General features: G+C 37.7%; 69 protein-coding genes and 2 tRNA genes (2 of these 71 running past the window's edge). 29 read left to right on the forward strand and 42 right to left on the reverse strand.

Annotated elements, in window-relative coordinates; all coding sequences use genetic code 11:
• The 5 genes from PERMA_RS01535 to PERMA_RS01555 all read left to right on the forward strand — a co-directional run.
• Positions 1-1024, forward strand: the 3' portion of a protein-coding gene (locus PERMA_RS01535) for a cytochrome D1 domain-containing protein (RefSeq protein ID WP_012675245.1). 35 nt of this gene lie to the left of the window's left edge; the window shows 1024 of its 1059 coding nt (coding positions 36-1059); its start codon lies off the left edge, out of view; its stop codon occupies positions 1022-1024.
• 13 nt (positions 1025-1037) lie between these two features.
• Positions 1038-1793 (forward strand): uroporphyrinogen-III C-methyltransferase, encoded by a 756-nt coding sequence (gene cobA, locus PERMA_RS01540; RefSeq protein ID WP_012676540.1) that lies wholly within the window; start codon positions 1038-1040, stop codon positions 1791-1793.
• Positions 1790-2824 carry a siroheme decarboxylase subunit alpha gene (gene ahbA, locus PERMA_RS01545; protein ID WP_012676522.1) on the forward strand — a complete coding sequence of 345 codons (1035 nt, stop codon included), beginning with the start codon at positions 1790-1792 and terminating at the stop codon, positions 2822-2824. Before cobA ends, ahbA begins: the two co-directional genes overlap by 4 nt.
• Entirely contained in the window at positions 2790-3272 is a 483-nt protein-coding gene (locus PERMA_RS01550) for a V4R domain-containing protein (RefSeq protein ID WP_012676909.1), read from the forward strand. Before ahbA ends, PERMA_RS01550 begins: the two co-directional genes overlap by 35 nt.
• Before the next feature lie 100 nt (positions 3273-3372).
• Complete coding sequence (locus PERMA_RS01555) at positions 3373-3666, forward strand: hypothetical protein (RefSeq protein ID WP_012675726.1); 294 nt, start codon at positions 3373-3375, stop codon at positions 3664-3666.
• Between the two features lie 30 nt (positions 3667-3696).
• Here the strand turns inward: PERMA_RS01555 and PERMA_RS01560 are convergent, their stop codons facing one another.
• From PERMA_RS01560 to PERMA_RS01590, 7 genes are all read right to left on the reverse strand, one after another.
• Complete coding sequence (locus PERMA_RS01560) at positions 3697-5919, reverse strand: nitric-oxide reductase large subunit (RefSeq protein ID WP_015898961.1); 2223 nt, start codon at positions 5917-5919, stop codon at positions 3697-3699.
• A 13-nt stretch (positions 5920-5932) separates the two neighbouring features.
• Positions 5933-6340 carry a hypothetical protein gene (locus tag PERMA_RS01565; RefSeq protein WP_012675854.1) on the reverse strand — a complete coding sequence of 136 codons (408 nt, stop codon included), beginning with the start codon at positions 6338-6340 and terminating at the stop codon, positions 5933-5935.
• A gap of 241 nt (positions 6341-6581) precedes the next feature.
• Entirely contained in the window at positions 6582-6911 is a 330-nt protein-coding gene (locus PERMA_RS01570; RefSeq protein ID WP_015898849.1) for a cupin domain-containing protein, read from the reverse strand.
• A 38-nt stretch (positions 6912-6949) separates the two neighbouring features.
• Complete coding sequence (locus PERMA_RS01575) at positions 6950-7378, reverse strand: CopD family copper resistance protein (protein WP_012675562.1); 429 nt, start codon at positions 7376-7378, stop codon at positions 6950-6952.
• A 2-nt stretch (positions 7379-7380) separates the two neighbouring features.
• Positions 7381-7809: an RrF2 family transcriptional regulator gene (locus PERMA_RS01580; protein ID WP_012676710.1), complete on the reverse strand. Its 429-nt coding sequence runs from the start codon at positions 7807-7809 to the stop codon at positions 7381-7383.
• Positions 7809-8237 carry a hemerythrin domain-containing protein gene (locus PERMA_RS01585; protein ID WP_012675605.1) on the reverse strand — a complete coding sequence of 143 codons (429 nt, stop codon included), beginning with the start codon at positions 8235-8237 and terminating at the stop codon, positions 7809-7811. Before PERMA_RS01585 ends, PERMA_RS01580 begins: the two co-directional genes overlap by 1 nt.
• A gap of 74 nt (positions 8238-8311) precedes the next feature.
• Positions 8312-8770: a CopD family protein gene (locus PERMA_RS01590; protein WP_012676216.1), complete on the reverse strand. Its 459-nt coding sequence runs from the start codon at positions 8768-8770 to the stop codon at positions 8312-8314.
• Positions 8771-8890: 120 nt separating this feature from the next.
• On the opposite strand from PERMA_RS01590, the gene aroD reads away from it, so the two are divergent.
• From aroD to PERMA_RS01615, 5 genes are read left to right on the forward strand one after another with little or no spacing between them, the layout of a single operon-like run.
• Entirely contained in the window at positions 8891-9589 is a 699-nt protein-coding gene (aroD, locus tag PERMA_RS01595; RefSeq protein ID WP_425480258.1) for a type I 3-dehydroquinate dehydratase, read from the forward strand.
• A gap of 3 nt (positions 9590-9592) precedes the next feature.
• Positions 9593-9943 carry a TraR/DksA family transcriptional regulator gene (locus PERMA_RS01600; RefSeq protein WP_012676506.1) on the forward strand — a complete coding sequence of 117 codons (351 nt, stop codon included), beginning with the start codon at positions 9593-9595 and terminating at the stop codon, positions 9941-9943.
• Between the two features lie 14 nt (positions 9944-9957).
• On the forward strand, positions 9958-10542 hold the full coding sequence (gene pncA, locus PERMA_RS01605; protein ID WP_015899029.1) for a bifunctional nicotinamidase/pyrazinamidase: 585 nt from the start codon (positions 9958-9960) through the stop codon (positions 10540-10542).
• The gene (locus tag PERMA_RS01610) at positions 10539-10850 is read left to right on the forward strand and encodes a YbjQ family protein (protein WP_012675709.1); all 312 of its coding nucleotides are present in this window, start codon (positions 10539-10541) and stop codon (positions 10848-10850) included. Before pncA ends, PERMA_RS01610 begins: the two co-directional genes overlap by 4 nt.
• A 1-nt stretch (position 10851) precedes the next feature.
• The gene (locus PERMA_RS01615; protein ID WP_012675283.1) at positions 10852-12606 is read left to right on the forward strand and encodes a bifunctional 3'-5' exonuclease/DNA polymerase; all 1755 of its coding nucleotides are present in this window, start codon (positions 10852-10854) and stop codon (positions 12604-12606) included.
• Between the two features lie 2 nt (positions 12607-12608).
• On the opposite strand, the gene PERMA_RS01620 is transcribed toward PERMA_RS01615, so the two are convergent.
• Positions 12609-12959, reverse strand: a complete 351-nt coding sequence (locus PERMA_RS01620; RefSeq protein ID WP_187146668.1) for an ankyrin repeat domain-containing protein — start codon at positions 12957-12959, stop codon at positions 12609-12611.
• A 93-nt stretch (positions 12960-13052) separates the two neighbouring features.
• Here PERMA_RS01620 and recO point away from each other — a divergent pair, with 93 nt between their 5' ends.
• Complete coding sequence (gene recO / locus PERMA_RS10430) at positions 13053-13748, forward strand: DNA repair protein RecO (protein ID WP_012675609.1); 696 nt, start codon at positions 13053-13055, stop codon at positions 13746-13748.
• A gap of 18 nt (positions 13749-13766) precedes the next feature.
• On the opposite strand, the gene PERMA_RS01630 is transcribed toward recO, so the two are convergent.
• The 5 genes from PERMA_RS01630 to PERMA_RS10730 form a co-directional block, all read right to left on the reverse strand.
• Entirely contained in the window at positions 13767-14420 is a 654-nt protein-coding gene (locus PERMA_RS01630; protein ID WP_012675722.1) for a hypothetical protein, read from the reverse strand.
• A gap of 17 nt (positions 14421-14437) precedes the next feature.
• On the reverse strand, positions 14438-15337 hold the full coding sequence (locus tag PERMA_RS01635) for a KaiC domain-containing protein (RefSeq protein WP_015898917.1): 900 nt from the start codon (positions 15335-15337) through the stop codon (positions 14438-14440).
• A gap of 67 nt (positions 15338-15404) precedes the next feature.
• Entirely contained in the window at positions 15405-15749 is a 345-nt protein-coding gene (locus tag PERMA_RS01640) for a 6-pyruvoyl trahydropterin synthase family protein (protein ID WP_012675984.1), read from the reverse strand.
• 7 nt (positions 15750-15756) lie between these two features.
• Complete coding sequence (locus tag PERMA_RS01645; protein WP_015898911.1) at positions 15757-16248, reverse strand: hypothetical protein; 492 nt, start codon at positions 16246-16248, stop codon at positions 15757-15759.
• Positions 16248-16385 (reverse strand): hypothetical protein, encoded by a 138-nt coding sequence (locus PERMA_RS10730; RefSeq protein ID WP_012675219.1) that lies wholly within the window; start codon positions 16383-16385, stop codon positions 16248-16250. Before PERMA_RS10730 ends, PERMA_RS01645 begins: the two co-directional genes overlap by 1 nt.
• Positions 16386-16696: 311 nt before the next feature.
• On the opposite strand from PERMA_RS10730, the gene serA reads away from it, so the two are divergent.
• Genes serA through PERMA_RS01660 form a run of 3 tightly spaced genes read left to right on the forward strand, consistent with a single transcriptional unit; the run spans position 16697 to position 20201 of the window.
• Positions 16697-18286 (forward strand): phosphoglycerate dehydrogenase, encoded by a 1590-nt coding sequence (serA, locus tag PERMA_RS01650; protein WP_012676553.1) that lies wholly within the window; start codon positions 16697-16699, stop codon positions 18284-18286.
• A gap of 14 nt (positions 18287-18300) precedes the next feature.
• Positions 18301-19410: an inositol-3-phosphate synthase gene (locus tag PERMA_RS01655; RefSeq protein WP_012675690.1), complete on the forward strand. Its 1110-nt coding sequence runs from the start codon at positions 18301-18303 to the stop codon at positions 19408-19410.
• A gap of 20 nt (positions 19411-19430) precedes the next feature.
• Entirely contained in the window at positions 19431-20201 is a 771-nt protein-coding gene (locus PERMA_RS01660) for a TIGR04219 family outer membrane beta-barrel protein (RefSeq protein WP_012676547.1), read from the forward strand.
• A gap of 22 nt (positions 20202-20223) precedes the next feature.
• Here PERMA_RS01660 and PERMA_RS01665 read toward each other — a convergent pair whose 3' ends face one another.
• The 3 genes from PERMA_RS01665 to alr are packed head-to-tail and all read right to left on the reverse strand — an operon-like array spanning position 20224 to position 22871.
• A complete protein-coding gene (locus PERMA_RS01665) occupies positions 20224-20409 on the reverse strand; it encodes a tautomerase family protein (RefSeq protein ID WP_012676134.1) in 186 nt (61 codons plus the stop codon).
• Between the two features lies 1 nt (position 20410).
• Positions 20411-21766, reverse strand: coding sequence for a sigma-54-dependent transcriptional regulator (locus PERMA_RS01670; protein ID WP_012676739.1), 1356 nt, complete (start codon positions 21764-21766; stop codon positions 20411-20413).
• Between the two features lie 25 nt (positions 21767-21791).
• Entirely contained in the window at positions 21792-22871 is a 1080-nt protein-coding gene (gene alr / locus PERMA_RS01675; RefSeq protein WP_012675238.1) for an alanine racemase, read from the reverse strand.
• A gap of 130 nt (positions 22872-23001) precedes the next feature.
• Between alr and PERMA_RS01680 the strand changes: the two genes are divergently transcribed.
• The 7 genes from PERMA_RS01680 to PERMA_RS01710 all read left to right on the forward strand — a co-directional run bounded on the left by PERMA_RS01680 (position 23002) and on the right by PERMA_RS01710 (position 29646).
• Positions 23002-23358 carry a cation transporter gene (locus PERMA_RS01680; protein ID WP_015898977.1) on the forward strand — a complete coding sequence of 119 codons (357 nt, stop codon included), beginning with the start codon at positions 23002-23004 and terminating at the stop codon, positions 23356-23358.
• 107 nt (positions 23359-23465) lie between these two features.
• Positions 23466-25289 (forward strand): copper-translocating P-type ATPase, encoded by a 1824-nt coding sequence (locus tag PERMA_RS01685; RefSeq protein ID WP_012676245.1) that lies wholly within the window; start codon positions 23466-23468, stop codon positions 25287-25289.
• Position 25290: 1 nt separating this feature from the next.
• Entirely contained in the window at positions 25291-26004 is a 714-nt protein-coding gene (locus tag PERMA_RS01690) for a glycerophosphodiester phosphodiesterase (RefSeq protein WP_012675356.1), read from the forward strand.
• Positions 26005-26046: 42 nt separating this feature from the next.
• Positions 26047-27192 (forward strand): pyridoxal-phosphate-dependent aminotransferase family protein, encoded by a 1146-nt coding sequence (locus PERMA_RS01695; protein ID WP_012676496.1) that lies wholly within the window; start codon positions 26047-26049, stop codon positions 27190-27192.
• 17 nt (positions 27193-27209) lie between these two features.
• Positions 27210-27848, forward strand: coding sequence for a phosphoserine phosphatase PspA (gene pspA, locus PERMA_RS01700; protein ID WP_012675625.1), 639 nt, complete (start codon positions 27210-27212; stop codon positions 27846-27848).
• 7 nt (positions 27849-27855) lie between these two features.
• Positions 27856-29118: an ATP phosphoribosyltransferase regulatory subunit gene (gene hisZ, locus PERMA_RS01705; RefSeq protein ID WP_425480259.1), complete on the forward strand. Its 1263-nt coding sequence runs from the start codon at positions 27856-27858 to the stop codon at positions 29116-29118.
• Positions 29119-29157: 39 nt separating this feature from the next.
• Entirely contained in the window at positions 29158-29646 is a 489-nt protein-coding gene (locus tag PERMA_RS01710) for an FKBP-type peptidyl-prolyl cis-trans isomerase (RefSeq protein WP_012675773.1), read from the forward strand.
• A gap of 15 nt (positions 29647-29661) precedes the next feature.
• On the opposite strand, the gene PERMA_RS01715 is transcribed toward PERMA_RS01710, so the two are convergent.
• Together PERMA_RS01715 and PERMA_RS01720 are read right to left on the reverse strand one after the other, a co-directional pair.
• Positions 29662-30798 carry a KamA family radical SAM protein gene (locus PERMA_RS01715; protein WP_012676893.1) on the reverse strand — a complete coding sequence of 379 codons (1137 nt, stop codon included), beginning with the start codon at positions 30796-30798 and terminating at the stop codon, positions 29662-29664.
• Positions 30799-31209 (reverse strand): DUF2231 domain-containing protein, encoded by a 411-nt coding sequence (locus tag PERMA_RS01720; protein WP_012675947.1) that lies wholly within the window; start codon positions 31207-31209, stop codon positions 30799-30801. It abuts the gene before it with no gap.
• A 77-nt stretch (positions 31210-31286) separates the two neighbouring features.
• Here PERMA_RS01720 and PERMA_RS01725 point away from each other — a divergent pair, with 77 nt between their 5' ends.
• Positions 31287-31727, forward strand: a complete 441-nt coding sequence (locus tag PERMA_RS01725; RefSeq protein ID WP_012675940.1) for a TIGR00725 family protein — start codon at positions 31287-31289, stop codon at positions 31725-31727.
• Position 31728: 1 nt separating this feature from the next.
• On the opposite strand, the gene PERMA_RS01730 is transcribed toward PERMA_RS01725, so the two are convergent.
• Together PERMA_RS01730 and PERMA_RS01735 are read right to left on the reverse strand one after the other, a co-directional pair.
• A tRNA-Glu gene (locus PERMA_RS01730) sits at positions 31729-31803 on the reverse strand.
• A 1-nt stretch (position 31804) separates the two neighbouring features.
• Positions 31805-31880, reverse strand: a tRNA-Lys gene (locus PERMA_RS01735).
• 92 nt (positions 31881-31972) lie between these two features.
• Between PERMA_RS01735 and hypA the strand changes: the two genes are divergently transcribed.
• Positions 31973-32326 carry a hydrogenase maturation nickel metallochaperone HypA gene (gene hypA, locus PERMA_RS01740; protein ID WP_238527224.1) on the forward strand — a complete coding sequence of 118 codons (354 nt, stop codon included), beginning with the start codon at positions 31973-31975 and terminating at the stop codon, positions 32324-32326.
• On the opposite strand, the gene PERMA_RS01745 is transcribed toward hypA, so the two are convergent.
• The 16 genes from PERMA_RS01745 to hisIE all read right to left on the reverse strand — a co-directional run bounded on the left by PERMA_RS01745 (position 32327) and on the right by hisIE (position 44912).
• Positions 32327-33742, reverse strand: a complete 1416-nt coding sequence (locus PERMA_RS01745) for a 4Fe-4S binding protein (protein ID WP_012675204.1) — start codon at positions 33740-33742, stop codon at positions 32327-32329.
• A 16-nt stretch (positions 33743-33758) separates the two neighbouring features.
• Positions 33759-35891 carry a TonB-dependent receptor gene (locus PERMA_RS01750; protein WP_012676268.1) on the reverse strand — a complete coding sequence of 711 codons (2133 nt, stop codon included), beginning with the start codon at positions 35889-35891 and terminating at the stop codon, positions 33759-33761.
• Between the two features lie 185 nt (positions 35892-36076).
• Complete coding sequence (locus PERMA_RS01755; RefSeq protein WP_012675416.1) at positions 36077-36628, reverse strand: ARID/BRIGHT DNA-binding domain-containing protein; 552 nt, start codon at positions 36626-36628, stop codon at positions 36077-36079.
• Between the two features lie 9 nt (positions 36629-36637).
• On the reverse strand, positions 36638-37444 hold the full coding sequence (locus PERMA_RS01760; protein WP_012676548.1) for an LpxI family protein: 807 nt from the start codon (positions 37442-37444) through the stop codon (positions 36638-36640).
• On the reverse strand, positions 37441-38238 hold the full coding sequence (gene lpxA, locus PERMA_RS01765; protein WP_012676716.1) for an acyl-ACP--UDP-N-acetylglucosamine O-acyltransferase: 798 nt from the start codon (positions 38236-38238) through the stop codon (positions 37441-37443). The genes PERMA_RS01760 and lpxA overlap by 4 nt, the downstream gene beginning before the upstream one ends.
• 9 nt (positions 38239-38247) lie before the next feature.
• Complete coding sequence (gene trxA / locus PERMA_RS01770; protein ID WP_012675724.1) at positions 38248-38565, reverse strand: thioredoxin; 318 nt, start codon at positions 38563-38565, stop codon at positions 38248-38250.
• 3 nt (positions 38566-38568) lie between these two features.
• Entirely contained in the window at positions 38569-38880 is a 312-nt protein-coding gene (locus PERMA_RS01775) for an ArsR/SmtB family transcription factor (RefSeq protein ID WP_012675464.1), read from the reverse strand.
• A 135-nt stretch (positions 38881-39015) separates the two neighbouring features.
• On the reverse strand, positions 39016-39900 hold the full coding sequence (locus PERMA_RS01780) for a CoB--CoM heterodisulfide reductase iron-sulfur subunit B family protein (RefSeq protein WP_012676592.1): 885 nt from the start codon (positions 39898-39900) through the stop codon (positions 39016-39018).
• Positions 39900-40964 carry a succinate dehydrogenase/fumarate reductase iron-sulfur subunit gene (locus tag PERMA_RS01785; protein WP_012675215.1) on the reverse strand — a complete coding sequence of 355 codons (1065 nt, stop codon included), beginning with the start codon at positions 40962-40964 and terminating at the stop codon, positions 39900-39902. The genes PERMA_RS01780 and PERMA_RS01785 overlap by 1 nt, the downstream gene beginning before the upstream one ends.
• 139 nt (positions 40965-41103) lie before the next feature.
• A complete protein-coding gene (queF, locus tag PERMA_RS01790; protein ID WP_012676591.1) occupies positions 41104-41490 on the reverse strand; it encodes a preQ(1) synthase in 387 nt (128 codons plus the stop codon).
• A gap of 1 nt (position 41491) precedes the next feature.
• Positions 41492-42364 (reverse strand): polyprenyl synthetase family protein, encoded by an 873-nt coding sequence (locus PERMA_RS01795; RefSeq protein ID WP_012676537.1) that lies wholly within the window; start codon positions 42362-42364, stop codon positions 41492-41494.
• The gene (locus PERMA_RS01800; RefSeq protein ID WP_012676892.1) at positions 42365-42715 is read right to left on the reverse strand and encodes a YraN family protein; all 351 of its coding nucleotides are present in this window, start codon (positions 42713-42715) and stop codon (positions 42365-42367) included.
• Positions 42716-42723: 8 nt separating this feature from the next.
• Positions 42724-43344, reverse strand: coding sequence for a ribonuclease HII (locus PERMA_RS01805; protein ID WP_238527241.1), 621 nt, complete (start codon positions 43342-43344; stop codon positions 42724-42726).
• Entirely contained in the window at positions 43325-43723 is a 399-nt protein-coding gene (gene rplS, locus PERMA_RS01810; protein WP_015898869.1) for a 50S ribosomal protein L19, read from the reverse strand. Before rplS ends, PERMA_RS01805 begins: the two co-directional genes overlap by 20 nt.
• A 65-nt stretch (positions 43724-43788) precedes the next feature.
• A complete protein-coding gene (locus PERMA_RS01815; RefSeq protein WP_015899033.1) occupies positions 43789-44271 on the reverse strand; it encodes a peroxiredoxin in 483 nt (160 codons plus the stop codon).
• Between the two features lie 11 nt (positions 44272-44282).
• Positions 44283-44912, reverse strand: a complete 630-nt coding sequence (hisIE, locus tag PERMA_RS01820) for a bifunctional phosphoribosyl-AMP cyclohydrolase/phosphoribosyl-ATP diphosphatase HisIE (protein ID WP_012676250.1) — start codon at positions 44910-44912, stop codon at positions 44283-44285.
• A gap of 86 nt (positions 44913-44998) precedes the next feature.
• Between hisIE and dxs the strand changes: the two genes are divergently transcribed.
• Positions 44999-46894: a 1-deoxy-D-xylulose-5-phosphate synthase gene (gene dxs / locus PERMA_RS01825; protein WP_012675826.1), complete on the forward strand. Its 1896-nt coding sequence runs from the start codon at positions 44999-45001 to the stop codon at positions 46892-46894.
• On the opposite strand, the gene PERMA_RS01830 is transcribed toward dxs, so the two are convergent.
• Positions 46891-47313, reverse strand: a complete 423-nt coding sequence (locus PERMA_RS01830; protein ID WP_012676748.1) for a DUF2203 domain-containing protein — start codon at positions 47311-47313, stop codon at positions 46891-46893. The genes dxs and PERMA_RS01830 overlap by 4 nt on opposite strands.
• A gap of 148 nt (positions 47314-47461) precedes the next feature.
• On the opposite strand from PERMA_RS01830, the gene PERMA_RS01835 reads away from it, so the two are divergent.
• The gene (locus PERMA_RS01835) at positions 47462-48049 is read left to right on the forward strand and encodes a bifunctional nuclease family protein (RefSeq protein ID WP_012676133.1); all 588 of its coding nucleotides are present in this window, start codon (positions 47462-47464) and stop codon (positions 48047-48049) included.
• Between the two features lie 11 nt (positions 48050-48060).
• Here the strand turns inward: PERMA_RS01835 and PERMA_RS10435 are convergent, their stop codons facing one another.
• From PERMA_RS10435 to PERMA_RS01855, 4 genes are all read right to left on the reverse strand, one after another.
• The gene (locus PERMA_RS10435; RefSeq protein ID WP_049756059.1) at positions 48061-49416 is read right to left on the reverse strand and encodes an ankyrin repeat domain-containing protein; all 1356 of its coding nucleotides are present in this window, start codon (positions 49414-49416) and stop codon (positions 48061-48063) included.
• A 37-nt stretch (positions 49417-49453) separates the two neighbouring features.
• The gene (locus tag PERMA_RS01845; protein WP_012675379.1) at positions 49454-50260 is read right to left on the reverse strand and encodes an ankyrin repeat domain-containing protein; all 807 of its coding nucleotides are present in this window, start codon (positions 50258-50260) and stop codon (positions 49454-49456) included.
• Between the two features lies 1 nt (position 50261).
• On the reverse strand, positions 50262-50978 hold the full coding sequence (locus PERMA_RS01850) for an ankyrin repeat domain-containing protein (protein WP_015898888.1): 717 nt from the start codon (positions 50976-50978) through the stop codon (positions 50262-50264).
• Between the two features lie 70 nt (positions 50979-51048).
• A complete protein-coding gene (locus PERMA_RS01855; protein WP_012676095.1) occupies positions 51049-52062 on the reverse strand; it encodes an aspartate-semialdehyde dehydrogenase in 1014 nt (337 codons plus the stop codon).
• A 60-nt stretch (positions 52063-52122) separates the two neighbouring features.
• Between PERMA_RS01855 and PERMA_RS01860 the strand changes: the two genes are divergently transcribed.
• Genes PERMA_RS01860 through PERMA_RS01875 form a run of 4 tightly spaced genes read left to right on the forward strand, consistent with a single transcriptional unit; the run spans position 52123 to position 54475 of the window.
• Positions 52123-52311 carry a hypothetical protein gene (locus PERMA_RS01860; protein ID WP_015899041.1) on the forward strand — a complete coding sequence of 63 codons (189 nt, stop codon included), beginning with the start codon at positions 52123-52125 and terminating at the stop codon, positions 52309-52311.
• A 9-nt stretch (positions 52312-52320) separates the two neighbouring features.
• Positions 52321-53007 (forward strand): tol-pal system protein YbgF, encoded by a 687-nt coding sequence (gene ybgF, locus PERMA_RS01865; protein WP_012675542.1) that lies wholly within the window; start codon positions 52321-52323, stop codon positions 53005-53007.
• On the forward strand, positions 53004-53705 hold the full coding sequence (gene uppS / locus PERMA_RS01870; RefSeq protein WP_012676369.1) for an undecaprenyl pyrophosphate synthase: 702 nt from the start codon (positions 53004-53006) through the stop codon (positions 53703-53705). The genes ybgF and uppS overlap by 4 nt, the downstream gene beginning before the upstream one ends.
• Entirely contained in the window at positions 53702-54475 is a 774-nt protein-coding gene (locus PERMA_RS01875; RefSeq protein WP_015898873.1) for a phosphatidate cytidylyltransferase, read from the forward strand. Before uppS ends, PERMA_RS01875 begins: the two co-directional genes overlap by 4 nt.
• Here the strand turns inward: PERMA_RS01875 and mqnC are convergent.
• Positions 54472-55248, reverse strand: partial view of a cyclic dehypoxanthinyl futalosine synthase gene (gene mqnC / locus PERMA_RS01880; RefSeq protein WP_012676431.1) — the 3' portion only. The gene runs 336 nt beyond the window's last position; 777 of the gene's 1113 nt are visible here — the last part of the coding sequence; the start codon falls outside the window, past its right edge; it ends in the stop codon at positions 54472-54474. The two genes, PERMA_RS01875 and mqnC, sit on opposite strands and share 4 nt — an antisense overlap.

Consider the following 55248-nt stretch of genomic DNA (forward strand, 5'->3'; position numbering starts at 1 on the left):
CAGCACAGTTTTTGCTGAAAAACTTTATGTTGTTGAGAGGGAAAGGGGAAGCCTGGCTGTTATACAGGATGGAAAGTTTGAAGGTGAGATAAGGGATCTTGGAAACCTTAACCATGCCATCGTAAAAACAGATGGTGATTACAGTTATGTTATAAGCAGGAACGGTTATTTCTCAAAGGTTGATAACAGATCAGACAGGGTTGTAAGGAAGATCAAACCGGGAAACAGCGGTATAGGATTCACATTTGTTGGGGATTACATAGCTATAGCCCATTACGATCCTAAAAAGGTTACTATCCTTACAAAAGATCTTGATAAATACATAGTTGTTGAGACAGGATCAAGGAATGTTGGTATAAAGGTTTACTATCCATACCTTGTTTTTTCTCTTATGGATAAGGATCAGATATGGGTATTAAATGCTGATAAAGGGTTTGAGCTTGAGACCGTTATTGATAATGTTGGGAAACTTCCCTTTGATGCCCTTATAGATGGTGACAGGTATATAGTTGGATTTTTTAAGGAAAAAGGTGTTGGGATACTTGATCTTTCAAACTTCAAATACAGAAAGGTTAAGTTCAGATCTGATAAAGATCAGGAGGTTGTTTTTAAGATCCCTCATTTTGGTATGTGGGGAATTGTGGATGAGAGAGCTATTATACCATCTGTAGGTGAGAGAAAAGCCTATGTTGTAAATATAAAAAGTATGAAGGTTGAGAAGTCTATAGATCTTATAGGTCTTCCCGTTTTTATATCAGTATCTCCTGACAGAAGATTTGCTGTTGTTAACTACAGTGGAGACAAAGAAGATTATATAACAGTTATTGATCTCAAAGATTTTAAACCTGTCAAAAATATAAAAGCCGGGAAAAGGGTAATGCATCTGAGATTTTCAAAAGATGGAAAGAGACTTTATATATCCTCATATTTTGAAAACAGGCTGAAAATATTTGATACAGATAATTTCAGAATAATAAAAGAAATAACAGTTCCTACACCTTCGGGCATCTTTATTGTCCGATAAAGGGGGTTTTATCATGAATGGAAAAGTTTATATCGTTGGGGCAGGACCTGGTGATCCTGATCTCCTTACCGTAAAGGCCTACAAGCTGATACAGAAAGCTGATGTCATCCTTTACGACAGGCTTATAAATCCTGAGATACTTCTGATGGCAAAACCTGAGTGTGAGCTTGTTTATGTTGGTAAGGAAGATGGGAAGCATATAATGGAGCAGGATAAGATAAATTTTTTACTCCAGGATTTTGTAAAGAAGTATAAGATTGTTCTCAGGTTAAAAGGGGGAGATCCATTTGTTTTTGGAAGAGGTGGTGAGGAAGCTCTATTCCTTGAAGAACAGGGAATAGAGTATGAGGTTGTACCGGGTATTACATCAGCTATAGCTGTTCCTGCTTATGCAGGTGTTCCTGTTACCCATAGAGGGATATCCTCATCATTTGCAGTTGTTACAGGACACGGACATAAAGGAAAATTTCCTGATATAAACTGGAAGTCCTTGGCAGGTATAGGAACATTAATATTCCTTATGGGCGTATCAAACAGGGAAAAGATAGCCCAGAATCTTATAGAGGCTGGAAGAAATCCGGATGAACCTGTGATATTCATAGAAAAAGGTACTACAAAAGAACAGAAATCTATTGAGTCCACACTGAAAGAGGTTGCTGAAGGAAAGGTTACCGTCTATCCACCTGCGATATTCCTCATAGGTGATGTTGTCTCTTTAAGAAAGAAAATCCACTGGTTTGAAAATCAGTTAGAGGAGATCAGATTATGACAGAGTTTGAGAAGGAGCTTCTTACAATACTTCAGGAAGGTATACCTATAGTAGAGAACCCTTTCAATGCTATAGCAAAAAAGATCGGTACTTCTGAAGATGATGTGATAGAGAGTATAAAAAAGTTAAAAAAGGAAAAGATAATAAGACAGATATCTCCTATATACGACACAAAAGCTCTGGGATACAGCAGCTCTCTTGTTGCTTTTAAGGTAAAAGATATACAGAAAGCTGTCTCTGTTATAAACTCCCATCCTGGAGTGAGTCATAACTACGAAAGAAATGATCAGTATAATATCTGGTTCACACTTGCTGTTCCACCTGACAGTAAGATAGGTCTTGATGAGACCGTTGAGATACTGGCTGATCTTTCTGGTGCTGAGGATTATGTGATATTGAGAACTGTTAAAACATACAAAATAGGTGTAAAGCTTACATTCAGCAGTCTTGATGAAAGGTCTGAAGATATGAACCAGAGTTACAATGCTGGTAATGTTAATCTCTATGAGATAGAAAAGAATATTATAAAGATCACTCAGGAGGATATCCCTTTAGAACCAAAACCTTTCCATATATTTGCTGATAAACTGGGCATACCCGTTTATACATTACTCCATAAGCTTAACCAGTTTAAAGAGAACAGAGTGATGAGAAGATTTGCTGCAATACTTTACCACAGAAAGGCAGGTTTTAAGGCAAATGGTATGACAGTCTGGAAAGTGCCAGAGGAGATCGCTGATGATGTAGGTAAATTCTTTTCAACATTTAAATCTGTATCCCACTGCTATCTTAGAACTATCAATGGACGCTGGAGTTATAACCTTTTCAGTATGATACACGGAAGAACTAAAGAGGAGATTGAAGAGTTTGTTGAAAAGTTGAGCAGAGAAACAGGGATCAGTGATTACAAAATTCTTTACTCAACAAAAGAGTTCAAAAAGAAGAGGATCAGATACTTTTCTGAAGATTTTAAACTCTGGGAGGAGGCTATTATAAATGGAGAACGTACTGGAGCAAATATCCAAGGTTAAAAGGGACAAACTTGGAACAGATATTCCTATAGTAATATTCAGAGCACTCAGACATTTTACAAGTATATATGCATCTGATCTTTTAGGAGAAAAAGGGGCAAATATACTTTTTGTTAATGCAGGTAGAACACTTGGTAAAGAACTTGGGAAGGTTCTGTACGATCAGGATATAAACAGATATCTCTCAAATGTATCAGATTTTGTTAAGAAAGAGAAGATAGGGATTATAAATGTTGCTGAGTTTTCTGATGAGAAACTTGTTATACAGCTTGATGAGTGTATAACCTGTGCAGGTATGGATAATATAGGTAAAAGGATATGTTTTTTTGAGGTTGGTCTTGTATTGGGTATAGTTGAGTACTATCTTGGTAAGAAACTCTCAGCATTTGAAAGCAGATGTAACGCCAATGGGGAAGGGGTCTGTGAAGTAACTGTTATTCTTAAGTGAGGATACATCATATTTTTAATTCTATGGACAACTCATCATTCAGTTCTTAACTTATATTCTAATAATTGGATTGTATCTGAACATAAGAGGCTTTACAGTTATGGAACTGAATGCTATAGTTCTGCTTTTAAATTTAATTATATTCTGGATATTAGGTGAGTCTGCTGAAGGTTTTTTTAAAAAAGAGATAGAAAGGTCTGTTTCATTTTTATTAACAATTCTGATAATAATCTACTCTGTTGATATGATGATGTTACTTAGCATCAACTACCTGTTCAATTGGTACAGTTCACCTGTACTACTTTTAAAAGAACAGTCAGTTTTTTATCTTATCCTATCTTCAGTGGTTCTTGTTTCATACTATCTAAAAGGAAAGATAAAAAGATTTTCATAAAAAAAAGAGCCCCATCAGGGGCCCGCTACATTACGCAGCTGCAGTGGCAGGTTTTTCTTTAGCAGATAAGTACAGTTTATAAATTATATCAACTAATATCAGTACTGCACCAGCGAGTATTAAAGAGTCTGGGATAATTCTTACCCACATCCAGAATCCAAGCCCTTCCAGTACTTCTCTTGTTCTGGCAGCCCAGTAGCCGTACTCAAATGCCCATTCCATCTGTTTTTCACCTATTACCAGTGTTGGGATAGCATAAAGGAATATACCTGCAGTCATCATCCAGAATGCAAGGTTTGAGATCTTCTCATCCCAGTGTAATCCTTTTGCAAGAGCATTTGCTCTGACTATGAAGTACAGGAATGCTATTGATATGTAACCGAATGCTCCTAATAAAGCAACGTGACCGTGAGCCATTCCGAAGTAAGTTCCGTGTTCGTAGTAGTTTATTATAGGAAGGTTGATTAACATTCCGTAAAATCCGGCACCGAGCCAGTTGAGGAATGCTGAGCCAACAAGCCAGAGGAACGACATTCTGAATGGGAATGCCTGACCGGCTTTCTTGATATGTAAATACTCTTTTGATGCTTCTACCATAAGAATTACGAGAGGTAATGGTTCTAAAGATGATAAAACACCACCAACAGCTATCCAGAATTCATTCTCACCCATCCAGAAGTAGTGGTGACCTGTTCCAAGTGTACCTGCTGCAACGATAAGGAAAGCTTCGAAGAACATCATAATAGTTGCAAATCTAACACTTACAAGGCCAAGTGAGACTGTTAGGAAAGCAAGTGTACCTGCTGCAAACAGCTCAAATGTGTTTTCAACCCAGAGGTGAACAACCCACCATCTGAAGTAATCATCTATAGTGAAGTTAGGCATGATCTTATGTAAAGGAGCCATTCCTGCCATATACAGAACAGCTATAGCGAATGCTGACCAGATTATCATCTGTAAAGGAGGTGTAAGTTTTTCAGCCTGTCTAACTGTGAAGAAAACAATCGTAAACCATAAAACAAGTCCGACAACAAGACCTATATCCCATACCCTTGCAAGCTCAATGTACTCTCTACCTTCGTTTCCAAGCCAGAACCAGAGTTCAGCAGGTAGTTTACCGAGTGCACCGAGCCAAAGGCCTATAAGACCTCCTAATCCAACAATAACAAGAGCAACCCATAATATGTCAACCGCTATTGGGAATTTGAAATCTTTACCTTTTGAAGCTAACGGTGCGATGAACAGTCCACCTGCAAGCCATCCTATAGCGATCCACAGAACTGCAAGGTTAAGGTGGAAAGATCTTGCAACGTTAAATGGAAGTAGAGATTGTGGAACTATCCAGCTGTGTGCAGGATCTGCATAAAGGTGAGCAAGATAACCACCTAAAGCAACCTGAAGAACGAAGAATACCGGTACAAGTGGAACGAACTTTAAAACTTTTTCCTGCATAGGTGTTAAAGATTTTATCTCTAAAGAAGGTGCTGGTTTTTCAGCATCAAACTTCAGGAAATAATCGTAGAATGCCCATAAAACTACAATTGTTAAAGACCAGCAAGCCATAAATGCTATAAGAGACCAGAAAAGTGAAGAGTATGGTGCATTCAGTCCTATAGCAGGTTCTGGTGGCCAGTTGTTTGTGTATGTAACATCTGTACCTGGTCTTGTTGTTACAGCAACAAGTGTAGACCAGTCAACAAATGAGACTATATAATCAGCTTCTTCAGGTTTTATAAGTCCTCCTATCCATGCATAGGAAGGATTTCCTTTAACCAGAAACTCTTTTAAGTACTCTTTAGCTTTGAGATATGCCTGTTCATGTTCAGGTGTTATAGTTGTTACATCCTCTTTTAATGTTGATATCTCTCTTACATCTTTTTTAACTAGAATATCAACAAGTCCTTTTTCCTCGTCAGTAAGATCAGCATAATTTCTTCCAAATTTTTTCTGCGCGTAAATATCCTGGAGATTTTCTATCTTTTTATGTAAGAAGAGAGATGTGTAATCAGGTCCGATGTATGCTCCATTACCTAAAAGCGTACCGTGGTTCATAAGAACATACTTCTGGAAGAAAGCCTTACCCTGAACAACATCATCATAGGTGTAAAGTGTAGATGTACCTCTTACCTCTTTTGGAATTGGAGGAACATCTTTGATCTGTTTTATTGTAAGGCCTAAGAAAATAACAGCAGCACCGACTAAGCTGAGGACAAAGACTAAAAACCATTTTTTCTGGGAATTATCTCCAGCCATCTCCTGAAACCTCCTAAGTAGTTAAATAAGTTCTTGATAAATATGCAACAAGGTAACTAATAAGCATAATTGAAAACATTTTCTTGTAGATTCTTGCTTCTCCACCTTTGTAAATAACAACAAGAGTGAAAATAAAGAGAACAAGTGTGTAACTTGCTATCATTACAAGAACGGACTGTCCTACAGGATTGTTGGTCAGATCATCCATACCGCTCATACTAAGTATGGAAAGTAATAGAATACCTGTTAATCCTGTAAATGTTACGAACACAGATGAAAGCTTGAGATAAGCTTTCAGATTTTTACCTGTGCAGATCGTATCACAGGCAATTACAGCAAGAAGTGTTGCACCAAAGAAGGCTGCGTTTGATATAACATGCAACATATAAGATATCTTCCATAGAAAACCACCTATCTCCATATACTCCCTCTCAGATTGGATATCCTAGCATCATCTTTATTATTGCAATTACACATTGTGCCAAGAGTGTTACAAATAAAAACATCAGAAACAAAGCTGTAAGGATAATGATCAACCATTGCTTCTTATTAAATCTTTTAAACATTCAATAATTCTCATAATTTTATTTTAGAATTCATACTCTTTTGTCTTAAAAGTAATCAACAACATATCCCATTTCATTGATTCATATCAATTTTAGTTATAACTGGAGTTTCTTTTCAGGGATAGGAGTGATTACCGCCTGAACTATCATATCTTCTACAGCTTCAAAACCGTGAGGTTCTTCAGGTTCGTAGAAGAAGCTCTCACCTTCAGAGAGTGTGTTGATATTTTCATAAGAACCGGCAAAAAAGTTACCTTTACCTTTTAAAACGGTTACCACAACCTCTGATGATGTGGTGTGAAGTGGAATTTTCTGACCTGCTTTAAGATGAAAGTATACCATCTTAAAGTTTTTGCCTGTTGTTGCAGGCTGGATGTGGGGCTTTTCATCATTAAAGACCCCATCTGGTTTGAGAGTTAAACCCATAGTATGACCTCCTAAAATTATTTGATTTATTCTGATCCTTATAGGACAAACATAAGCTTGGCCAGGATTATAACTGTGAAAACAGCAATAAACGCAAACTGGTGTATATAATCAAAGAGTCTGTTTTCTGACTTTCCAAGTTTAAACATTGTTATAGCTGTAATAACGCCTAATATAACAGCAAAAGCTATGGATACCTTAAGTAATAATAGCTTTCCAAATGTTGTTGAAAGATCAAGATCTTTCATATGATAATGGAACATAAACAGACCTGACAGATATAAACTGAGAACGAAAAGAGGAACTATCTTTATCCCTCTTTTTCTTATTATTGTAAACTCTACCTTTTTAAAAAACTCCTCACCAAACTCTTTTTTTAAGACAGGTAGCATAACAACCTCAACAAAAAGAACACCACCAAAAACCACAGCACTGACAAGATGTATTATCTTTGCTATCTCATACATGGCTAAATCTTGATATTACTGAATTTGTGTATATCTTCTACAGCTTCTGAAAGTGTTGTTCCAAAGAACATCTCATATATCTCATTTCTCTTTTCAGCCCATTTATGATGTATAACACATGGGTTCTCATCAGAGCATGTATCAAAACCGAGTATACATTTATTGAAAAACTCCGTTCCATCTATAGCATCAATAATATCTAAAAGCTTTATCTGATCTGGAGGTTTTGCAAGTCTGACACCGCCGTTAGGTCCTCTGTAAGACTCTAACAGACCGACCTTCACAAGTTTCTGTAGATTTTTAGATAAAAAGTAGAATGAGAGATCAAGATCTTCAGCTATCTTGTGTATTGACAGAAAGCTGTTCCTGTCGCCGTATTTTGCTATATAAATCATTGCCCTTATAGAGTCTTTACATGCTACCGACAGCATTACTCAAATCTCTCCAGATCTAATTTTAAAATATCAGGAAAGAGGAAATGTTCTTCCTCAATGAAGTGATCTTTAATTAAAGTAAAAACCCTGTCTGCATATTTTACCACATCTTTCTGTGATGACTTCCCTTTCCTGTACTCGTCAACAGCCGTTTTAAAATCATCTATAGCATCAACAAGTGTCTGGTGTCCGAAAATCAGAGCACCGCTATCAAAAGTTGCGTCTGCCTCTTCTATCGCATCAACCAGATCTTCTTCTTCCTTCCTTGCGTGTTCCTCAAGCTCCTCATCTAAGAACTTTAATATCTCATCAATAAGTTCATCTGAAAAGTCACTCTCAAGTCTTTCCTGGAAGTCTTTTATCTTTTTGAGCAGATCTGTATGCTCAACAGTTAGTTCCTTCAGTATTCTCTCAATCTTTCCCATAACATCCTCTTATTTAAGATTTCATACTATTTTATCTTAAATATAGGAAAATAATTTTCTATGATTTAGATCAACTATCCTCCAAATCTCAGCTTTGCAGCGAGAAATATTATTGATATACCAAGAACAAGATTCAGAACGCCGATTATTCTTGCTGTAATCCTGAACTTCCTGTTTATATGTGATCTTGGACCTATATAGAAATCATGGATAACCGCGAGTATTACTGTAAGGATAAATAGATGAAGTTTATGGTGTAATGTTGAGGCATAATCATTTGAGAAATTAAAAAGATCATGAAATGATACACCCATAACATGCATATTATAAAGACCTGTTAAAAAAAGGATTGGAAGACCTAAAACAGTTCCCCAGAAGCTGTATCTTTTTCCAACTTCCTGATATGATCTCACACTTAGATCCTCAGGCAGTTTCCTGACATAGGGAGATAATGCGAGAACCATAAAAAGCATACCACCTATCCAGAATGAAGCCACAAGAATATGGATCGTTAGAATGATAATATCCAGCATCTTAATACCTGAGACCTTGTTGTGTTAATTCTAATCTTAAAACTAAATTAAGTTTTAAGTCAAACTTAACTTTGCAAAGATCAATTTTTTCATATAAGCTTTTTTAAAAACAGTAAAGGGGTGGCAGAATTGGAAATCGGGAAGTATCCTCTGATAGCCCTACCTTTAGATGACAGAGATCTGGAAAGTAAGCTGTCTCAGGCAAAGAGTAAAGGGATAGATCTGATAGAGCTCAGGATAGATATGTTTTCCAGTACACAATCTGATTATGTAAAGGATATCTCAAGAAAGGTAAAAGATTCAGGTTTTGGTATTATTGGAACTGTAAGGTCTGTAGAGGAAGGAGGGTTAAAAGATTTAAAAGATTCTGAAAGGATAGAACTTTTTGAGGCTGTTTCTGATTATGCTGACATAATTGATATAGAACTGAGATCTGAAAGATTACATGAAGATCTTGTAAAACTGTGCAGGGATAAAGAAAAGTTTTTACTTGTTTCCTACCATGATTTTGAGAAAACCCCTTCAGAGGATGAGATACAGGAGATAATAGACAGATCCTCATTTGGGGATATTATAAAGTTTGCCTTTATGGTAAAGGATGTTGAAGATGTTGGAAGGATACTCAGTGTGACACATAAAAACAGGGATAAAAAGATAGTTTCTATTGGAATGGGTGATCTTGGAAAGATCACAAGAGTTGCTGGATTTTTCTTTGGTTCACTTATAACTTATACATATATAGGAGAGTCTGTCGCTCCAGGACAGATAGAGGTGAAAGAGCTGATAAAAGAGCTTAAATTCTATGGGTTAAGGAGTTAAGAGATGGAACATCTTACAAAGGATCAGATTGAAGAGCTTAAGAATATGCTCTTACAGTGGAAGGAACAGCTTTTACAGGAAAGTCATGACTCAATAGGTGAACCTCTCTCATACGAAGGGGGAGATGAGATAGACAGGGCTGATACTGAAGCTGGAAGACTTGTTATGCTGAGAAACCTTGACAGGGATAGAAAGGTACTTAAAAGAATTGAGATGACACTTCAGAAGATAGATTACGGAACTTACGGAATATGTGAGATGTGTGGTGAACCGATTCCATATCCAAGGTTAAAGGCCCGTCCGATAGCTAAACTTTGTATAAAATGTAAGGAGTTAGAGGAGGAAAACGAGTAAAAGGAGGGAAGGGCATGAGGATAAATATCACAGATTTTGATGCCCTTATTATAGTGGATATGCAGAATGATTTTATGCCCGGGGGAGCGTTACCTGTTCCTGACGGGGATAAGATCGTTGATTCTCTTAACAGGTATATAGATCTTTTTTCACAGAAAGGAAGCCCTGTTTACTTTACAAGGGACTGGCATCCAGAAGATCATATATCCTTCAAAGGGTACGGTGGAATATGGCCTCCCCACTGTGTTCAGAACACTGAAGGGGCACAGTTTCATCCAGAACTGAAGATACCATCTGATAACAAATTTATAATCTCAAAGGGAGTTTCAAGGGAGTTTGATGCTTACTCAGGTTTTCAGGGAACTGTGCTTGATGATCTTCTAAAGGAGAGGGGAATAAAGAGGATATTTGTTGGGGGTGTGGCAACAGATTACTGTGTTAAAAATACCGTTTTAGGTGGTCTGAATTTAGGTTATCAGGTCTTTGTTCTTGAAGATGGTATAAAAGGTGTTGATGTAAATGAGGGAGACAGTGAGAGGGCTGTAGAAGTTATGAAAAATAAAGGCGCAGTCATTATAAATGCTGAGGATATAAGATGATAATAACAACAACAGATTTTATAGAGGGGAAAAAGATCAGGGATTATAAGGGGGTTGTATCAAAAGAGGCTGTTATTGGTGTGAACATAATAAGGGATGTTTTTGCGAAGGTGAGGGATATTGTAGGTGGAAGATCAGCTGCCTATGAGAAAGAGCTGACAAACGCAAGAAACCAGATACTTGAAGAACTTAAAGAAGAGGCGAGAAATTTAGGCGCTAATGCTGTTATAGGTATAAATTTCAGTTATGAGATGTACCAGTCAATGCTCCTCGTCTCCGTCTGGGGAACAGCTGTAGTTGTGGAGTGATATGGAGTTCAGATATATAACACAGATAGATGAGGCTGTAAAATCTTTAGAAGCTTTTAAGGAAGATAAATATCTTTTTATTGATACAGAGGTTGCAGTAAAATCTTTTGAAGATATAGATTTTTTCAATGATAAGATCCGCCTCATACAGATCGGTAATTACAGTAAGATCTTTGTTTATGATATGTTCCGTATCCCACAGTTCTCTGAACATCTTAAAGAACTGCTTGAGAATAAAGGTGTTATAGGACACAACCTCAAGTTTGATATTAAGTTTTTAAAAACGAATTTTGGTATATTTCCACAGATCGTTTTTGATACTATGATAGCCTCACAGCTCTTGTCTGAGGACTCAAGGGAAAAACACTCCCTATCTGCATTATCCTACAGACTTACAGATAACCATCTTGATAAATCACAGCAGAGATCACCATGGGGAATAAAGAATCTTACAGAGGAACAGCTAAGATACGCAGCAAAAGATGTTCAGGTTCTGAGGGAGATATTCCCTGTTTTAAGGGACGAGCTTAACAGGATAGAGACGCCCCATAAGGCTACAGGAAAGATACATGAGACATTTGGTCTTGATAATGGTGTTGCTGTTGTTGAGATGGCTTTTGTTCCACAGCTTGCTGATATAGAGCTTAGAGGGATGCCTGTTGATGAAAAACTTTTAAAGGATATGCTTCAGAAGGTATCAACAGATTACCAGAGGGAGTATATCGATTTTGTGAGAAGATACGGTGTTGACCCGTTCTCTCCACAGAAGGTTACAAACTGGCTCACCTCAAAGTTAGGACTTAAGCTCCCGACAACACAGAAAGGCTCATTGTCATCCCAGGACTCGGCTTTAAGAAGGTATATAGACAGGGAGGAGGTGAGAAAACTCTTACATATAAGATCTGAAAAAAAGATCCTTGATAAACTGAAGGAGCTTAAAGCCCACCTTATAAATGGAAGGATATACACACAGTTTAAGCAGATAGGAGCTCCAACAGGAAGAATGGCATCAATGAGACCTAATCTCCAGAATATAACAAGGGATCTTAGGGTTTTGTTCAGACCACCTGAAGGGAAAAAGCTTATTGTTGCCGATTACTCACAGATTGAGCTGAGAATAGCAGCCGAGTATGTGAATGATGAAACGATGATAAAGGCATTTTCTGAAGGTAAGGATCTGCACAGATTTACAGCATCACTTATACTTGGGAAGGAGTATGATCAGATAACAAAAGATGAGAGACAGATGGCAAAGGCTATAAATTTCGGTCTTATATACGGAATATCACCAAGATCACTTATGGAGTATGCGAGAAACAGTTACGGTGTTGATATATCACTTAAGGATGCACAGATCTTTCATTCAAGATTTTTTGAGGTTTATAAAGGGTTTAAAAGCTGGCATGACAGGGTAAAGGAGTATCTTAAAGAACATAATAAGATGGTTGTTTATACACTTCTTGGAAGAAGGATGGTTGTAAGAAGATTTACAGAGGCTGTAAACTTCCCTGTACAGGGAACGGGAAGTGATCTTTTAAAGATGGCTGTTGTCTTTTTTGGAAAGTTAAAGGAAGACAGAGATGCAGGTATTGTTAATCTTGTTCATGATGAGATAATAGTGGAGTGTAGTGAAAGTATAGCTGATGAGATAAGAGATATACTTTCCGAAAGTATGCTGAGGGCTGGGAAGATACTTCTTAAGAAAGTTCCTGTTGAGTTTGAGGTTGAGATAGTTGAAAGCTGGGCTGAAAAGTAGATCTAATTTTTTTCTCTAAATTTATTAAGGAGTTTTAATATCTCTTTTTTCCCTTTCATCTCTGCAAGTCTGTAAGGAGTTATGCCGTTTTTATCTTTAATCAGAGGATCTGCACCATGCATAAGTAGAAGCTTCACTATCTCTTTATGTCCGTAGTAAACAGCCCAGTGTAATGCTGTTCCACCTCTTTCGTCTGTGGTATTTATGTATGCTCCCTTTGCTAAAGCAAGCTGAAGTAGTTTGATATCACCATTTTTCGCAGCTGATATAAGCATACTATCAGGTGTTGACAGATCCGAACGGTTGCATCCCTGAGAGAGGATAACAAAAAAGACAAAGATTAAAACCCTCATAAAACTTTTTACAGCCATAAAAATATAATAAACTAACATTCAGTTGAAAGTACAGTATCTCTGTATATATTTGATGCTGGAAGGTGTGCTTATATGGAAGGAATCTTTAAAGATGAGGCTATAGTTTTAAGAAGATCTTTTGCAGGAGAGTATGATCTCTCTGTAACTGTTTACTTTAGAAAACATGGAAAAGAAAATATATACATACCCAAAGGTCAGCTGCTGAAATCCCCTTTTATAACATCAACTGAACAGTTTAACTGGTTTAAGGGGGTATTTTTATACAGAAAGGAAAATGTTTTTATAAGGGAGATAGACAGTTTTAAGAATCTCTCTCTCCAAATAGCATCAGATCTGGATCTTTTTGAGACAGCCTATTATTTTTCAAACCTTTTCAACAGGTATGTTATCTTTCCAGATGAGAAACTTTTTATTTTTCTTAAAAAAAGCTTTTACTATCTAACTAAAGCAAAAAAGGTAAAAAACCACAGGGTTAACTTTATAGCAAAACTTGTATATCTTTCAGGTGTTTTTCCACAGCTTGATCACTGTTCTGTCTGTGGTGAAGTTATAAATAGAAAAAATTTTAAAGGTGTATCAATTCAGACAGGTGGATCTGTATGTAAAGGCTGTAACTGTAGTGATATAAATCCATACATAAGCTATGAAGACACAAAGATGATGGATATATTCAGTAAAATCTCTTTCAGTAAGGTTGAGAGCATTAAAATAAAAAATCCTGAAAGAATAGAGATATTCCTTCAGGAGTATATAAAGGAGAAAGTGTAAACGGGCTGAAAGCCCGTTTTAAACACCTTTCATCTGGAGATACTCTTTTATCTCATGGAGAAGCTGTGCAGGATTTTTGATCGGGTAGGCGATATTCTCAACAACCTCACCGCTATCAAGACCTTTAATTGTTATATTTGAAAGTTTTTCTTTGAGGGGCTCAGGATTTTCTACAGGATATTTCAGCCCTTTTATATTTTTCAGAACAAGATAAGCCCATGGTGCTTCACACACCTGAACAGCCTTAGCTGATAACTCTCTACAGAACTCAAGTATTGTCTGTGATTCCTGACCTTCTTTTACTAACTTGTAGGCAAGCTTGGCTATTCCACCAGCTGTGTGAACTCTGAGCTCTTTTTTCTCTTCCTTTGTAAGCTCTTCCATATGTTCTATCTTGAATAGTGCGGCGTTTGGGTCAGCTCTCAGGATGTTTCTTACAGTGTTTTTTGTCAGACCTACTATCTCAGCTATCTCCTCTTCTGTTTTCAGATACTCTTCCCTGAGAACGATGGCAAATGAAGCTCTTGCAAGTGATGGGAGCCATGTTAATGTTTTGTACTCAGCAAGTTTGTGAAGCCCCCCGAGAAGATCTATAGCTTTAAAAAATACTCTGCCTACAAGATGCTCAAGATCGTACTCACTTACAGGTGGTGCTGTTAACTGTATTACCATTTTTATCCCTCCTTTTTTTATTTTCCTGAAACAGGTTCTAGGATTCTTACAAGGCCTGTCTCAGTTATCTCCATAAAATGTGTTTTTGTATCATGTCCTGACATTCTACAGCCATCGATTCTAAAAAGTCTTACAACATCACCAACCTCACTTTTGTAAAGCCTTGCTTTAAATGATGAATCTATAAGCTCTTTTGCTAGAACCATTGTTCCATCAACTATATGGCCGACGGCATATCCACCTGCAGCTTCAGCTGTTAACTCCTCATGTCCGGATCTTTTCTGGGATACGAAAAGTGCTGTCTGATACCACTTTTTCATAAAGTTAAAAAGTCTCCTTACAATTCCCCTTGCCATCATCTCTTTGTTCTCAAACAGACCTGTTACAGAGTCTATCACCGTGTACTTTATGTGGTATGTTTTTATAGCATAGGCGAGTGTTGCAAGAAGATCAGGAATATTCTCCCTCAGTGTGCTGTGTGATGCTGCATCTATAAGGACGATATTGTCCTCAAAGTCCTCAAAATTGTATCCCATAGCAGCAGCTCTAAGCTTTATTGAAGCTATAACAAAGTTTGCAGGTGATTCTACAGTTATGAATGCGACCTTATGACCTTTTCTAGCCTGTTCTACTGTGAACTGTTCAACCATTAAAGATTTTCCAGTGTCTGAAACACCTGTTATATTGAATACTGAGTAGGCAGGAATACCGCCCAGGGTTTTTTTAACTACCTTACCATCCTCAACTTCTACTATAAAAAAAAGATCATCAAGACCTTCAACACCTGTTGGTACACCGTAAACCTTTGGAGCTTTTTCAAGGGCTTTACTACCTGTGAATATGCTCTCTTTTACTACTTTAGGTTCCCTGTGTTCTGTAACAAACTCCTTTTCCTGATACTTTGGATCATCAGCCATTGAGCATCCCCCATTAATTTGTCTTCACTAAATAAGATATTTTGTTATAACTTCCTGTCAACCTCTACTATTCAAAGTATTCAGCCCCACCTTCTTTTGTTTCCCACACAACAACTTTCTGAAGGGTAGGATATCTTTCCTTTATTTTTTCATACAGCCATTTTGCTAAATTTTCAGCACTTGGTGAGAAATCAAATATATCATTCAGACATTTATAGTCAGGAATGATCTGGTCTAAAAACCTCTGTATCTCTATAAAATCGTATCCCATACCTCCTTTATCAAGCTTATCAGCCCTTATAAATATCTCAACGAGCCATGTATGACCGTGTAGAGGTTCAGGTTTTCCATGGTAGTCTGTAAGAAAATGTGCTGCCTGAAACTCCCTTTTAACTCTTATGATAAATGGCATGATCACCTCATCTAAGTATCTCTTTTTTCTTCTTCAGATCCCAGTAAATACTGTCAAAAATGTCTGAGAGCTGATTGGAAAAATCCTCAGCTATATCATCAATATGACTGTCTGGAGAGACTATATCCCATATATAAGGATTGTTTCCCACAACAGCTGTTCCATTCCCCAGATCGTATACAACAACAGTTATAACTGATAGGGGGGCAAATTTAGGGGAGAGTGAGGCTGTTTTTTCAAGTATACTATCGTTTATTATCTGGATTATATAGTAGTTTCTCTCTTTTTTTAGCTGAATTATTCTAAGATTGTTTTTTTCTGACTTTGCAGTAAGCTCGTTTATATACTCTTCAGGTTTTATGTTAGGGTATGCTTTTTCAAGGAGAACAGCTGATCTTACAGTGTTAACAGCCATACCATAAACGAAGAAGTATAGGAACACAAGTGTGGCGAATATACCAAACCCTGTGATTATTATGAAAGGCCAGTTCTTTTTCATTACTGCTGTTTTTCTTCTTTCTTCTGTTTTTCCTCGTTATAGCTCGCCTTTATAGCAAGTCCCCATATAAGTGCGACAGTTATAACCATGAAGGAGAAGAATATTATTCCTGCTAACTCCCACCATGAATTTTCCATTTTTTCCTCCAGATTTTAGGTTTAAATTAATATTATAAGCTTTTTAAAAAATATGTACTCTTTATATTTTAAAACAATTGTTAGTAATTATTAACCTAAAGTTTTATAATTTTTAGGTATTGATTAATACTCTCCGGGGGAAAAGATGGAGAATCTCATTCTTATGATGGCAATATTTATAATACTTGTGATTGTTACTATCTTTATTGGGATGAGACTGGACTGAATGTCCTAATTTATATTTAAAATCTTTAAATTTTAGTATAATAAGGTTAATTTTCAATATTTTAATCAAGGAGGATCAGAGATAAATGTTTAAAGTTCTTGTTACAGATCATATCTCAAGTGTTGGTCTTGATATATTAAATAACGATGAAGAGATAGAACTTGATTACCAGCCTGAGATACAGTGGAGTGAGCTTTTAGAGATAATCTCAGATTATGATGCGATAATAACGAGAAGCAGAACACCTGTTACGGAAGAACTCCTTGAGAGAGCTAAAAGACTAAAGGTTGTTGGTAGAGCAGGTGTTGGTGTTGATAATGTTGATCTTGAGGCTGCATCAAGAAGAGGAATACTTGTCGTTAATACCCCGGGTGCAAACACAGTTGGAGCTGCTGAGCTTACAATAGCCCATATGTATGCTGTTTTAAGAAAGTTACATCTTGCCCATGAATCAATGCTTCAGGGAGAGTGGAACAGAAAGAAATTTATGGGTGAAGAGCTTGACGGAAAGGTTGTTGGTATTATAGGTCTTGGTAATGTTGGATCACAGGTTGCTATAAGGTGTAAGGCTGCCGGTTCAAAGGTTATCGCTTATGATCCATATATCCCAAGGGAAAAAGGTGACAGACTTGGAGTTGAGCTTGTTGATACACTTGAGGAGCTGATAAGAAGATCGGATATAGTCACACTTCACTGTCCTTTAACAGAAGAGACAAGGGGAATGATAGGAAGAAAAGAGTTTGAGATGATGAAGGACGGTGTTTATTTCATTAACTGTGCAAGGGGAGGGATCGTTGACGAAGATGCAATGTATGACTTTATGAAGAAAGGGAAGTTTGCAGGTATCGGTCTTGATGTTTATGGAAAGGAACCTCCAGATGACAGGATAAGAAGGATATTTGAGTTCCCGAACATAAGCCTTTCTCCACACATTGGAGCGAATACGTATGAATCTCAGGATAAGGTTGCTATAAAGATTGCCAAACAGGTTATAGCTGCACTTAAAGGACAGTTTGTTGAGGCTGCTGTTAACGCTCCTTTCACAGTTACTGAAGGGTTTGAGAATATTAAGGCTTATCTTTTACTTGCTGAAAGACTTGGAAGCTTTCTTACCCAGTATGCAGGTGGAAACTTCAGAGAGCTTCATGTTGAGGTTAGAGGGTCTATAGCAGAGCATGTGAAACCTATTGTTGCCTATGTCTTAAAAGGTTTTCTATCTCCTATACTTGACAGACCTGTAAATATTATTAATGCTCCGTTTCTTGCCAAAGAAAGAGGTATTGAGGTTGTTGAATCAACAAGGGAAGAGGGTCTTAACTTTAAGGAGTTCATAAAAATTACAGCAAAAGATAATGGGAAAGAGCATACTGTAGGTGGAACAGCATTCTACGGCAAGTTTCCTAAAATAATGCTTATAGACAGATACTGGATAGATATTGATCCTGAAGGTGTGATACTTGTTTTTGAGAATAAAGATGTCCCAGGAGTAATAGCCAAACTGGGAGAGATACTTGCGAGACATAACATAAATATTGCAGGCTTCAGGCTTGGAAGACTTGAGAAAGGTAAGATAGCTCTCGGTGCTCTCCAGTTAGATGAGAGAATAAATGAGGCTATACTTGAAGAGATCCAGAACATCCCAGAGATAATAAAGGCAAAAGAGATAATACTGTAAGGAGGATATATACATTGTCAGAAAAAAAGATAAAGATTGCTATAGCAGGTGTGGGGAACTGTGCAAGTGCCCTGATTCAGGGCATATACTACTACAAGGAAAAACAGAATATTGAAGCAAGTGGACTTATGCATGAGGAGATAGGTGGATACAGACCCTGGGATATAGAGGTTGTTGCTGCATGGGATATTGATGAGAGAAAGGTAGGTTATGACATATCTGAAGCTATATTCAACCCTCCAAACTGTACTGCTGTTTTTCAGAATGAGATACCTAAAACGGGAGTAAAGGTGAGGAAAGGAAAAGTTCTGGATGGATATCCGGAACATATGAAAAATTATCCTCCTGAGAATGCTTTTGTTCTCTCTGAGGCAAGGGAGGATAGCCTTGAGACGGTTGCAAAGGTTCTTGTTGAATCCGGTGCTGATGTTCTTATAAATTACGTTCCTGTGGGAGCTGAAAAAGCTGCAAGATTTTATGCTGAAGCCTGTTTAAAAGCAGGTGTTGCATTTATCAACTGTATGCCGACTTTTATTGTTTCTGATGATGAATGGGCTAAAAGATTTGAGTCTGAAGGAATTCCTGCTGTTGGTGACGATATAAAATCACAGGTCGGAGCAACAATCACACACAGAGTTTTAACACAGCTTTTACTTGACAGGGGTGTAAAGATAGACAGAACATACCAGCTTAATGTTGGTGGAAATACGGACTTTCTTAATATGCTTGAGAGAAGCAGACTTGCAACAAAGAAAAAATCAAAAACTGAGGCTGTATCATCATTAATACCTTACGGGATGGATCCGAGAAATATACATATAGGACCTTCAGATTATGTACCATGGCTTAAGGACAGGAAGATAGCATTTATAAGACTTGAAGGAAGGCTTTTTGGAGATGTTCCTATGTATCTTGAGCTAAGGCTTGATGTTGAAGACTCACCTAATAGTGCGGGTGTTGCTATAGATGCTATAAGATGTGCAAAACTTGCTCAGGACAGGGGTATTGGAGGGGCTTTATACTCAATATCAGCTTACACAATGAAGCACCCTCCTATACAGTACACTGACTGGCAGGCAAGACAGATGGTTGAAGAGTTTATAGCAGGCATGAGGGAAAGGTAAAAAAACAGGAGGGTTATATTATGAAAAAGACCTTTTCAGCTTTAGCTGTTTTATCACTTTTTGGTCTTTCACAGGCTGTTCCACTGTTTGAAGGGGAGATCTCTGCCGGGTATATAAAGCAGAAACCTTCAGGATGGGTTCAGTATAAGGGAGATCAGGTTGATCTTAAAGATGACCTGAATATAGGAGATGAGGACTCGTACTTCTTCAGAGCAAAACTTGAGCATCCTGTCCCAGTTCTTCCCAATGTTGCATTTCAGTATATGAAGATGGACTTTTCAGGAACAGGAAGGATAACAAGGTCTTTCAGATATGGTAATCAGGTTTTTACAGTAGGTGATACTGTAAACTCATCTGTAAAGATGGACCATTACGATATAACTCTTTTTTATAATCTCCCGTTTGTAGGTCTTGCAACTGCGGGAATACTTGATGTTGAGTTTGGTCTTAATGTAAGAGTACTTGATTTTAAAGCCCGTGTGAAGTCTTCAACAGTTGATGAGACAGCGACAGCGACGATTCCTGTTCCAATGCTTTACGGCTCTGTTGAGATAAGCCCGGTAAGTCTCTTCTCTATTAAAGCTGAAGGTAGAGGTGTGGCTTACAACGGACACAGCTATTACGATTTAAATGGGGAACTCAGAATAAAACCTATAACTATTCCCCTTGCTGTTGACTTCTTTATAGGGCTTGGTTACAGGTATGAGAGATTCAAGATAGACGATATAGATGATATAAGTGCTGATATAAAGATAAAACAGCCTTATGTGACGGCAGGTCTATTATTTTAAAGGAAGCCCCGATTAAGGGGCTTTACTTTTCTGAGAGGAGTTTTCCTCCTTTTCCCCAGTTATCCCTATCTATCTCTTCAATAACCACATATGTGGCTGATGGTGGTTTGTTTGCAACCTCTTCAAGAACCTTTGTTATTCCTTCAACGATCTTCTTCTTCTGTTCCTTTGTTAAAGATCCGGCAACTTTAACATTTACATAAGGCATATCACTCCTCCAGATTGTACTGTTTTATCTTTCTGTATAATGAGGAAAGATCAACCTCAAGAACCTTTGCTATCTCTTTAAGATTCCTTCCGTACTGTTTTAATGCCTGTTTTATAACTTCCTTTTCAGCTTCCTCCCTTGCCTGTTTTAAAGGTTTTATCCCTATCTCAGACCTTGATCTTACAGGTCTGTTCTTAACTATGTAGGAAGGGAGGTCATCTACTGTTACTATGCCATCTGAGGCGAATATGCACAGCCTTTCCATAAGGTTTTTCAGCTCCCTTACATTACCTGGCCAGCTGTACTTTAAGAGGGCTTCCTTTACATCATCAGATAGAACAGGCTTTTCCATCTTGTTTTCTCTACAGGATCTCTCAAGAAAATACTCTGCAAGCAGGATTATATCATCACCCCTTTCTCTCAAAGGTGGAACATAAAGGGGAACTACAGAAAGTCTGAATGCAAGATCCTGTCTGAACCTTCCTTCCTGTATCTCTCTATCCAGATTTTTGTTTGTTGCGGATATAACCCTTATATCAACCTTTATCTTCTGGTTGCTCCCAAGTCTGCTGAACTCCTGCTCCTCAAGGACCCTTAGAAGTTTTGCCTGTGAGGAAAGACTCATATCAGCAACCTCATCAAGAAAAAGGGTTCCACCATCGGCTATCTCAAGTTTTCCAAGCTTTCTGCTGACCGCTCCTGAGAAAGCCCCTTTCTCATACCCAAAAAGCTCAGACTCTAAAAGATCATCAGGAATTGCAGCACAGTTTATATCAACAAAAGGCTTATCTGCTCTTTCACTGAGATAGTGTATAGACCTTGCAACAAGCTCCTTTCCTGTTCCGTTCTCACCGAAGATCATGACCCATGCGTTTGTTTTTGCCACCTTCTCTATCTGTTTTTTCAGTTTTTTGATAGGCTCGCTTTCACCTATAATCTGGAAGCTTTCAAATTCTTTCTCTTTTAAAAATCTGTACTCCACCTCTTTTTTTATCTCTTTACCAGCCTTTTCAATAACGGCAAGTATACTGTCAGTGGAGATCGGTTTTTCAAGGAAGTCAAACGCACCCTCTTTAAGGGCTTTTACAGCTATAGGTATGTTTGCATGACCTGATATCATAACTATTTTTGATATAGGGTTGACTTCCTTTATGTAAGGTATAAGGTCCGTTCCTTCACCATCGGGAAGCCATACATCAAGGAATATTATCTCAAAATCTTTCTCCCTTAATCTTTCCTTTGCCTCCTTTACAGACTGGGCTGTCTCAACATAAAAACCTTCATCTTCTAAAATGTCTTTAAGTAGGTCAGTTATATTCTTTTCATCATCAACAACTAAAATAGAAAATCCGTTCATTTTCCGTTCCTTTGACTTTTTGAAACTATAATATAATCCTTTTTACCCTTTTTGATATACGGCACATAATCTCGTAAGGTATAGTATTACACATTTTTGCTATATCGTTAAACGATATCTCCTCTTTGCCGTTCTTGCCTACAATCAGAACTGTATCTCCTACCTTTACATCTTCTATACCTGAAAGATCAATGATGGTCATATCCATCGTTACATTTCCCAGTATTCTTGATCTTTTATCCTTTACCAGAAAAAAACCTCTGTTTGAAAGCTCTCTCGGCAGCCCGTCTGCATAACCAAAAGAAACAATACCTATCTTCATATCTTTATCAGCTTTAAAACTTCCGCCGTATGAAACCATATCACCTTTTTTTATCCCTTTTACTGATATTATCTTTGATTTTACAGACATAACAGTTTTTATGTTTAATGGAAAATTATCAGACGGTTTTTCGCCGTATAGTGATATACCAACCCTTACACAGTTACAGTAATCACATCTATAAACTAAACCTGCACTGTTCTGTATATGTATAAATCTGGGATTTATACCTTCATTTTTAAAAATATCAACAATTTTTTTAAACTTTTCTATCTGATGGCCTGTCAGCTCAGGATCTACATCCGCTGATGGGAAGTGGGACATCAGACCTTCTACTTTTATATTTTTTTCCTTAATATATTTTATAACCCTGTCTGTATCTTCTATATAAAAACCAAGTCTGTGCATACCTGTATCAAACTTAAGATGAACAGAGCCTGAAAACCTATCTTTTAGAAGATAAAGCTGATCAAAATCTGATATAACAGGCTGAAGATTGTATTCAATGAAGTAATCCAGTTCTTCTTTTAGAACACCACCAAGTACAAGTATCTCCTTTTTTATACCTCCCTCTCTAAGTTCTTTTCCCTCTTCCGCTGTTGCAACACACAGCTTTCTAACATAAGATATCTTTTCCAGAATCTTACTTATCTCAACCGATCCATGACCGTATGCGTCGGCCTTTACAACGGCGAGTATACCTTTTTTTGAATAGTTGTAGACATTATGTGTGTTCTGGATAAGCCTTTTACTGTCAATCTCTGCCCAGCTTCTGTATACCAACAGCTCCCTGTCCTATTTTTTTTGCATAAATATTATAAATCTTTTTCGTCATATAGATACCTGTCTGTATTTAAATATTCTCTGTTTTGTTATAAATTATTATTAACTGATCTTTTTAATGGGGAGATAGATGGAAAAACTTTCCGTATTAACAGCTTCATTATTTCTGATAGGTGGTATAAGCTGGTTCTTTTTTGGTAAAAAGAAGGAAGACAGTTCTCCAGCTGAGGAGTCTATAAGGAAGAAGGAGAATATAGAGCTTGATATATCTGGTATGCACTGTGCAGGGTGTGCAGCTGGAATTGAGGGAACTTTAAGAAACCTTCCGGGAATAATATCAGTATCAGTCAATTTTGCAACATCAAAAGGTTATATTGAGTACGACGCTACAAAAATAACAAAAGAGGATATTATAGACAGGATAAGACAGTTAGGTTACGATGCATCATTAAATCTTGAAGAGTTTGAAAAAAAAAGGAAAGGATAGAGAAGGATCTTAGAAAAAAGTTCTTCCTTTCAGCATTTCTTACAGCTTTAATATTTCTATTAACATTCTTTCCTTTTTTTAAGCTTAAACTTTCTGAAAGCCTTCCTTTGCTCACTCTGGATAATCTTTTAATACTTATTCTCGCATCTGTGGTTCAGTTTTACGCTGGATGGGAATTCTACAGTTCGGCATTTTCAGGAATAAAAAACAGAATAGCTGATATGAATTTGCTTATAGCTATAGGAACATCAGCGGCTTACTTTTACTCTGTCCTTGTTATGTTTCTCCCTTTCCTGTTTCCTGAAGATATGAGATACCTATATTTTGATGGTGCAGCTGCAATAATAACCTTTGTTCTTTTAGGAAGGTATCTTGAGATAAGATCAAGATCAAAGGCCTCTGAGTTTATGAAAAAACTGCTCTCATTAAAGCCGCAGATGGCAAGAATTATAGTTGATAGAAAGGAGTTAGAGATACCTGCTGAGAATGTTGTTGTTGGTGATATTGTTGTTGTCCGTCCTGGAGAGAAGATACCTGTTGATGGTGTTGTTGTTGAAGGTGAGTGTGAGGTTGATCAATCAATGATAACAGGAGAACCTCTTCCTGTTCTCAAGAAAGAGGGAGATACTGTTATAGGTGGAACCGTAAACAGGACAGGTGTGATAAAGGTAAAAGCTTTAAAAACAGGAAGGGATACAGTCTTATTCCAGATTATAAAGCTGCTTTCGGAAGCCCAGGGGAAAAAACCGCCGATAGGGAGACTTGCTGACAGGATAACAGCGTATTTTGTTCCACTTGTGCTTATCTTTTCAGTTGTGGTTTTTGATCTCTGGTATCTGATAGGAAATGATATTCAGCTTGGTTTTATAGCTTCAGTTTCTGTTCTTATTATTGCCTGCCCGTGTGCACTTGGTCTTGCAACACCTATAGCTGTTGTTGTCTCTGTTGGAAGAGGGGCCAAAGAAGGTATGCTTATAAAAAATCCAGAGATCGTTGAGACTGTCGGGAGGGTAAATATAGCTGTATTTGACAAAACAGGAACACTTACAGAGGGAAAGCCTTCTGTTACAGACTCAAAAGTTTATAAACAGGATTTTTTAGGCTATATCTCAGCTTTACTTAAAAACAGTAATCATCCTTTATCCAGAGCTGTTTATGAGTATATAGGAGATACTGAAGGGGAGGTTAAGGATTTTCAGCAGGTTGCAGGTAAAGGTGTGAAAGGTGTTGTAAATGGAAAAACTGTTGTTGTTGGAAATCTCAGGTTTTTAAAGGAGTCGGGTGTTAATACTGAAAATATCTCAAAAGGTGATCAGACCGTTGTTTACGGTGCTGTTGATGGTGAGGTTGTAGCTGAGTTTTATATATCTGACAGATTGAGGGATGAGGCGTTTTATGTTGTTAAAAAGCTTAAAGAAAGAGGTATAAAAACGGTTCTTCTGACAGGGGACAGTAAAAAAGTTGCTGAGAAAATAGGTGAAGAGCTTGGTATAGATACCGTTTATGGGGAGCTTATGCCTGAAGAGAAATACCGGATTGTTGAGAAACTCCAAAATGAGGGCAATGTTGTTATGTTTGTTGGAGATGGGATTAATGATGCTCCATCAATGGGAAAGGCCGATGTTGGGATTGCTGTTTCTGGTGCAACTGATATAGCAAGGGAGGCTGGAGATATACTACTTCTGAAAAATGATCTCAGGCTTGTGATAAAAGGTATAAAACTTTCAGAGGAAACATTAAAGATTATAAAACAGAATCTTTTCTGGGCTTACATATACAATATGCTTGGTATTCCTGTTGCAGGTGGAATACTTTATCCGTTTACAGGATTTCTTCTCAAACCTGTTTTTGCAGGTATAGCTATGTCCTTCTCATCTGTATCTGTTGTATCAAATGCCTTAAGACTTCAGTTTAAAAAACTTGGAGAATAGTATGGATATACTAAAAACACTTTCAAGAAAGCCTTTTTCTGTTGTAGGTCACAGGGGAGCGAAAGGAAGAAGACCAGAAAACACTGTCTCTGCTATAAAGTTTGCTATAGATTGCGGCGCTGATATTGTTGAGGTTGATGTAAGATCAACAAGGGATGGGGAGCTTATACTTCTTCATGATCCTGATTTTAAAAGGGTATCCGGAAAGGAGATATCTCCATCGCAGCTTGATTTCAGATCTATAAGGGAGAGTATAACAGTTTATGGAGAACCTGTTGCAACGCTTGATGAGGCTTTAGAAACTGTTAAGGATAAAATCTGTATATTTGTTGAGATAAAAGAGATAGATACTGTTGAGAAGGTGATGGACAGGATCAGAACTTTTAAATGTGAAAATCAGACAGCAGTAATATCCTTCTATGAGGAGGCTTTATCAAGAGTAAAAGAGATAAACCCACAAATAACAACAGGTCTTATATACGCCAAACCTCCTGGAAAGATAATAGAGGCAAAGAAGTTAAAAGCAGATATAGTTCTTCCAGGTTACTGGCTTGCAACAGAAAAAGCTGTCAGCTTTGCCCACAGGATGGGTCTTAAGGTTGTTTCATGGGTTATAAATGATGAGGAGCATTTAAGATTGGCTGTATCAAGGAAGATTGATGCTGTTGCCACAGATTACCCTGATCTGATTGTGAAGCTTAGAGAGAAGTTCTGATATAATAATTTTCTAATTTCTATAAATTTATCCGGAGGATCCATGTTTATAAAGGAGAGACTTTTTACACCTGGACCTGTTCCATTACCTCCACAGGTTATTAAGGCACTTGGACAGCAGATAATACACCATAGAACACCTGAGTTTACACAGATCTTTTTAGAAGCAAGGGAAAATCTTCAGAAGCTTTTAAAAACAGAAAGGGATGTTATTATGTTTGCCTCTTCGGGGACAGGGGCTATGGAGGCTTCGGTGGCCAACTTTTTCAGGAAAGGCGATAGAGTTCTCATTATAAACGCAGGTAAGTTTGGACAGAGATGGAAGGAGCTTGCGTCCGTTTACCAGCTTAAGATAGTTGATTATGAGATAGAGTGGGGAAAAACCTACGATAAAGAGAGGATATTACAGATCATCTCTGAATTTCCCGATATTAAAGGTATATTTGTACAGCATTCTGAAACATCAACAACAACATACCATGATGTAAAATACCTTGGGGATATAGCAAAGAAGCTTGATGACTGTCTTCTTGTCGTTGACGGTATCACATCTGTAGGTGTTTATCAGGTTTATCCTGAGGAGCTTGGTATTGATGTTCTTGTTACAGGATCCCAGAAAGCATTAATGCTTCCTCCAGGACTTTCTGTTCTTTACTTCAGTGAAAAAGCTGAAGAGAGAGCTTCAAAATCTGATATGCCGAGATACTACTTTGATGTTTTGAAAGAGGCAAAAAAACAGTCTAAAGGACAGACAGCTTACACACCTGCGATCAACCTGATTATAGCTCTGAATGAGAGTCTGAAGCTCATTCTTGGAGAAGGTCTGGATAATCTTGAGGAGAGACACAGGATAATGGCTGAAGCAACAAGGGAGGCTGTTAAAGAGATAGGTCTTAAGCTCCTGTCTGAAAGTCCATCAAACTCTGCAACAGGTGTTTACTCACCTGCAGGTATAGATGCTGATCAGCTTAGAAAAGAGCTGTTAAAACTTGGCTTCAGAGTTGCAGGAGGACAGGATCATCTTAAAGGAAAGATATTCAGGATAGCACATATGGGATACTTTGATTTTATGGATGTTGTTCAGGTTATAGCAGGCCTTGAGATGGCTTTAAAAAGAATAGGTTATGAGATAGAGATAGGTAAAGGTGTTAGAAAAGCTCAGGAAGTTATACTGGAAAATTTAGGTTAAAGGAGGTTTTGCTTTAGATGGCAGTAAGGATTATATATGTGAGACATGCAGAGAGCCTGTGGAACCCTATAGGAAAGTATCAGGGAAGACTTGATCCCGAGCTGAGCGAAAGAGGTCACAAACAGGCTGAACTTCTAGCGAAGATACTGAAAAAATACGAACCATCAGCACTTTACTCAAGCCCTTTAAAAAGAACTTATATGACAGCTGAGTACATATCTAAGGAGCTTGATCTTCCAATAAATATAGATGAGGATATTATAGAGATAGACCACGGTGAGTGGTCTGGAATGCTTGTTGAAGAGGTTAAGGAAAAATACCCTGATCTATTCAGACAGTGGCTTTATGAACCTGAAACGATAAAATTCCCACATGGGGAAACACTTATAGATGTTTACAACAGGGTAAAAAGGTTTCAGGAGAGAATGCTTGAGAAACATGAGGGTGAGACCATCATAGCTGTTTCTCATACAGTTCCTATAAGAGCTTCATTTGTGGCAGGACTTGATCTTCCACTTGCTAAGTTCTGGAGTTTTGGGTGTGATAACGCTTCATACTCAATACTAGATTATGAGAAGGTAAGACCTATTCTTTACAAACTTAACAACACATACTTTTTAGGTGACCTTTTTATACCTGCTTTAGATGCACTTTAAGGAGAAGATGTTGAATATAGACATCCCAGCTGGTGTTAGGGTTTACAATAGGATAGAAACATCGCAGATAAAATACATTCAGGACAGGATATCTGAGATATTTGAAAGATGGGGATATGAAGAGATAACACTGCCATCTTTTGAGTTTTTTAGCGTTCACAGCAGAGGTTTTGGAGAGGAGATAGAGAACAGGGCTTTTAAGTTTATTGATAGAAACAGTGGAGAGATACTAACATTAAGGGCTGACTTTACATCACAGATAGCGAGATACTTTGCCTCATTAAAAAAGAAGACCGTTCCAAAGAGGTATTACTACAGTGGCGATATTTTCAGGTATGTGATTCCTAAAGCTGACAGGCTGTGGGAAAGAAAACAGATGGGAGTTGAGCTTATAGGTGTTAAAGAACTGGAAGCTGATGCTGAGGTTATAGCTGTTGCTGTTCAGTCACTTGAAAATCTCGGTATAAAAAATTACCAGATTGATATTAACAATGTGAAGATATTTGACACTGTAAAAGATCTGCTCGGTCTTGACAGGGAAAGTTTTATAACGTTTATGGATTATGTCAGGAAGAGGGAAGTATACAGTATAGAGAGATTTATATCTGATTTTGATGTAGAAGATAGGCTTAAAGAGTTTGTAGTTCGTATCCCCGAGATACAGGGAGATATAACTGTAATACAGAATCTTAAGGAAGAGCTAAAAGATTTTCCTGAACTTATAAAATCTCTGGAGAGTATTGAGAAGGTTTACAATATACTTTCAGACTACGGTATATCTGACAGGGTTATATTTGATATTGGTGAACCGAAGGAGTTCTCATACTACACAGGTATCGTTTTTGAGATCTTTATCAGGGATTACTCCAGACCAATAGGACAGGGTGGAAGATACGACAGCCTGATATCAAAGTATGATGGAAATATTCCTGCAACAGGATTTGCTTTTGATCTGCTCAATATATGGGAATATATGAAACTTTCAGGTAGAATACATGAGATTAAGAAGAAGGATTTTTTCATAATAGATCTTACACGGGAAAAAAGATCAGCTTACAGAATTGGAAAGATACTCAGAGAGAAAGGTTACTCTGTAGGAAGGGATATAGTTAAAAGGGAGTTTAAAAAATCCCTGGAGTTCGCTTTTGAAGAGGGTTACAGTAAGGCCATCGTAATAGGACTGGACAGCACAGAAAAAGACATATATATTTATTCATCTATGGACAGTTTTGAAAAACTGAATTTAGAGGAGTTTTTGAGAAAAATATAGCACTAAAAGGTGCTAAATACACATAAAGGAGTAATTTTCATGAAAGCCACATCAAACAAAGTAGTATCATTTCACTACACACTTAAAGACAAGGAGACAGGTGAAGTTCTTGACAGCAGTCAGGTTCACGGCCAGCCTCTAACAGTTCTCTTTGGAGCTAACAATATCATTCCAGGTCTTGAGTCAAGAATGGAAGGTATGGAGGTTGGAGAGACAAGAACTATAGAGGTTCCTGCAGCTGAAGCTTACGGTGAGAAGGATCCAAACCTCATCCAGCAGGCACCAAGAGAGTATTTTCAGGGTGTTGAGCTTGAGAAAGGTCTTCCACTTCAGGCACAGACTCCTGAAGGACAGATCATCAATATGATTGTTGTTGATTTTGATGAGAACACTGTAACTGTTGACCTTAACCATCCACTTGCTGGAAAGGATCTCATCTTTAAGGTTGAGGTTACAGATGTAAGGGATGCCTCACTTGAAGAGATAAAACACGGTCACGCACACGGTGAAGGCGGACACCATCATTAAATAAACTGGGGCTTTTCAGCCCCATTTTATATCAGTTTTTACTATCTCTCCTTCATAATTTCTGAATACTGTTGATTTATCGTTTATCTCAACAATATACTCAGGGAGTAGAGGAACCTTTCCCTTTCCCTCGGGAAGATCAACAGCATAGGTCGGTATTCCAAGTCCAGACAGCCTTCCTCTTAGATACTCCATAATCTCTATACCTTTTTTGATATCAGTTCTGAAATGTAAAACACCTTTTGTTGGATCGCAGAAAAAAAGGTAGTAGGGCTTTATCTTTACTCTCAGTAATGATCTCATAAGTTCTTCAATAATGTATTTATCATCATTTATCCCTTTTAAAAGGACTGTCTGGTTTAGAACAGGTGTTCCTGTTGAGAGAATATTTTTTACAGCTTTTTTTGTCTCCTGTGTTATCTCATTTGGATGGTTAAAATGTGTTACTATCCATAACTTGTCGTATCTTTCAAAAAGCTCAAGCAGGTTCTCATCATAAAATCTGAAAGGGTTAACAACAGGTTCTCTGCTTCCTATCCTTATGATGTCAACATGCTTTATACCCTGTAACCTGCCGAGTATATAATCTAACTTTTTATTTGGAAGTGTTAAAGGATCACCACCTGATATAAGAACTTCCCTTATACTCCTGTTTTTCCTTATGTATTCAATCATTATATCAATATCTTTTTTAGATTTAGCTCTTTCCCCGTATATAAAGTTCCTCTTTCTCATACAGTGTCTGCAATAAACAGAACAGAAAGTTGTGACCCTGAATAGAACCCTGTCAGGATATCTGTGTGTTATACCTTCTACAGGTGATCTCTCTTCATTAAATGGATCATTACTCCCATTATTCTGGATATCGGGATCTATCTCTTCAAAGGATGGAAATATCTGTCTGAAAACAGGGTCTGTATAGTCAGGTTTTTTAACAAGGGAGATATAATACGGGGTTGTTCCAAAATGGAATACTGGGGAGACCTTCTGGAATATCTCCTTCTTTTTTTTGTCTATACTGAAGACCTTTTCTAATTCCTGAATACTTTTTATTCTGTTTTTTAACTGCCATTTCCAGTTATTCCAGAGATTTTCATCTATATCTTTCCACAGATCAAACCTCTGCCAGTATCTTTCAGGAAGGAAGTTCATCTACTCTCCACGTAATGTGTGTATGATGATCTCATTACTGATAAGGTTTGTTATAACTGTGGTAAGGTAGAGAAATATATAGACTGTTGCTATTCTCTCATTATCCCTTACAAGCAGGTATGACCTTAAAGCCAGTATCAGCAGGAATAAACCAGTAAGAAGTGTTCCTGTTACAATATGGAAGCTGAATCTATTTATGTTCTCACTTGCGGCCTTCAGGTAGTTATACTCTATAAATCCTGTAAAACCTGCAAGTAATGCGAGAATACTGCCGAGTATAACAAGGTATCCAGAAAACTTAAAGAGAATATCCTTATGAGATATTAATGCTCCTATCTCAAAAAACAGACCAAGCAGTGGTATCAGTACTCCAAACCTACCGAAGAAAGCATGAACAAGATTGAGTTCCAAAATCAGCTCCGCTGTTATTTTTATGATAAATTTTAATTATAAAAATTTAGAATGTAAAAACAAGGGGATATATCATAATGAAGCAGGTAACTGTAATAGGAGGATCGCAGGTAAACAGAAACTCAGATGAGTATATATTCGCCTATAAACTTGGTAAACTCCTTGCTGAGAATGGCTGTATCGTTGTTTGCGGTGGAAGGACTGGTGTGATGGAGGCTGTCTGCAAAGGAGCTAAAGAATCTGGTGGAACGACAGTTGGCATTATGCCTTCTTATGAAGGTTATGAGGCAAACCCTTATGTTGATATAAAGATAAATACAGGTATGAACTGGAACAGGAATCCTATAGTTGTTGCCTCAGGCGATCCTGTTATAGCTGTAGGTGGAAATTACGGGACACTTTCAGAGATAGCATACGCTTTTATCCTTGGAAAGAGGGTTTTAGGTTATAAAACACATAAGATTGAAGGGATTATTACTGTCAATAAACCTGAGGATGTTCTGGAATTTTTAAGATAAATGCCCCCGACGGGATTCGAACCCGTGTCGCCGGCGTGAAAGGCCGGTGTCCTAGGCCTGGCTAGACGACGGGGGCATGGTGAGCCGCCTGGGGGTCGAACCCAGGACCACCGGTTTAAAAGACCGGTGCTCTACCAACTGAGCTAGCGGCTCATAAAAACAGAAAAATATTATATGTGTAATTACGGTTATTGTCAACCGCTGTTTATGTTAAAATTTAGGTTTATCTGACAAAATTACTGAAGGTGTTTATCTTGCATGAGTTTTCTATTGTTCAGAGCTTGTTAGACCTTATTGAGAAGAATGTGAGAGAAAATAACGGGAAGTATGTAACAAAGGTTGTTGTCAAAATTGGGAAGATGTCCGGTGTTGAGCCTCATCTTCTAAAAATAGCCTTTGATACATTCAAAGAGGGAACTGTATGTGAAAAAGCCAGAATGGAGATGATAGTACAGGATGTTATCGCAAGATGTAAAAGCTGTGGTAAAGAGTTTACAGTTGATAATTACAGCTTTGTCTGCCCCGGGTGTGAAGGGACAGACATTGATATTGTAGATGGAGAGGATATGTATCTTATAAGTCTTGAGATGGAAGTCTGATCAGTGGTGGTGACCTGTATGTCCAAAGTATCTTACGTAAAGTATAAATACCGTAAGCCCGAGATAGAATATAATTATTCCCGATGATAGTATATATGAAACTATCTTTTTAAAACCTTTTACCTCGAAAAATCCAAGCCTTCTCCACATAATATACCCGCTCCAGAATGCTGCTATAAATGGGAATATATTAAATATCCTGAGCCACGTATCTTTTCTGTCTGCTAGAGGTTCAACTCTGAAATCAAGGAAGAAAGCCTGAGCAAAACCGTTTATAACCTCATGGTAGTAATGGGTGAAAAAGAAATGGCAAACATGGGAAAGACTACCAACGATCATCAATGGGGCAAGTGCGTATCCTAAATTAAGGAATACATCCCTGTATGATCTGTTTATAATCCTTGAGGTCAGATAAAATCCTCCTAGAACAAGAGATAGGGTTATGAGTAGAGCCATTATTAATGCTGTTAGGCCTACAAAATCAAAAGGTTTTCCTATGCCTGTAGTTTCCTGAAGCCATTTTCCGATTATCACCCAGGGAAGGCTCTCTTTAACAGGTGAGTGTCCAAGTCCGTGGTGAAATCTCATTGTTATCGTTATAACAGCAAGGAGAATAATATACACCCATACTTCCCAGCTCTGGGGTTTTGGTATCTTTTTTAAAAGACTGTGAGACCATCTCCTGACTGAGAGCTTAACACCTTCACAGCTATTTGCACATTCCATACATAATGTACATGTATCCATAGAGTTATTCTTATCAAACTTTAATGGACTGAGCTTGTAAGGACATGCAAATGCGCAGTCAGGTTTATCGCATTTACTGTCACACAGTTCCCTGTTATACGTTGAGAGCCAAGTAAAACCTACCCTTGCAAAAGCAGGAGCTACCCTTCCTATAGGACAGAAATACCTGCAGTATGCTCCATTTGTAAAAATGAGTGAGACAGCTATCGCAAGTAGTGTGAAGAAAAGAAAGAAAAGAGCTGTGACTAAAGGCTCTCTCAGTACTCCAGGAAATGTGTAAAGTATAAACCAGTAAAGTATAATGTTAAGACCAAGACCTATATAAGGATTTTTTAAACCTTTTGGAAGATTCAGCTTTAATCCTGATTTACTTAACTTTCTTGATAAAAATCCATGGGGACATACCATACAGAAAAAGTTTCCCACTGTTGGAAGAGTTATGACCATAAAAAAGGGCCAGAACAGCCCCCAGAAGAGGGCTGTCGTAAATATATTTTCCTTACGGTCAGGATGAATAAGCCCAAAAAAGATAGCATAAAGGGTTAGCAGCAGCAGAGATGCCCTGAGTATATTTAAAAACTTCACATTACCAAAGGTTGATCTGAAAAGTTTAAATCTCAGCAGATCATTCTTTTCTCTTATGAGTGGGAAATCTGAAAACTTTTTCATAGTTTATCCCCTGTTTTTAAAATTTGTAAGATGCTCTCAGCATGTAAGTTCTTGGTGGTGCTGGATATATGTTGTATCCCCAGTCTGTTTTCAGATACTGTGATGCGTACTTTTTATCAAAAAGATTTCTTATATCAAGTGAGATCTCAAATTTGTCTCCTTTCTCATAACCGATCATAACATTTGTTATATTCTTGTAATCGCTGTACTTTTCTGTATTTGCATCATCGGCATAGTAAGACCCCCATGTATTCAGCTCTATCCTGAACTTAAAACCAGCAGGAAGTTTTCCTACAGTGTATAGACTGTACATATAGTCCGGTATGTAGTGCATCTTGTTTCCGCTGTAGTCGTATCTGTTTCCGTCACTATCTGTATAAACAAAAGTTTTATATTTGAAATCGTAGTATGTGTAAGAACCACCTATAAATACCCCTTTTAAAACTTTTAACTTGGCATCAAGCTCAAATCCCTTTTTATGTGTCTTTCCAGCATTCAGATACATTCTGTCTCCTTCCGCTGTGTATGTTCTGACTATCTCATTTTCAGTAACCATAAAGTAGACAGCACTGCTGAGGTAAAATCTACTTCCTGCAGCTTTAAGGCCCGCTTCGTAATTCACAGTGTTTGATGCGTCCAGGTCTGGATTAACTAGAAGCTCACTGTCCTGTGGTGTCTGGAAGCCTGTAGAGACTGTTGCGTATGTTGAGAGATCAGGTGTCCATTTATAAACGACGCCAACCCTTGGGCTTATATAGTTCCATGTTTTTGATGCTTTTTCTTTGATAGGAGATGTGTATTTAATATAGTAGGGTCCGTAATACCTGTATGTTCTGTTGTAAACGTAATCAAGATCAAAGTATGAGACCTTCTCAATATCAAACTTGACGGTGTCAATCCTTATTCCAAGATCAACGATAGTTTTTCTTGTAGGTTTTAAAGTTTCCTGTGCAAATACGCCAAGACTGTAATTTCTATTTTTCTGATCATCATAAAGAAGTCCTCTATCATCAGTGAGTACATACTCTATCTGGTTGTCAGCTGTTGCATTGGAACAGTAATCAATATCTCCATTTATAAGCTTACACAGCTGGTAGGTGTACCTTTTTGAGTTGTAATGGTCGTATCTTCCCTGAATTCCTGTGATCAGAAGAGAGTCTTTACCGAAGAGCTTATGTTTCAGCTCAATCTGTGCATCTATACCACCAACGTATGAACCACCATCATTAACTCTCCCGAAAACAGGATGGTAATGTGTCCACCTCTGCAGATAAACAGTTCCCTTTAATGTCAGATTCTCTGATATCTCATTTGTGTATCTGTTACTCCAGAAAAATATCCTTGAGTATCTTCCTGATCTTCTCCAGGGGCTTGATGTCTGCTGTGAAGGATCCTGTTCAAACTCATCCTTATCAAGACTCCCCGGAAGCTGAAGATCAGACTTTGTGAAGCTTACAGTTGTTTCAAAGGAAGATGAGTCATCTATGAGCCAGCCTAACTTTGTTGTGGTCTGGAAAGTCTCAAATCTGTTCCACTCCCTCCAGGAGTCAGACTTTCTGTAAGAGATTGATGTGTTATAAAAAAGACCTCTCCCGTTGTTCCCTCCATAAAGAAGTCTGTACATATACGTTCCGTAATTTCCATATCCAGCTCTTACCTTAAATCCCTGAAATTTAAAAGGGTTTATTGTTATAAAATTGACAACACCACCGGCTGAGTTTGCTCCGTAAAGTGTTGAGTTTGGACCTTTAACAATGTCTATCTGTTCAAGCAGTTGTGGATCCACAAAATCAAGTCTTGTAAGTCCGTCTGGATCTGTTATTGGTACTCCATCAAGTAGTATATTTATCTCCCTTACAGCATAAGGGGCCTTCAGTCCTCCACCTCTTATAATCAGTCTTACGTCATACCCTCCATTTTTTGTTGTTGCCTGAACACCAGGCAGACCTTCAAGAACCTCGCTTATGTTGTACTGCCTTTCCATCTCTATCTCTTCTTTTGTGACAGTCTCAACACCGGCAGGTATGTCAAGCTCTGCCCTTTCAACCCTTGTTGCTGTTATCTGTGTTTTCTCGAGTTTTATAACTTCCTGAGCTGAGACAAGACCTGTGATTAAAAGTGCTGATAGTAGCGGTAAACCTTTCCTCATTCTGCCCTCCTGAGTTAATCTTATGATAATTTAACAAAATATATAACATAAAACTAACGTGAAAAATAATAAAAAGTCAAGTGTAAATATCAAAATCTCAGAAGTAAGGCAGGTTTAGAAATGGAGGTTTTTACTGTTAGTGTGCTAACAGTTTATGATTTCCTGGCAGGATAAAAGCTGATTTATCAGATGTTGTATATCTTTTTCAGCTTTGTGTATATCAGGCTCTTTATTACCTTCTTTGGATCTATATTCTGTGCTACGAACTTTTTTTTGATCTCTCTCTTTGCCTCTTCCTGAAGTTTTTTCTTCTCATTTTCAGGGAGATTTTTCCACAGATAACTCACAACTCTCCTTTCTATCTCAAAATCCCTGAAAGCACTTTCAACCTTTTCTACATTCAGTATCTCTGGTGGAATGTTCAGTCTTTCAATAACTTTTTTCCATCTGTTATTGCTCTCTTCTTCTGATCTTATCTTTCTTTGTGGAGGACTGTTTTTCTGGTGTGAAAGCTTCTTCTCAATACTCAAAACTGAAAACTTTTTTCTCTTAGATTGTGGATAGGAGATTATCTCTGACTCTATAATTTTTTTTAATCTCTCTAGGGGTATATTTTCTGAGTAAAACTTTTTTATTAATGATTTTTCCTTACTTGAAAGAAATCTGTTTATGCCGGTTTTTTCTTTTATAAAATCTGTCAGCTCTTTTATGTAAGCTTCCTGTGTGATCTTATCCATACATAAAATTTAGATCCTGAATCCAATTACAGCAATACCGAATTTTTCTGCAAGTTTTTTAAATTTTTCTCTCTCTAAAAGGAATGTTTTGCCAGCTTCCACAGCCAAAAGTCTGGCTTTTGCCTTTTTCATACTTTTTAATGTTTTTGTTCCTATAACAGGGACATCGTATCTCATATCCTGATTTTTCCTTGCAACTTTACATACCACAGTTCCCTCTCCACCAAGTTCACCACCTCTGATTATACATTTATCAGTTCCTTCTATTCCCTCAACGGCAATAACTATCCCATCTTTAACAACTACAGTCTGTCCTATATCAAGCTGGGCTATCTCCTTTGCTATCTTTAGACCAAAAAGGGCGTCATTCATAAGCCTTTTGTCCTCAATTCTACCTGCTATCAGGCCTTCTTCTATTAAAAGATTTTCCAGATATGGTGTTGGGTCTATAAAGCTGAATCCTTCCTTTGAAAGCTCATCCATTACAGCTTCAAGTATTGTTTTTGCTCTTTTGTCTTTTAATTTTGAGAAGAACTCCCTGGCCCTTTTATCAAGTTTGTGCAGAGAGAATATAAGTGAGTAATGTTCAATCTTTCCTAACATTACAAGATCTTTTATACCCTCTTTTTTTAAGAGATCTATAAGTTTTTGAGCCTCTCCAAAGTTGAGCCAGTGGGTTTTTCCATATTTCTCAATATTTCTGTCTGTGGTCTTTTTAATGGCGAGTACTGTTACATGGATTCCTTTTTCAGATGCTGATCTTGCAAACTCTAAAGGCAGTTCTCCTGAACCTGCAATCAGACCAACTTTTCTCATCCTCTCTTGGATGCCTCAGGGGCTATACCTCTTTTTGACGTTTTTACGAACTCTATAAGATTCTGGATCTCAGGTGTGCTTGGAAGCTTTTCTTCAACCTCTTTTATCCCTTCCTGGATCGTTGCTGATTTTCTAAAGAGTATCCTGTATGCTTCTTTCAGTATCTTTATCTGTTCAGAACTGAAACCTCTCCTTCTAAGTCCTACAAGATTAAGACCGTAAAGAAGAACATGGTTTTTTGCAGCTCTTGTGTAAGGTGGTATATCCTTATCAACAGCAGAGGCTCCGCCTACCATAGCATAATCACCAACCCTGCAGAACTGATGGATAGGTGTAAGGCCACCTATAAATACGTAGTTTCCTATCTTTACATGTCCTGCCAGTGTAACAGCGTTTGCGAGTATAGTATCGTGACCAACTTTACAGTCGTGTGCTATATGAACATAGGCCATAAGATAACTGTTGTCATCTATCTTTGTTATACCATCATCAAATGATGTTCCCCTGTGAATAGTTACATACTCTCTTATAGTTACATTATTTCCTATTCTGACGTACGTTTCTTCACCTTTAAATCCTAAATGCTGTGGGATTCCCCCTATAACTGAACCTTCATGGATCTTACAGTCTGATCCGATTGTTGTGTATCTTTTTACTGAGACATGGGATTCAAGTTCTGTGTTATCTCCTATCTCAACATCTTCCTCAATAACACAAAAGGGGCCAATCTTTACATTGACCCCTAGTTTTGCTTTTGGACTTACAATACTTGTTGGATGTATTTCTACGCTCAATTAAACACCTTAAACAAGGAGGCTTTTTAATACTTCCTTGGGCTGAACGCCAACTTTTGTATCAACAACCTGACCGTTTTTGAATACCATTATTGTTGGTATAGCCCTTATTCCATATTTCATTGCGATATTTGGATTTTCATCTGTGTTGAGTTTGCATATTTTTGCCTTTCCCTCAAGCTCTTCTGCAAGTTCTTCTATAACAGGAGCTATTAATCTACAAGGTCCACACCATGGTGCCCAGAAATCAACAAGAACAGGTAATTCAGAATTGAGAACTTCCTGCTCCCAGTTGGATTCATTTACTATGCATACTTTGCCAGCCATATTTTAATCCTCCTTTAGTAATAGCTTATAGATTTCAAGAGCTTTTTTGTTCTTTATGTAGTAACAAACGATAGAACCTTCTCTTTTATACCCTAGTATACCCTTATTTCTAAGTACAGACAAGTGCTGTGAAACGTTCGGCTGGGGCAGGTCAAGAGCTTCCCAGATATGCTTCACACATTTCTTACCTGAGCTTAGAAATCCTATGATCTTGAGTCTGCTTGGATGGGCGAGGGCTTTTAAAAGATCAGCATTCTCCTCTAAAAATTCTTCATCCTGCCATCTGTTGTTTTCAAAGGTTTGTTCTTCCATCATGGCATCACCTTCTACAATTTATTATATTAGAATAAGCTTAATTTTATTATAATATAATAAAGTATATTAATGCAAATGCAAGATATTTATCTGAAATTAAGAAGATAAGAGGGGGAGAAAAACTCCCCTGGAGATTTAAGCTACTTTCTGAATTATATCTGCTGTTGAAACTATATGTTTATTGAGACCTAACTCCTCAGGTTTGAATCCTATAGCAAGGCCTATCATCTGTGGCAGATGGAGAACAGGCATTCCTATCTGTGTTCCCATTCTTTCCTCAGCTTCTGGCTGCATAGCATCAAGCTGTGTATGACATAAAGGACATGGTGTTACCATAAAATCAGCTTTTTCTCTTTTTGCAGATTCAGCATCCATAGCTGTCAGTTTTAATGTTACCTTTTCTTCAGCTGACCAGAATGAGTGGAATCCACAGCATGCAAGTTTGGCCTCGTGGTCTGTTGGATTTCCACCTAAAGCTTCTATAAGCATCTCAATGGATTTTGGATTGTCAGGATCTTCATAACCTATAAGATAAGGAGGTCTTATTATATGACATCCGTAAAATGGGGCTATCTTAAACTCTTTTAAGGGTCTTACCACCATCTCTTTTATCTTGTCCAGACCTACGCCATCTATAAGTTCCCACAGGAAGTGGGTAACCTCTGATGTTCCTTTATATTCAAGACCCGCTTCCTTTAATACCTCATTAACAGCATCTTTCAGTTCCGGATCATTATCAAGCTTGAACTTTGTTTCTCTCAGCATAACTGTACATGTGTTACATATCGTCAGAAGATCAAGCCCTAACTCCTCTGCCAGGGCTAAATTCCTCGCATTTATCGTTAATGCCAGGAACTCATCCTTTTCCTGGACAGCTCCTGCTCCACAGCATGTTGCAGCCTCAAGTTCTATAAGCTCCATCCCAAGCTTTTCTGCCACAAGTTTTGTTGAGTTGTAAAGCTCGGGAGCTACCCCTTTTGCTGAACATCCTGTATAAAATGCGTATTTAAGCTCTGCCATTACTCATTACCTCCAGTTTCAGTAAAATTAGCCCTTTTTCTTGTTTTCCTTTTATCCTCATAAACAACACCCATAATCTGTGGGAGTTTTATTTTTACCTCTTTTTCCTTCTCTTTTGCCTTCTCATATATCTTCTGGACCTCTTCAAGTCTCTTTATCTTGTGACCTCCAAAGAAATCAGCAAAGTTTACCTTTCCTTTTACCATCATTCTTATTCCAAATGGAGCTCTTTTGATTGCTCCAAGTATCCCTTCCTGCTTCATTGGAAGGAGCATCTCATTTAAGAGACCTCTGTTCAGGATGTCCTTCTCAAATATCTCAGCATGTATCTCCCCAGGTGTTTTATAACCTTCCTCAGCAGCCATAATTCTCAGTCTTATTATATTTTCAAAAGGCTGAACCTCTTTTGGACATCTTGTTGTACATTCCCAGCATCTTACGCACCACTCAAGGTTAAGATCATCAAGAACAGCATCAAGTCTTTCTTCCTTCGCTCCATCCCTTGTATCAGCGGCAAATCTGTAAGCTTTTGATAGAACCATAGGGCCGTGGTAATCCTTGTTAGCTTTTAATGCGTTACAGTCTGACATACATGATGCACACAGAATACAGTCTGATGCAAAATCTATTCTGTGATGGTCGTAAGGATCCTGTCTGTACTCTGTTCCGTCAGATGGTGGAGGCTCTTTGGGTATAAACCAAGGCTTTATTCTCTTCAGTTTATCAACAAGCCAGTCCATATCGTATATAAGATCCTTTAAAGGTCTTACATTTCCTATAGGATCAACTGTTATCGTGTCTGTCTCATACTTCTGGAGTATATGTGTTACCTGAACCTTACAGGCTAGTGTTGCGTGCCCGTTAATTCTTACCGCACAGGAACCGCATATAGCAGCTCTACAGTTGTATCTGAATGATATTGATGGATCCTGCTCCTCTTTCGCCTTAAAAAGGGCTGCGAGAACTGTCATTCCCTTTTCTACAGGGAGTTCATAGGTTTTGTAGTAAGGGTTTGTATCTTTTGTGGGATCGTACCTGAATATACGTAGTTTAAATTTTTCCATTCCTCTCACCTCTTAACCTCTTTGATCTGAGAAGTTTGTTTAATTTTAAAACAAAAAATCTAAAATTAAAAGTCAAAATATATTTTTTATAGTTCTGATAATTAGATTAATTCATTTTAAATGAAACTGCAAACCTGTCTCATTTACCCTGTTCTTCCGATGATATTTTTATAACAGTTTTCACATTCCCCCTTGGATTCCAGTCCCCTATAACCTCCAGAAATCTTGGTTTTAAGAGATTGTAAAGATCGTCGTAAATTTTGTTTGTAGCTTCCTCATGTGAGATATACTGGTTTCTGTATTTATTTAGGTAGAGTTTTAATGATTTTAGCTCTACTATATACTGATCCGGAACATAGGTTATCTTTATTGTGGCAAAATCAGGATAACCTGATCTTGGGCAGAGGCATGTGAACTCTGGAAATGTTATGTTTATTGTGTAGTTCTTTTCAGGGTTAGGGTTTGGCCACACCTCAAGTTTTGCTTCCTGAATCTCCTTCTCTCCGTACTTTAACTCTCCCGACATATCATACCTCTCTGTTTATAATAAATTTTGCTATCTCAATCAAGATCTCAGGTCTTTTCAGTTTTTCAACCTCAGACACAGCTTTTTCAACATACTCCCTTGCTATCCTTTTTGATTCTTCAATCCCGTAAATTGAAGGGTATGTGAGCTTGTTTTTATCCCTGTCCTTCTTTGTTTTTTTACCTAACTTCTTCTCATCTCCTATCTCATCAAGAATATCATCCTGTATCTGGAAGGCAAGTCCTATGTATAGACCATAGTTTTTAAGTGATATCTCCTCCTCCTCTGTGGCATCTGCAAGAACTCCTCCCATCTGGCAGCATGACTGTATAAATTTTGCTGTTTTGTGTGTATGTATGAAATTGATATCATTAAAGGAGTTCTCCTTTTCATGCAGTATATCAGCAGCCTGTCCACCAACCATCCCGTATATCCCTGTTCCATGGGAGAGTATATTAATAACCTTCAATAATTTATCCGGTGGTACAGTTCTGTTTTTTGATATCAGTTCAAAAGCATACGACTGGAGACCATCTCCGGCCAAAATTGCTATAGCCTCACCGTAAACTATATGACATGTAGGTTTACCCCTTCTAAGTTCGTCATCATCCATTGCAGGAAGATCGTCATGGATAAGTGAGTATGTGTGTATAAACTCTGTTGCTACAGCTATATCCACAATATCCTTTATATCTTCCATACCTACAGCTTTTGCAGACTCTAAAACAAGAATAGGTCTTAACCTTTTCCCACCTGCTGAGAGACTGTAAGCCATTGCATCAAAGAGCTTCTCAGGTATACCTGATGGTGTAAGCCTTTTTATCTGTTCATTAATAAAAACCGACTGTTTTGCTAAGAAATGTTTGACATCCATTCAGTAATCCAGGTCAAAAGCATTTTTTATATGGAATATATTATTATTCACAATTGAGATAATATCAAACCTTACCTGTTTTCCTTTTATATCTCTTTTTAAAAGATAAAACTGGGCTGTTTTTATTATCTTTCTCACCTTTTTATGGTCTATACTCTCCTCTGGATAGCCGTAACCTGTACTTCCCTTACTTCTCACCTCAACTATAACAATAGTCCCGTTATCCTCAGCTATTATATCTATCTCACCAAACCTTGACCTGAAATTTCTCTCCAGAATACGGTATCCTGAGTTTCTCAAGTACTCAACAGCCTTATCCTCACCTTCTTTTCCCTTTATCCATGAGAACAAAAGAGCACCTATATATTGAGTCTGTACTGTATATCTATTTTAAAGGATTTTCTGTGTATTGGTGTGAGACCGTATCTTATGATCTCTTCTCTGTGAAGCTCTGTAAGATACCCCTTGTGTTTATCAAATGAGTGGGGATAGTATTTTGAAAACTCCTCCATAATTCTGTCTCTGAAAACCTTTGCTATTATGGAAGCAGCAGCTACAGAGAGGCTTTTTTCATCAGCTTTTTTCAGTGATATATGGGGATAAGGATCAAACTTAACATAATCGGTGATAAGATAATCAAAGTTATGGTTCATATCCTCAATAGCTCTTTTCATAGCGAGTTTTGTTGCGTTGTATATATTTATCCTGTCTATAACTGAGTTATCAACGATACCTATACCGACAGCTAAAGCTCTCTCTTTTATCTGTGTGAAAAGCTCTTCTCTCTGTTTTTTTGTGAGTTTTTTTGAGTCTTTAAATATGAAAGGCTCTATATTCTGGGGAAATATTACAGAAGCTGCAACAACGGGACCTGCAACAGGTCCCCTTCCAGCTTCATCTATACCTGCGATATTTTTAAATCCTTTACTCCACAGCTCTTTTTCAATCTGGAGCATACATCTACTGGTTTTCTTTTGCAGCTTTAGACTCTTCAGCTCTCTTTCTGATCTCCCACTCTTTGATCTCTCTGATTCTTGCAGCTTTACCTCTTCTCTCTCTGAGGTAGTAGAGTTTAGCTCTTCTAACCTTACCTCTCTTTGTAACCTCAACTTTGTCTATTGATGGGCATGCGAAAGGGAATATCCTCTCTATCCCTACACCGTAAGACTCTTTTCTGACTGTGAATGTTTTTCCTGTTCCGCTTCCTTTTATTCTTATAACAACGCCTTCAAAGACCTGTATTCTTTCCTTGTTTCTTTCCTTAACCTTAACATGAACCCTTACTGTATCCCCTACTCTGAACTCAGGGAAGTTCTTAGGCATGTATGCCTGCTCTATCTCTCTGATAAGTGCGTTCATTTCTTCCTCCATTAATGAATTTAGCAAAACAATAGTTTATTACAAAAATCTTCCCAGTTCAATATCTAACCGATCAGTCTTTCAAGCTCCTCAACAACTTTCTGGACATGACCTTTTGCCTTAACATTCTTCCATTTTTTAACGATCTTACCTTCTGGGGAGATTATGTATGTTGATCTTATAACACCTTTTGTTACCTTTCCGTACATCTTTTTCTCTCCGTAGGCGTCATAAAGCTGGAGAACATTCTTCTCAGGATCACTCAGCAGATAGAAGTTAAGACCGTATTTCTCTTTGAACTTTTTATGACTTTTTATACTGTCTGGACTTACACCGGCTACTACAGCTTTATCTCCTATAACATTGAGATTGTCTCTAAAATCACATGCCTCAGTTGTACATCCCGGTGTGTTGTCCTTTGGGTAAAAGTAAAGGACCAGATACTTACCTTCAGATAGGAGATCTTTAAGGCATACCTCCTTTTCGTTACCCTCAGGATCTAAACCTTCAAGACAGAAATCCGGTGCTTTATCTCCTTCTTTAACCATCCTGTTTCCTCCTATTTATATCTTTTTAAAAGCTCTTCCTGTATATCTTCAAGTTTAACCCCTGAATCAACAAGGGCTATTAAAAGATGGAATACAAGGTCTGATGCCTCGTAAACTATCTCATTTTTATCCCTGTTTTTGAGGGCTATAACAGTCTCAACAGCCTCCTCTCCGACCTTCTGTATTATCTTGTCTGATCCTTTACTGAAAAGTTTTGCGACATATGATCCTTCAGGTCTTTTCTCCTTCCTTTCCTCTATCTTTTTATAAAGTGCGTGCAGTATCTCGTATGGATCAGGTTTCTCTTTCTCTTTAAAATCTATATCCCTGTAAAAACAGCTTTCCTTTCCTGTATGGCATGCAACGCCGTAATCAACAACTAGATAAAGAACAGAGTCACCATCACAGTCCACTCTTATATCCACTACTCTCTGTTTATTTCCTGATGTCTCTCCCTTTATCCAGAGCTCATTTCTTGATCTTGAGTAGTAGGTTGCAAAACCTGTTTCTACAGTTTTAAGGATTGCCTCCCTGTTTGCATAGGCCTGCATAAGAACCTTCCCTGAGTAGTAACTCTGTGTTATGACAGGAACAAGCCCTTTTTCATCAAATCTGATCTGATCTATATTGATCTCTGTCAAAGTAAATCTCCTTCTATAAAATTAGACTTATTTCTTATAAGTATTATATTATTTTAGGACTGAATATCATAATAAATGGGGATGGTATGAAAGAGTTTAGGGTATTGGACAGGGTGGAAGACTTCAGAGATCTTAAAGATCTTTCAGAGGAAGAGCTTAAACTGCTTGCACAGGATATAAGGGAGTATATCATAGATGTTACCTCAAAAAATGGTGGACATATAGGTCCTTCCCTAGGTGTTGTTGAGCTTACCATAGCTCTTTTGAGAGCTTTCAATCCAGAAGTTGACAGGATTATATGGGATATAGGTCATCAGGCATACTCTTACAAGATCCTTACAGGAAGAAAGGAACAGTTCAAAACATTAAGACAGTATGGTGGAATTTCTGGATTTCTAAAGATAAAAGAGAGCCCTTACGATCATTTTGGTGCTGGCCACAGCAGTACATCAATATCGGCAGCTCTTGGTATGAGGGTTGCTAAGGATCTGCTGAAAAAAGAGGGCTACACGATAGCTGTTATCGGTGATGGTGCAATGACTGCAGGTCAGGCCTTTGAAGGTCTGAATCATGCAGGATGGCTTGATCCATCAAAATTTATTGTGATACTGAATGATAACCAGATGTCTATCTCTCCAAATGTTGGAGCTATATACACATACTTCAACAAGATAATCACAAACGAGGTTTACCAGAGATCAAGACAGAAACTGAAGGATGTTCTGAAAAAGGTTTTTGGTGAGTCAGGTGCGAAATTTGCGAGGAAGTTAGAGGAGTATGCAAAGGGTCTCTTTACACCTGGAGTTATATTTGAGGAGCTTGGTTTTACATATGTTGGAACTATTGACGGACACAGTATAACAGATCTTGAGCAGACGCTTAACAATGTTAAAAAGATGAGAGGTCCCATCCTTGTCCATGTTATAACGCAGAAAGGGAAAGGTTATAAACCTGCCGAGGAGAATCCTACACCATTCCATGGTATATCACCTTTTGACAAGATAACAGGTGTTCCTATTAAAAAGTCTGTTGAGAAGCCGTCGTGGAGTAAGGCTTTTGGTGAGGCTCTTGTTGAACTTGCAGAAAAAGATGAGAAGATAGTTGCCATAACTCCTGCCATGAGGGAAGGTTCAGGACTTACAGAATTTTCAGAGAGATTCCCTGACAGATTTTTTGATGTTGGTATAGCTGAACAGCATGCTGCAACTTTTGCCGCAGCACTTTCAAAGGAAGGTATGAAGCCTGTTGCATCATTCTACTCAACATTTCTCCAGAGGGCTTATGATCAGGTTGTTCATGATATAGCTATTCAGGGACTTCCTGTTGTTTTAGCCATTGATAGAGCCGGTATTGTTGGGGAAGACGGACCAACACACCATGGGGTGTTTGATATCTCCTTCTTAAGGTCTGTACCTGATATTGTTATATCAGCTCCTAAGGACTGGCAGGAGCTTAGAGATCTCCTTTATACCGCTGTTAATTCTGGAAAAATATTTGCTATAAGGTATCCTAGGGGAACTGTTACAGGTGATAAGAAGGAAGGGTTCAGTGAGATAAAGATAGGAAGCTGGGAGAAGATATCTGAAGGAAGGGATATAGCCATACTTGCTGTTGGTAAGTATGTTCAGAGAGCTGTTCAGGTGAAAGAGCTACTGAAAAAGTACGGCTACAATGTAACTGTGATCAATGCAAGATTTATAAGACCTATGGATATAGAAATTCTGGATGAAACTCTAAGGACTCACAAGTATATAATAACGATGGAAGATGGTTCATTAAACGGCGGATTTGGATCTGCAGTTGGAGAGTACATACTGGATAACTCCTACACAAATGCTCTTTTAAGATTCGGTATTCCTGATAGGTTTATAGGGCATGGAAAGATAGAGCTTTTAGAAAGAGATTTAGGCCTTTTACCTGAACAGATGGCAGAAAAAATAAAAGAGTTTATTTCACAGGAAAATTACAAGGTTGTAGGCTAAGGGGTCAGCCTGTTCTTATCCTTACCTGTCTGTTCTGAGAGTAATGATATATGCTTTCTGCCTGCAAAACCTTCAGAGGCTTTATGCCAGTACTCTATCTGTTCTTCACCTTCCTGCCAGCACAGGTATATCTGTTCGCCGTTATACTCTGATGGGAAATCTACCAGAAATGGATCAAGACCTTTAACATATGCACCGAAACTCTCAATTATATCTATCAACTCATTTATCTCGTCATTCATCATCGTGATCTCTGTCTTGAGATACATTATCTCAAGCTCATCATTCTGGTTTTCTATCTCTTCCTCATAACTTTCTATAACATTGTACAGCTTATCCCTTTTGTCTTTTATCTCATCTACTAAAAGTTTTATCTGAGGCAGAATGCTGTTTGCTTCATGCAGGCTAAAATACTTCATAATATCCTCCGGATACTTTCTATTACATTATATACGAAAAGAGATCAGTAACAACTAATTTATATCATACTTGAAAAAAACTGAAATATTTATATTTTTCATAATAAGAAAATATGATAATAGATTTATTAAATTTGGAGGTTTAAAGATGATACAGGTTAAGGTTAAAAATATAGGGCTTGATTCTTTAACAGGATCCCCAATTCTAATTCTTGCAGATATAAACAATGAGGAAGATGTGTACCCGATATGGATAGGTGTTTCAGAGGCTGAAGGAATTATAATAAAACAGAGCGGTGTGGAGACACCAAGACCTTTAACTTATGATCTTATGAAGAATATAATTGAAAGCCTTGGTGGAAAGGTTAAAAAAGTAGCTATTATAGACCATAAGGATAATGCTTATATAGCAGAGATTGTTATTGAAAAAGATGGTGAGGAGATCAGTATAGACTCAAGACCAAGCGATGCTATAAATATAGCTCTAAGGTTTGATGCTCCTATCTTCTTAAATGAGCAAGTTGTTAAAAAGGTCAATATTAAGGAGCTTAAAGAAAAAGAAGAAGAGAAGGAAGATATAAAGACTGTTGAGGATTTAGAAAGCTATACTGAAGATCAAAATGAACAGAATGTTGAACAGGATAAAGAGCTTGAGGAGTTCAGAAAACTTCTTGAGAATATTAAACCTGAGGATTTTGCCTTAAAACCTGATGACAAAAATAAGAAAAGGGGTTAATCCCCCTTTTCCTATCTGCTCTGTGCTTTTGCTTTAAGCAGTATCTTCTTTATCTCTTCAACTTTTGCATAATCAAGTGGTGTTTTTCCTCTTAGATCCTTTGCATTAACATCTGCCCCATGTTTTATAAGCAGTTTTACCATATCTGTATGTCTTCTAAGTACAGCAAGATGCAGGGGAGTTTCCTTGTATTTCCCTTTAACATTTGGATCAGCACCTTTTGTCAGAAGGAGAATAGCAACCTTTATCTTTCCTGCCATAGCAGCTTTAAAAAGAGGTGTCCATCCTTTATTATTTTTAGCATTTATATCAGCTCCATGATCTATGAGCAGTTTTGCGACTTTAAAATGTCCTTCAAGTGATGCTGCATGTAAGGGGGTGTTTCCATACTCATCTCTAACATTCACCTTCGCACCGTTTTTTAAAAGGAGTTTTGCTATTTCCTCATTACCATTTCTTGCTACAACATGTAAAACATAGTCTCCGTACTTGTTGTCCCTTGCATTTACATTTGCTCCTTTCTCAAGCAGTTTTTTAACAAATCCTATATGTCCCCTAAAGGTTGCTTCATGAAGTGGTGTCCATCCGTCGTTGTCTTTTGCATTTATATCTGCACCTTTCTGGATGAGAAAGTTTACAGTTTTCTCATCTACCCCTGATATAGCTATAAGGAGAGGGGTTTTTCCGTTTTTATTCCTTGCGTTTATGTAGGCTCCTTTTTCAACAAGGTATTTTGTAACATTGAATTTCCTCTGGGATACGGATTTGTGAAGGGGTGTCTCTTCATCTTTGTCCTTTATGTTCAGTTCAGCACCCTTTTCTACCAGTATCTTTACCGTTTCAAGTTCACCTTTGTAGGCTGCGAAATGTAGAGGTGTCCATCCTTCACTGTTCTGTTCATTTATGTCAGCCCCGTACTCAATGAGTATCTCAACAGCATCAGGATAACCGCTCATAGCTGCCATATGGAGAGGGGTGTTTCCATTTCCGTTTTTTGCATCAATCTCAGCACCGTTATCTAAAAGTAGCTTTATAACCTGTGCATACCCAAAAAATGCAGCCTCATGTAGCGGCGTCCATCCTTCAAGGTTTTTTGCGTTAACATCAGCTCCACTTTTTATCAGCTCTTTAACAAGATTTATATCACCTTTCATTGATGCTATATGTAGCGGTGAGTTTCCTATAATATTTTTTATATTAACACCTGCACCTTTTCCTATAAGTTCCTTTATCTTCGGTATATCTTCTTTAGATATCGCTTCTGTGAGCTGTTTGTTCAGTTCTGCTCTTGTTGCTCCAATGGATGGTGAGATAAATGTAAGGCTGAAGATCATACCTGCCACTACAAAACTTACTGCTTTGCCCATTTTATCCTCCGTTTTGTTTGTAATATAAAATTTGTTGTTATATATCGCTTCCTTTTTTTCCTCCAACAGATTGAAGTATTTTCTTTATATCTTCAATCTTAGCATAGTCAAGAGGTGTTCTTTTTCTTATATCCTTTGCATTAACATCAGCACCATTTTCAATTAAAAATACTACCATTTTTTTCTGTTTTCTAAGAACTGCGAGGTGTAATGGTGTTTCTTTAGACCTTCCTCTAACATTAACATCTGCTCCATGTTCTATCAGTATTCTGGCCACATTAACCTTACCTGTTAAGGCTGCTTTATGAAGGGGAGTCCATCTTCTGTTGTTTTTTACATGGATATCAGCCCCATTCTGTATAAGGATCTTCACAATATCCTCGTGACCCTCTAAAGCTGCAAGATGTAGAGGTGTATCTCCATATTTATCTCTACAGTTAACATCAGCGCCTTTTTCTATCAGATATTTAAGTATGTCTGGAAAGCCTTTTATTGCCGCTAAATGTATTGGGGTGTACCCGAAAAAGCTCTCCTTTGCATTTATGTCAGCCCCTCTGTCTATAAGTAGCTTTACTATCTCAAGCTTTCCTTTTGATACCGCCTTATGCAGAGGTGTGTAATTTGATTTATCTCTTGCATTAACATCTGCTCCCTTGTCCAAAAGTTCTTTAACTTTATCTACATCGCCTGCTTCTATCGCTTCAAAAAGTTTTCTGTTTAGTTTCTCCCTTGTTTCAGCAGAAGACCTGTAAATTAAATGTCCGTCAGGGTTTTTTATTATAGATACGTACAGAGATACAGATATTAATAAGAATATAGAAAGGATATAACCTTTTTTTAACATCTTACTTTCTTCCCTTTTCTTTTTCTGCTTTCTCCAGTATCCTCAGAATTGCTGGATCTTCTGTGTAATCTTCAGGTTTTTTCCCAAACTTATCCTTAATTGTAGGGTCAGCTCCATTTGCGATCAAAATCATAACTATATCCTTTCTGTTTCTTGCAGTTGCTTCGTGTAGAGGTGTATTTCTATCGTCGTCAAGTGCGTTTACATCTGCACCTTTTTTTATCAGATACTTTACAACAGATAGGTTTCCTCCTCTTGCTGCGTAATGTAAAGGTGTTCTACCTTTTTTGTTCCTTGCGTTTATATCCGCTCCATGTTTTATAAGAAACTTCACCATATCAAGATGGCCTTCTGATGAGGCTATATGTAAAGGTGTTTCTCCGTCGTTATCTTTTGCGTTAACATCAGCTCCTGCTTCTATCAGTATCTTTGCTATCTCTGTGTAACCTTTAAATGCAGCTTCGTGTAATGGTGTCCAGCCTATAATATCCTTGCTGTTAGGGTCCTCTCCTTTTTCTAAAAGGATTTTAACCAGCTTTATATCTCCTTTGGAGACAGCTCTATTTAAAGGTGGTTTTTTAACCTTTTTCTCAAGTCTTTTTTTTAGAACTTCAATCGTTGAAGACTGGCTGTAGGCTGGATTGAAATAGATTATGAGACTCATGAGAATAAAAGGAAAAAAAATAAACCTTCTAACACTCTTAAAAAAAGGAAACATCCCTTTCCCCTCATAGAAATAAAGATAATATTTTAATATATATGATTATAGAAAAATATTCCATATATTTTTATATAAGTTCGTACTCAACAAGAAGTTCAGCTATCTGGACTGCATTTGTGGCTGCTCCTTTTCTTAGGTTGTCAGCTACCACCCACATGGAAAGGCCATTTTCAAAAATGAAATCTTTTCTTATTCTTCCAACAAAGACCTCATCTTTTCCTGCAACATCTATAGGCATAGGATATACATTGTTTGAAGGATCGTCTTCAACGATAACACCGGGTGCCGATCTGAGTATCTCCCTTGCTTCTTCTGGAGTTACAGGTTCCTCAGTCTCAATTACAACTGTCTCACTGTGACCGTAAAAAACAGGAACCCTTACGCATGTCGGTGAAACTTTTATATCTGGAGCATGCATGATCTTTCTTGTCTCATTTACCATCTTCATCTCTTCTTTTGTGTAATCATTATCAAGGAAAACATCAATATGTGGGATAACATTGAATGCTATATGTGCCGGTAGAGCTTCCGGATAATAATACTTACCCTCAAAGTAAGCTTTTGTCTCTTCCTCAAGATCCTTTATAGCTGTTGCTCCTGCACCTGAAACAGCCTGGTATGTTGAGACAAAAACATTTTTTATCTTTTTAGCCCTGTGTATCGGGTTAATAGCAACGACCATCTGTATGGTTGAGCAGTTCGGGTTTGCGATAATCCCCTTATGCCATTTAACATCCTCTGGATTAACCTCAGGAACAACAAGTGGAACATCATCATCCATCCTGAAAGCTGATGAGTTGTCTATAACAACAGCTCCTTTTTCAACAGCAACAGGTGCCCACTCTTTACTTCTACTTCCACCTGCTGAAAAAAGGGCTATATCTATTCCTTCAAAAGCTTCTGGGGATACGGCCTGAACCTTGTATTTTACTCCCATATACTCAAGTTCCTGTCCTGCTGATTTTGGAGAGGCGAGAAGTCTTATCTCATCTACAGGAAAGTTCCTCTCCTCGAGGACCCTGAGCATAGTCTGTCCAACAGCCCCTGTAGCTCCTAATATAGCAATGTTATAATATCTCATCTACTCCTCCTTATTTCTGACATGAAAAATATTTTACAATATTTGGTAGAGGGGGTTAAGATGAAAAAGAGAAATCCATTTACGGCTATTCTTATTCTGACAGGATTAATGCTTTTACCTTTTATGGCATTTCTTTTTGACAGGTTTTTACTGAAGTTAGATAACACTTTCCTGATTTTTGCCGAAATGTTAATATTAAGTCTTGGGGTACTTTCTGGTTTTTTAATTTATATATTTTTCTTTAAATAGGAGGTAGATATGAAAAGAATTATTTATATACTTCCAGCGTCATTTATACTGTTTGCAGGCTGTGTTAAAAAGGAGGATATAAATCTTCTCCAGAGGGAGATAATATCACTCAAAAAGGAGGTTGCCCAGATAAGGGAAGGTCAGGAAGAGATTAAAGGAAGTCTTAATGATCTTTCTAAAAGGGTGGATAATGTCTCACAGATAGCATCAAAAAACTCACTTGAGATTGAGAAGATAAAGCTTGCTCAGAAACCAGAAACTGTAGAGACCATTGAAAAAGAAGGTGCTGAAAAGGTAAGAATACCCGACAATCCAAAGGAGCTTTATAAGTATGCTTTAAATGCATACTATAAGGGGAAGACTGAAGAGGCGAGAAAGTATTTCCAGATCTTTGTTGAAGAGTATCCAGGTTCGGATATGTATGATAATGCACTTTTCTGGATAGGGCAGACATACTACACAGAAGGAGATTATGAAAAAGCTATAGAGGCTTTTGATAGGCTTATTAATGACTGTGAAACAGGTAAGGCTCAGGAATGTAACAAATATCCTGTAGCTATGTTAAAGAAGGCTTACAGTTATATAAAACTTGGTGAGATTGAGGAGGCTAAAAAGCTTCTTAAAGAGATAGTAAGAAGATTTCCTGATACTGAAGAGTCTGAACTGGCATCAAGAAAGTTAGAGGTGCTTGAATGATAGATCTTCTGTATAAGATACCAGAACACGTTGCTGTAATTATGGATGGAAATGGTAGATGGGCAAAGAGAAGAGGGCTGCCCCGCGTTTTTGGTCACAGAGAAGGAGCAAAGGCTGTTGAGAGGACACTGAAGATAGCAAATGATGTTGGTATAAAATGGCTTTCCGTATTTGCTTTCTCAACTGAGAACTGGGGAAGACCAAAAGAGGAAGTGAACGCTATAATGTCTCTTCTTGTTGAGTATATAAATACGAAAGTTCCCCATCTTGTAAAGGACAACATAAGACTGAGATTTATGGGAAGGAGAGATGGTCTTCCTGAGATGATACTGGAGAGCATGTATGAAGGAGAAAAGGCTACTGAAAAATGTGACGGTATGAACTTTGTTGTTGCATTAAATTACAGCGGGAAAGCTGAGATTGTTGATGCTGTAAAAAAAATAATAAGCAGTGGAAAAAGGGAGATAGATGAAGAGGAGTTCAGAGAGTATCTGTACATTCCCGAGATGCCTGAGCCTGATCTTTTAATAAGAACGAGTGGTGAGAAAAGGATATCAAACTTTATGTTGTGGGAGCTTGCCTATACAGAGCTTTACTTTACAGAAGTTCTCTGGCCTGATTTTAATGAGGAGGAGTTTTTAAAGGCACTTTACTTCTATCAGAGTAGAGAAAGAAGGTTTGGAAAGGTTACTGTATGAGGGAGCTTTCTTTAAGGATAGTATCAGCTGTAATTCTTGCTGTCATAGCTATAAGTGCCGTTCTTTACTTTCCTGTATGGCTTTTTAAAACTGTTGTTGCTGTTCTTTCCTCTATTGCAACATGGGAGGTTGCTCACCTTTTAAAGAAAAAGTATGAAGAGATAAATCCGATTAATGCTGGTATCTTTGGTTTTTTTGTATCTCTCTCTCTGCTTTTTTTTTCACCTTATCTCTCTGTTCTTCTAGTATTTCTTTACAGTTTTTATTATGCCCACAGAGTTTATGATATAAACTACCTGACCTCGTATGTTTTCGTATATCTTTACGGTGTTTTCTTTGTTTCCTCACTGGGACTTTTACATGAGATGGACAGGTATCTGATATTTGTTCTGTTCGCAACTGTTTGGGCTGGAGATACTGCAGCCTATTTTGTAGGTAAGGCGATAGGGAAACATAAGTTTGCCCCAAGACTTTCACCTAAAAAAACATGGGAAGGGGCTGTAGGAAGTTTTTTCGGCTCTGTTACAGCAGGTGGTGTTTTTGCTTACTACTTCCAGTTTTATGATGCATTTATACCGATACTGATATCAGCCTTTCTGCTCCAGATAGGAGATCTTTTTGAGAGTTTTATAAAAAGGCAGGTTCAGGAGAAGGATTCTTCACATCTCATTCCGGGACATGGTGGCCTTCTGGACAGGATTGATGCCCTTATATTTGCAGGAATGGTATTCCTTGTTTACTACCAGTTGAGGATTTATATAAACTTTTAGTCAAAATACCGGATTATATTGTAGTATGTATCCCTCTGGGCAGGTCTAAAACCTGCTTCTTTTATTATCTTAGCCATCTTTTCAGGTCTGGGTGATGCGACCTTCCATCCTGTAGATGCAACAACGTTCTCCTCTATCATTGTGCTTCCCAGATCATTAGCACCAAAATGAAGTCCAACAGGACCTATCTTCATTGTCTGTGTTACATGTGATGACTGAATATTATCAAAGTTATCAAGAAATATTCTTGAGATTGATAGAACCTTAAGATAGTAAACTGTAGTTGCTGTTTCTATATGATCAAGTCTTGTTCCACCTTTCTGGAATGTCCATGGTATAAATGCTGTAAAATACCCTTTTTTATTCTTTAATGAGTCATCCTGCAGTTTTCTTATATGTGAAAGATGCTCTATTATATGCTCAGGTTCTTCAATATGTCCGCACATCATTGTTGCTGTTGTTTTCATACCAAGGTTATGCGCTGATCTGTGAACCTCAAGCCATACCTGTGTTGATACTTTATTACTTGATATCTTTGATCTTACCTCATCAGAAAGTATCTCTGCTCCACCACCTGGAAGGCTGTCAAGTCCTGACTGGTGAAGTATTTTAAGAACTTCCGGTATAGGTATACCTTCAATCTTTGATATGTAGTATATCTCTGAAGCGGAAAGGGAGTGTATCTGTATATCTGGAAATCTCTCTTTTATACCTTTGAAAAGATCGGTGTAAAAATCAATTCTGAGGTCTGGATTCAGTCCACCCTGCATGAG

It is taken from the genome of Persephonella marina EX-H1, assembly GCF_000021565.1.
In the GTDB taxonomy this organism is placed as follows: Bacteria; Aquificota; Aquificia; order Aquificales; family Hydrogenothermaceae; genus Persephonella; species Persephonella marina.

Bases quoted from the DNA above. Each gene is read 5' to 3' on its own strand.
- PERMA_RS10435 (WP_049756059.1), bottom strand. From the start codon at position 49,416: ATGGGCAAAGCAGTAAGTTTTGTAGTGGCAGGTATGATCTTCAGCCTT.
- ahbA (WP_012676522.1), top strand. From the start codon at position 1,790: ATGACAGAGTTTGAGAAGGAGCTTCTTACAATACTTCAGGAAGGTATA.
- PERMA_RS01785 (WP_012675215.1), bottom strand. From the start codon at position 40,964: ATGGAAAAATTTAAACTACGTATATTCAGGTACGATCCCACAAAAGAT.
- queF (WP_012676591.1), bottom strand. From the start codon at position 41,490: ATGTCGGGAGAGTTAAAGTACGGAGAGAAGGAGATTCAGGAAGCAAAA.
- dxs (WP_012675826.1), top strand. From the start codon at position 44,999: ATGAAAGAGTTTAGGGTATTGGACAGGGTGGAAGACTTCAGAGATCTT.
- PERMA_RS01750 (WP_012676268.1), bottom strand. From the start codon at position 35,891: ATGAGGAAAGGTTTACCGCTACTATCAGCACTTTTAATCACAGGTCTT.
- PERMA_RS01600 (WP_012676506.1), top strand. From the start codon at position 9,593: ATGGAACATCTTACAAAGGATCAGATTGAAGAGCTTAAGAATATGCTC.
- PERMA_RS01715 (WP_012676893.1), bottom strand. From the start codon at position 30,798: ATGAACTTCCTTCCTGAAAGATACTGGCAGAGGTTTGATCTGTGGAAA.
- PERMA_RS01560 (WP_015898961.1), bottom strand. From the start codon at position 5,919: ATGGCTGGAGATAATTCCCAGAAAAAATGGTTTTTAGTCTTTGTCCTC.
- PERMA_RS01565 (WP_012675854.1), bottom strand. From the start codon at position 6,340: ATGGAGATAGGTGGTTTTCTATGGAAGATATCTTATATGTTGCATGTT.
- PERMA_RS01795 (WP_012676537.1), bottom strand. From the start codon at position 42,364: ATGGATGTCAAACATTTCTTAGCAAAACAGTCGGTTTTTATTAATGAA.
- PERMA_RS01620 (WP_187146668.1), bottom strand. From the start codon at position 12,959: ATGAGGGTTTTAATCTTTGTCTTTTTTGTTATCCTCTCTCAGGGATGC.
- PERMA_RS01630 (WP_012675722.1), bottom strand. From the start codon at position 14,420: ATGGTAATACAGTTAACAGCACCACCTGTAAGTGAGTACGATCTTGAG.
- pspA (WP_012675625.1), top strand. From the start codon at position 27,210: ATGGCAGTAAGGATTATATATGTGAGACATGCAGAGAGCCTGTGGAAC.
- PERMA_RS01635 (WP_015898917.1), bottom strand. From the start codon at position 15,337: ATGGCTGATGATCCAAAGTATCAGGAAAAGGAGTTTGTTACAGAACAC.
- PERMA_RS01680 (WP_015898977.1), top strand. From the start codon at position 23,002: ATGGAAAAACTTTCCGTATTAACAGCTTCATTATTTCTGATAGGTGGT.
- PERMA_RS01555 (WP_012675726.1), top strand. From the start codon at position 3,373: ATGGAACTGAATGCTATAGTTCTGCTTTTAAATTTAATTATATTCTGG.
- PERMA_RS01610 (WP_012675709.1), top strand. From the start codon at position 10,539: ATGATAATAACAACAACAGATTTTATAGAGGGGAAAAAGATCAGGGAT.
- PERMA_RS01665 (WP_012676134.1), bottom strand. From the start codon at position 20,409: ATGCCTTATGTAAATGTTAAAGTTGCCGGATCTTTAACAAAGGAACAG.
- PERMA_RS01550 (WP_012676909.1), top strand. From the start codon at position 2,790: ATGGAGAACGTACTGGAGCAAATATCCAAGGTTAAAAGGGACAAACTT.
- PERMA_RS01860 (WP_015899041.1), top strand. From the start codon at position 52,123: ATGAAAAAGAGAAATCCATTTACGGCTATTCTTATTCTGACAGGATTA.
- PERMA_RS01850 (WP_015898888.1), bottom strand. From the start codon at position 50,978: ATGTTTCCTTTTTTTAAGAGTGTTAGAAGGTTTATTTTTTTTCCTTTT.
- PERMA_RS01855 (WP_012676095.1), bottom strand. From the start codon at position 52,062: ATGAGATATTATAACATTGCTATATTAGGAGCTACAGGGGCTGTTGGA.
- PERMA_RS01640 (WP_012675984.1), bottom strand. From the start codon at position 15,749: ATGCCATTTATCATAAGAGTTAAAAGGGAGTTTCAGGCAGCACATTTT.
- PERMA_RS01725 (WP_012675940.1), top strand. From the start codon at position 31,287: ATGAAGCAGGTAACTGTAATAGGAGGATCGCAGGTAAACAGAAACTCA.
- recO (WP_012675609.1), top strand. From the start codon at position 13,053: ATGGAAGGAATCTTTAAAGATGAGGCTATAGTTTTAAGAAGATCTTTT.
- PERMA_RS01815 (WP_015899033.1), bottom strand. From the start codon at position 44,271: ATGGTTAAAGAAGGAGATAAAGCACCGGATTTCTGTCTTGAAGGTTTA.
- PERMA_RS01835 (WP_012676133.1), top strand. From the start codon at position 47,462: ATGATACAGGTTAAGGTTAAAAATATAGGGCTTGATTCTTTAACAGGA.
- PERMA_RS01875 (WP_015898873.1), top strand. From the start codon at position 53,702: ATGAGGGAGCTTTCTTTAAGGATAGTATCAGCTGTAATTCTTGCTGTC.
- cobA (WP_012676540.1), top strand. From the start codon at position 1,038: ATGAATGGAAAAGTTTATATCGTTGGGGCAGGACCTGGTGATCCTGAT.
- ybgF (WP_012675542.1), top strand. From the start codon at position 52,321: ATGAAAAGAATTATTTATATACTTCCAGCGTCATTTATACTGTTTGCA.
- PERMA_RS01775 (WP_012675464.1), bottom strand. From the start codon at position 38,880: ATGATGGAAGAACAAACCTTTGAAAACAACAGATGGCAGGATGAAGAA.
- PERMA_RS01660 (WP_012676547.1), top strand. From the start codon at position 19,431: ATGAAAAAGACCTTTTCAGCTTTAGCTGTTTTATCACTTTTTGGTCTT.
- PERMA_RS01670 (WP_012676739.1), bottom strand. From the start codon at position 21,766: ATGAACGGATTTTCTATTTTAGTTGTTGATGATGAAAAGAATATAACT.
- hisZ (WP_425480259.1), top strand. From the start codon at position 27,856: ATGTTGAATATAGACATCCCAGCTGGTGTTAGGGTTTACAATAGGATA.
- PERMA_RS01690 (WP_012675356.1), top strand. From the start codon at position 25,291: ATGGATATACTAAAAACACTTTCAAGAAAGCCTTTTTCTGTTGTAGGT.
- PERMA_RS10730 (WP_012675219.1), bottom strand. From the start codon at position 16,385: ATGGAAAATTCATGGTGGGAGTTAGCAGGAATAATATTCTTCTCCTTC.
- PERMA_RS01845 (WP_012675379.1), bottom strand. From the start codon at position 50,260: ATGTTAAAAAAAGGTTATATCCTTTCTATATTCTTATTAATATCTGTA.
- rplS (WP_015898869.1), bottom strand. From the start codon at position 43,723: ATGAACGCACTTATCAGAGAGATAGAGCAGGCATACATGCCTAAGAAC.
- PERMA_RS01755 (WP_012675416.1), bottom strand. From the start codon at position 36,628: ATGGATAAGATCACACAGGAAGCTTACATAAAAGAGCTGACAGATTTT.
- PERMA_RS01830 (WP_012676748.1), bottom strand. From the start codon at position 47,313: ATGAAGTATTTTAGCCTGCATGAAGCAAACAGCATTCTGCCTCAGATA.
- PERMA_RS01780 (WP_012676592.1), bottom strand. From the start codon at position 39,900: ATGGCAGAGCTTAAATACGCATTTTATACAGGATGTTCAGCAAAAGGG.
- PERMA_RS01760 (WP_012676548.1), bottom strand. From the start codon at position 37,444: ATGAGAAAAGTTGGTCTGATTGCAGGTTCAGGAGAACTGCCTTTAGAG.
- PERMA_RS01580 (WP_012676710.1), bottom strand. From the start codon at position 7,809: ATGCTGTCGGTAGCATGTAAAGACTCTATAAGGGCAATGATTTATATA.
- PERMA_RS01695 (WP_012676496.1), top strand. From the start codon at position 26,047: ATGTTTATAAAGGAGAGACTTTTTACACCTGGACCTGTTCCATTACCT.
- uppS (WP_012676369.1), top strand. From the start codon at position 53,004: ATGATAGATCTTCTGTATAAGATACCAGAACACGTTGCTGTAATTATG.
- PERMA_RS01710 (WP_012675773.1), top strand. From the start codon at position 29,158: ATGAAAGCCACATCAAACAAAGTAGTATCATTTCACTACACACTTAAA.
- PERMA_RS01645 (WP_015898911.1), bottom strand. From the start codon at position 16,248: ATGAAAAAGAACTGGCCTTTCATAATAATCACAGGGTTTGGTATATTC.
- PERMA_RS01615 (WP_012675283.1), top strand. From the start codon at position 10,852: ATGGAGTTCAGATATATAACACAGATAGATGAGGCTGTAAAATCTTTA.
- PERMA_RS01745 (WP_012675204.1), bottom strand. From the start codon at position 33,742: ATGAAAAAGTTTTCAGATTTCCCACTCATAAGAGAAAAGAATGATCTG.
- PERMA_RS01570 (WP_015898849.1), bottom strand. From the start codon at position 6,911: ATGGGTTTAACTCTCAAACCAGATGGGGTCTTTAATGATGAAAAGCCC.
- PERMA_RS01590 (WP_012676216.1), bottom strand. From the start codon at position 8,770: ATGCTGGATATTATCATTCTAACGATCCATATTCTTGTGGCTTCATTC.
- trxA (WP_012675724.1), bottom strand. From the start codon at position 38,565: ATGGCTGGCAAAGTATGCATAGTAAATGAATCCAACTGGGAGCAGGAA.
- serA (WP_012676553.1), top strand. From the start codon at position 16,697: ATGTTTAAAGTTCTTGTTACAGATCATATCTCAAGTGTTGGTCTTGAT.
- pncA (WP_015899029.1), top strand. From the start codon at position 9,958: ATGAGGATAAATATCACAGATTTTGATGCCCTTATTATAGTGGATATG.
- PERMA_RS01575 (WP_012675562.1), bottom strand. From the start codon at position 7,378: ATGTATGAGATAGCAAAGATAATACATCTTGTCAGTGCTGTGGTTTTT.
- PERMA_RS01585 (WP_012675605.1), bottom strand. From the start codon at position 8,237: ATGGGAAAGATTGAGAGAATACTGAAGGAACTAACTGTTGAGCATACA.